Annotated in this window: 41 protein-coding genes and 2 tRNA genes (1 of these 43 running past the window's edge); 27 read left to right on the top strand and 16 right to left on the bottom strand. The window is 61.9% G+C overall.

The window, feature by feature from the left end; all coding sequences use genetic code 11:
* The 15 genes from PUQ42_RS01985 to PUQ42_RS01915 all read left to right on the top strand — a co-directional run.
* A protein-coding gene (locus PUQ42_RS01985; RefSeq protein ID WP_273370483.1) for a glycosyltransferase family 8 protein crosses the window boundary here: on the top strand, nucleotides 1-713 show its 3' portion. 265 nt of this gene lie to the left of the window's left edge; only the last 713 of its 978 coding nucleotides appear in the window; the start codon falls outside the window, past its left edge; its stop codon occupies nucleotides 711-713.
* On the top strand, nucleotides 710-1,189 hold the full coding sequence (locus PUQ42_RS01980; RefSeq protein WP_273370480.1) for a dihydrofolate reductase: 480 nt from the start codon (nucleotides 710-712) through the stop codon (nucleotides 1,187-1,189). The genes PUQ42_RS01985 and PUQ42_RS01980 overlap by 4 nt, the downstream gene beginning before the upstream one ends.
* Nucleotides 1,190-1,474: 285 nt before the next feature.
* Nucleotides 1,475-2,173: a 4Fe-4S dicluster domain-containing protein gene (locus tag PUQ42_RS01975; RefSeq protein ID WP_087310016.1), complete on the top strand. Its 699-nt coding sequence runs from the start codon at nucleotides 1,475-1,477 to the stop codon at nucleotides 2,171-2,173.
* Between the two features lie 4 nt (nucleotides 2,174-2,177).
* The gene (locus PUQ42_RS01970; RefSeq protein WP_273370477.1) at nucleotides 2,178-3,266 is read left to right on the top strand and encodes a CoB--CoM heterodisulfide reductase iron-sulfur subunit B family protein; all 1,089 of its coding nucleotides are present in this window, start codon (nucleotides 2,178-2,180) and stop codon (nucleotides 3,264-3,266) included.
* Complete coding sequence (locus PUQ42_RS01965) at nucleotides 3,266-4,273, top strand: FAD-dependent oxidoreductase (RefSeq protein WP_273370474.1); 1,008 nt, start codon at nucleotides 3,266-3,268, stop codon at nucleotides 4,271-4,273. The genes PUQ42_RS01970 and PUQ42_RS01965 overlap by 1 nt, the downstream gene beginning before the upstream one ends.
* A gap of 4 nt (nucleotides 4,274-4,277) precedes the next feature.
* Nucleotides 4,278-4,613 (top strand): 4Fe-4S dicluster domain-containing protein, encoded by a 336-nt coding sequence (locus PUQ42_RS01960; protein WP_087310022.1) that lies wholly within the window; start codon nucleotides 4,278-4,280, stop codon nucleotides 4,611-4,613.
* A 2-nt stretch (nucleotides 4,614-4,615) separates the two neighbouring features.
* Nucleotides 4,616-6,397 (top strand): (Fe-S)-binding protein, encoded by a 1,782-nt coding sequence (locus tag PUQ42_RS01955; RefSeq protein WP_273370473.1) that lies wholly within the window; start codon nucleotides 4,616-4,618, stop codon nucleotides 6,395-6,397.
* A gap of 169 nt (nucleotides 6,398-6,566) precedes the next feature.
* Nucleotides 6,567-6,642: transfer RNA gene (locus PUQ42_RS01950), tRNA-Met, on the top strand.
* 724 nt (nucleotides 6,643-7,366) lie between these two features.
* The gene (locus tag PUQ42_RS01945) at nucleotides 7,367-9,640 is read left to right on the top strand and encodes a hypothetical protein (RefSeq protein ID WP_273370471.1); all 2,274 of its coding nucleotides are present in this window, start codon (nucleotides 7,367-7,369) and stop codon (nucleotides 9,638-9,640) included.
* A 412-nt stretch (nucleotides 9,641-10,052) separates the two neighbouring features.
* Nucleotides 10,053-11,750, top strand: a complete 1,698-nt coding sequence (locus PUQ42_RS01940) for a hypothetical protein (RefSeq protein WP_273370469.1) — start codon at nucleotides 10,053-10,055, stop codon at nucleotides 11,748-11,750.
* Nucleotides 11,751-11,931: 181 nt separating this feature from the next.
* Nucleotides 11,932-15,132 carry a SusC/RagA family TonB-linked outer membrane protein gene (locus PUQ42_RS01935; protein ID WP_273370467.1) on the top strand — a complete coding sequence of 1,067 codons (3,201 nt, stop codon included), beginning with the start codon at nucleotides 11,932-11,934 and terminating at the stop codon, nucleotides 15,130-15,132.
* A gap of 25 nt (nucleotides 15,133-15,157) precedes the next feature.
* Complete coding sequence (locus PUQ42_RS01930; protein ID WP_273370465.1) at nucleotides 15,158-16,792, top strand: RagB/SusD family nutrient uptake outer membrane protein; 1,635 nt, start codon at nucleotides 15,158-15,160, stop codon at nucleotides 16,790-16,792.
* Nucleotides 16,793-16,845: 53 nt separating this feature from the next.
* Entirely contained in the window at nucleotides 16,846-19,326 is a 2,481-nt protein-coding gene (locus PUQ42_RS01925; RefSeq protein WP_273370464.1) for a hypothetical protein, read from the top strand.
* Between the two features lie 81 nt (nucleotides 19,327-19,407).
* Complete coding sequence (locus tag PUQ42_RS01920) at nucleotides 19,408-21,420, top strand: S8 family peptidase (RefSeq protein ID WP_273370462.1); 2,013 nt, start codon at nucleotides 19,408-19,410, stop codon at nucleotides 21,418-21,420.
* Nucleotides 21,421-21,431: 11 nt separating this feature from the next.
* Nucleotides 21,432-21,875, top strand: coding sequence for a hypothetical protein (locus PUQ42_RS01915; protein WP_273370460.1), 444 nt, complete (start codon nucleotides 21,432-21,434; stop codon nucleotides 21,873-21,875).
* Between the two features lie 550 nt (nucleotides 21,876-22,425).
* Here the strand turns inward: PUQ42_RS01915 and PUQ42_RS01910 are convergent.
* The 10 genes from PUQ42_RS01910 to murB form a co-directional block, all read right to left on the bottom strand.
* Nucleotides 22,426-22,499: transfer RNA gene (locus tag PUQ42_RS01910), tRNA-Arg, on the bottom strand.
* Nucleotides 22,500-22,824: 325 nt separating this feature from the next.
* Nucleotides 22,825-23,442 (bottom strand): crossover junction endodeoxyribonuclease RuvC, encoded by a 618-nt coding sequence (gene ruvC, locus PUQ42_RS01905; RefSeq protein ID WP_241147615.1) that lies wholly within the window; start codon nucleotides 23,440-23,442, stop codon nucleotides 22,825-22,827.
* A gap of 140 nt (nucleotides 23,443-23,582) precedes the next feature.
* Nucleotides 23,583-24,638: a TlpA disulfide reductase family protein gene (locus PUQ42_RS01900; protein ID WP_273370455.1), complete on the bottom strand. Its 1,056-nt coding sequence runs from the start codon at nucleotides 24,636-24,638 to the stop codon at nucleotides 23,583-23,585.
* Between the two features lie 6 nt (nucleotides 24,639-24,644).
* Nucleotides 24,645-25,679 carry a UDP-3-O-(3-hydroxymyristoyl)glucosamine N-acyltransferase gene (gene lpxD, locus PUQ42_RS01895; RefSeq protein WP_087404858.1) on the bottom strand — a complete coding sequence of 345 codons (1,035 nt, stop codon included), beginning with the start codon at nucleotides 25,677-25,679 and terminating at the stop codon, nucleotides 24,645-24,647.
* 13 nt (nucleotides 25,680-25,692) lie between these two features.
* Nucleotides 25,693-26,163, bottom strand: coding sequence for a pantetheine-phosphate adenylyltransferase (gene coaD / locus PUQ42_RS01890; protein ID WP_087312242.1), 471 nt, complete (start codon nucleotides 26,161-26,163; stop codon nucleotides 25,693-25,695).
* Nucleotides 26,164-26,322: 159 nt separating this feature from the next.
* On the bottom strand, nucleotides 26,323-26,937 hold the full coding sequence (locus PUQ42_RS01885) for a DUF6549 family protein (protein ID WP_087404857.1): 615 nt from the start codon (nucleotides 26,935-26,937) through the stop codon (nucleotides 26,323-26,325).
* Between the two features lie 160 nt (nucleotides 26,938-27,097).
* Entirely contained in the window at nucleotides 27,098-27,799 is a 702-nt protein-coding gene (locus PUQ42_RS01880) for an aminotransferase class IV (protein WP_273370444.1), read from the bottom strand.
* Nucleotides 27,796-28,866, bottom strand: a complete 1,071-nt coding sequence (gene holA / locus PUQ42_RS01875; protein WP_273370441.1) for a DNA polymerase III subunit delta — start codon at nucleotides 28,864-28,866, stop codon at nucleotides 27,796-27,798. The genes PUQ42_RS01880 and holA overlap by 4 nt, the downstream gene beginning before the upstream one ends.
* Nucleotide 28,867: 1 nt before the next feature.
* On the bottom strand, nucleotides 28,868-30,211 hold the full coding sequence (gene tilS / locus PUQ42_RS01870; RefSeq protein WP_273370438.1) for a tRNA lysidine(34) synthetase TilS: 1,344 nt from the start codon (nucleotides 30,209-30,211) through the stop codon (nucleotides 28,868-28,870).
* 6 nt (nucleotides 30,212-30,217) lie between these two features.
* Entirely contained in the window at nucleotides 30,218-31,225 is a 1,008-nt protein-coding gene (gene murB, locus PUQ42_RS01865) for a UDP-N-acetylmuramate dehydrogenase (RefSeq protein WP_273370436.1), read from the bottom strand.
* A 57-nt stretch (nucleotides 31,226-31,282) separates the two neighbouring features.
* Between murB and PUQ42_RS01860 the strand changes: the two genes are divergently transcribed.
* The gene (locus tag PUQ42_RS01860) at nucleotides 31,283-32,716 is read left to right on the top strand and encodes a DUF4301 family protein (RefSeq protein ID WP_273370433.1); all 1,434 of its coding nucleotides are present in this window, start codon (nucleotides 31,283-31,285) and stop codon (nucleotides 32,714-32,716) included.
* A gap of 142 nt (nucleotides 32,717-32,858) precedes the next feature.
* Here PUQ42_RS01860 and PUQ42_RS01855 read toward each other — a convergent pair whose 3' ends face one another.
* Nucleotides 32,859-33,470 (bottom strand): Crp/Fnr family transcriptional regulator, encoded by a 612-nt coding sequence (locus PUQ42_RS01855; protein WP_162611608.1) that lies wholly within the window; start codon nucleotides 33,468-33,470, stop codon nucleotides 32,859-32,861.
* A gap of 174 nt (nucleotides 33,471-33,644) precedes the next feature.
* Between PUQ42_RS01855 and PUQ42_RS01850 the strand changes: the two genes are divergently transcribed.
* From PUQ42_RS01850 to PUQ42_RS01800, 11 genes are all read left to right on the top strand, one after another.
* Complete coding sequence (locus tag PUQ42_RS01850) at nucleotides 33,645-35,501, top strand: hypothetical protein (RefSeq protein ID WP_273370429.1); 1,857 nt, start codon at nucleotides 33,645-33,647, stop codon at nucleotides 35,499-35,501.
* 13 nt (nucleotides 35,502-35,514) lie between these two features.
* Nucleotides 35,515-37,764 (top strand): hypothetical protein, encoded by a 2,250-nt coding sequence (locus PUQ42_RS01845; RefSeq protein ID WP_273370427.1) that lies wholly within the window; start codon nucleotides 35,515-35,517, stop codon nucleotides 37,762-37,764.
* Between the two features lie 58 nt (nucleotides 37,765-37,822).
* On the top strand, nucleotides 37,823-38,728 hold the full coding sequence (locus PUQ42_RS01840) for a hypothetical protein (protein WP_273370426.1): 906 nt from the start codon (nucleotides 37,823-37,825) through the stop codon (nucleotides 38,726-38,728).
* Between the two features lie 60 nt (nucleotides 38,729-38,788).
* Nucleotides 38,789-41,113, top strand: a complete 2,325-nt coding sequence (locus tag PUQ42_RS01835; protein ID WP_273370424.1) for a hypothetical protein — start codon at nucleotides 38,789-38,791, stop codon at nucleotides 41,111-41,113.
* Between the two features lie 258 nt (nucleotides 41,114-41,371).
* Nucleotides 41,372-41,989, top strand: a complete 618-nt coding sequence (locus PUQ42_RS01830) for a hypothetical protein (RefSeq protein ID WP_232009165.1) — start codon at nucleotides 41,372-41,374, stop codon at nucleotides 41,987-41,989.
* 3 nt (nucleotides 41,990-41,992) lie between these two features.
* The gene (locus tag PUQ42_RS01825) at nucleotides 41,993-42,829 is read left to right on the top strand and encodes a DUF2764 family protein (RefSeq protein ID WP_087310917.1); all 837 of its coding nucleotides are present in this window, start codon (nucleotides 41,993-41,995) and stop codon (nucleotides 42,827-42,829) included.
* 9 nt (nucleotides 42,830-42,838) lie between these two features.
* Nucleotides 42,839-44,593, top strand: coding sequence for a V-type ATP synthase subunit A (locus PUQ42_RS01820; RefSeq protein ID WP_273370421.1), 1,755 nt, complete (start codon nucleotides 42,839-42,841; stop codon nucleotides 44,591-44,593).
* Between the two features lie 3 nt (nucleotides 44,594-44,596).
* Entirely contained in the window at nucleotides 44,597-45,919 is a 1,323-nt protein-coding gene (locus PUQ42_RS01815; protein ID WP_087310919.1) for a V-type ATP synthase subunit B, read from the top strand.
* A gap of 6 nt (nucleotides 45,920-45,925) precedes the next feature.
* A complete protein-coding gene (locus PUQ42_RS01810) occupies nucleotides 45,926-46,534 on the top strand; it encodes a V-type ATP synthase subunit D (protein ID WP_087310920.1) in 609 nt (202 codons plus the stop codon).
* A complete protein-coding gene (locus tag PUQ42_RS01805; RefSeq protein WP_273370415.1) occupies nucleotides 46,531-48,369 on the top strand; it encodes a V-type ATP synthase subunit I in 1,839 nt (612 codons plus the stop codon). Before PUQ42_RS01810 ends, PUQ42_RS01805 begins: the two co-directional genes overlap by 4 nt.
* A 57-nt stretch (nucleotides 48,370-48,426) precedes the next feature.
* Nucleotides 48,427-48,870 carry an ATPase gene (locus PUQ42_RS01800; RefSeq protein WP_087310922.1) on the top strand — a complete coding sequence of 148 codons (444 nt, stop codon included), beginning with the start codon at nucleotides 48,427-48,429 and terminating at the stop codon, nucleotides 48,868-48,870.
* 359 nt (nucleotides 48,871-49,229) lie between these two features.
* Here PUQ42_RS01800 and rnr read toward each other — a convergent pair whose 3' ends face one another.
* From rnr to PUQ42_RS01775, 5 genes are all read right to left on the bottom strand, one after another.
* Entirely contained in the window at nucleotides 49,230-51,512 is a 2,283-nt protein-coding gene (gene rnr, locus PUQ42_RS01795) for a ribonuclease R (protein WP_273370411.1), read from the bottom strand.
* A gap of 11 nt (nucleotides 51,513-51,523) precedes the next feature.
* Complete coding sequence (locus tag PUQ42_RS01790; RefSeq protein ID WP_122121622.1) at nucleotides 51,524-52,636, bottom strand: M20 family metallopeptidase; 1,113 nt, start codon at nucleotides 52,634-52,636, stop codon at nucleotides 51,524-51,526.
* A 163-nt stretch (nucleotides 52,637-52,799) separates the two neighbouring features.
* Nucleotides 52,800-53,756, bottom strand: a complete 957-nt coding sequence (locus PUQ42_RS01785) for a methylenetetrahydrofolate reductase (RefSeq protein WP_273370408.1) — start codon at nucleotides 53,754-53,756, stop codon at nucleotides 52,800-52,802.
* 7 nt (nucleotides 53,757-53,763) lie between these two features.
* Nucleotides 53,764-57,396: a methionine synthase gene (gene metH / locus PUQ42_RS01780; RefSeq protein ID WP_273370405.1), complete on the bottom strand. Its 3,633-nt coding sequence runs from the start codon at nucleotides 57,394-57,396 to the stop codon at nucleotides 53,764-53,766.
* A partial coding sequence (locus PUQ42_RS01775; RefSeq protein WP_273370403.1) for a glutaminyl-peptide cyclotransferase occupies nucleotides 57,393-57,671 on the bottom strand: 279 nt, incomplete at its 5' end. The genes metH and PUQ42_RS01775, both read right to left, overlap by 4 nt.

The following is a 57,671-nucleotide window of genomic DNA, read 5'->3' as shown; positions in this document are numbered from 1 at the left end:
ATTACCGGTTGTTGATGCCCGACCTCTTCCCGGCCTATGAGCGGATGATCTATGCCGATGTGGACATGATCTTCCGTTCGGATCTGGCCGACCTCTACGAGCAGGCGTGTGCCGGCGGTGAACTGGTGGCCGGAGTCCGGGAGGTGAATGATTTCCTCCGGGACGAGGGCTCCGAACGTACGAAGAGCTACCTGCGTTCGATCGGTTGCGATATCACGACCTATGTCAACGGCGGATTCCTGGTGATGAATCTCGAAGCGATGCGCCGCGAGGGAATCGTGGATCGTTTTCTGGAGCATGCCGGCCGGCAGTATCTCTATCAGGACCAGGATATCATCAATGTGGTCTGTCGGGGGCGGATCGAGCTGCTGCCCATGCGCTGGAACTACACCTATACCCTTTACCGGTGGGCCCATACGGGTCCGGCCGCCTACATCAAGGCTTGCAGCCGCGAGATCGACGAGGCCGAATGGCGGGGGACCGTCCATTATACGGGGCCCAAGCCCTGGAAGGAGTTTTGTCCGCGTTATGACTGCTGGTGGGCCTGCTACCGACACTCGGCGGCATTCGATGCGGAGTTCTGCTTCCGGGCGCAGGAGACGGTCTGCCGGACGCAGGACGAGGCCCGCAAAGTCCCCCGACCCTCGAAATGGAAGCGCCTGCGACGTCGGGTCTGCCGGGCCTTCGGATATAAAAAAAGTTACTGGGAATGATCAGCATCATTGCGGCCGTAGCGCAGAATGGCGTCATCGGCGACCGGAATGCCCTGTTGTGGCACATCTCCGAGGATATGAAACACTTCAAGACGCTGACGACGGGGCATCCCGTCGTGATGGGGCGCAAGACCTGGGAGTCGCTGGGCCGGCCGCTGCCCAACCGCACCAACGTCGTCATCACGCGTCAGGCAATCGAAATCCCGGGTTGTCGGGTGGTCCATTCGCTCGAAGAGGCGATGGCGTTGTTCGCCGCCGACGAGGAGATCTTCATCATCGGCGGGGCGCAGATCTATGCCGAGGCGCTGCCCCGGGCCGGACGTTTCTACCTGACGCGGGTCTTTCACGACTATGAGGGCGATACGTGTTTTCCGGCGTGGGACGAAGCGGAATGGCGTCTGACCTCCTCCGAATCCTTCCCTCACGGCAAGAATTATCCCTGGCCCTTTGCCTTCGAAAGCTGGGAGCGCCGTTGAAGCGGGCGCCCTGCCGGGACCGTGGTCTGTTTCGCTGAGGCCCGCGCCACACCCGTCCCGCCACACCCGTCCCGCCACATCCGGTCCCGCCGCTTGCCGTCTCGCCGTGGCCGGGTGCCTCGTTCCTCCCCGTCCCGGATTGCCTCCGCCGCACCCCCCCCCTCCACGTTGCATCCCGAAGTCATCACAAAGCGACCCCAAGCGGAAAATTACGCATTTATACCACCGCGCAACCGATGCGGAATCCCTACCTTTGCACTGCAAAGGTTTTTTTGTATAAAAGGTATGGGAAAATATTTCGACATGCTGATGGAGGACGTGCGCATGCGCGAGGGGTTGAACGCCTGCATGAACTGCGGCGTCTGCACGGGAGTCTGCCCGGCGGCCGAGTTCTACAACTACGACCCGCGGCAGATCGTCTCGATCGTCCAGTCGCGTGACGATGACGCCATCGAGGCCCTGCTGAAGAGCGACACGATCTGGTATTGCGGCGAGTGCATGTCGTGCCGTCCGCGCTGTCCGCGGGGCAATACGCCGGGTTACGTCATTCAGGCGCTGCGTACGCTGTCGCAGAAACTGGGCTTCTTCGTCGAGAGTGAGAAGGGCCGCCAGCAGCTGGCCCTGAAGCGCATCATCGGCGAGAATATCCTCCGCACGGGCTACTGCATCGTGCCGCGGCTGGTCAAACCCGAACTCCACCCCGAACAGGGAACCGTCTGGCAGTGGATCTACGACCACGACAAGGAGGTCTACGGGCAGTTCTCACCCGCCTACATGCGTCACGGCGCCGGAGCCCTGCGCCGCATCGACGAGGAGTCCCTCGATGAGATCCGCCGCATTTTCGATGTCAGCGGCGGCAGCGAGATGTTCGATACGATCGAGAAACACTCCGACCGCAAGGCCCGCGAAATGGGCTACGAAGAGGGCGCCGACCAGCAGTACATGATGGACGTCTTCACCACCAACAGCAACGAGCACTACTAGAAAGATGATGAAACGCAGAAGTTGGCAGGAGTATCAGAAGGAGATTGCCGACGACCACTACTACTATGCCCGCAGCTGCATCCGGCAGAACTTCTTCCCGGGCAGCGAGAAGGCCTTTATCGATATCTTGACGAACGATCTGGGCAAGGATCTGCTCGACGATCCGAAACACTCGTCGTGCACCGGCATCGGCTACCATTCGGACATCGTGCCCTTGGAGACGATCATGACGGTGGTGGCGCGGCAGTTCTCGCTGATGAACGAGGCGGGCTACGAGAATTTCGTCACTTCGTGCATCACCTCCTTCGGCATCTACACCGAGGTGCTGGCCACGTGGAAAGAGTTTCCCGAGACCGAGGAGAAGACGCGCGAGAACCTCTTCAAGGCCACGGGGCGCGAATTCCGCAAACCGGCCAATGTGGCCCATACGTCGGACGTGATGTTCCACTTCCGCGACGAGATCTCCCGCCGGGCCAAGCATCGGCTGGTCAACGCCGTTACGGGCGAACCGCTGCGCGTGGTCGAGCATATCGGCTGCCACTACGCCAAGATCTTCCCCAAATCGGGCATCGGCGGCTCGGAGTTCCCCTACGTGCTGGCCGGCATGATCGAGTCGTGGGGCGGCGAGGTGGTCGACTATCCCGAACGGCGCCACTGCTGCGGCTTCGGCTTCCGCAACTACCTCGTACAGGCCAACCGCGGCTACTCGATCGCCAATTCGCATAAGAAGCTCGAGAGCATGGCCCCCTACAAACCCGACTTCATCGTGGCCAACTGCCCGGGTTGCGCGATGTTCCTCGACAAGTGGCAGTACGCCATCGCCGAGATGGAGGGGACGACCTACGGCCAGAACGGCCACGGCATTCCGGTGCTCACCTACGAGGAGATGGCCGGGCTGGTGCTGGGCTACGACCCCTGGGCGCTGGGCATCCAGATGCACCAGGTCGACGTCGAGCCGCTGCTCGACAAGATGGGCATCGACTACGACCCGGCGGCCAAATACCTGGGCCGCAACGGCAAATACATCGGCAAACCCGCGTCGGCGGTGGTCAACTGCTGCCCGACGGATACGATATACGACATCAGAGAGTAATGAAGAAACGCATCATCGTCATAGGCGGCGGCGTAGCGGGCATGCAGACGGCCCTGCGCCTCGTGGAACAGGGCATGGAGCCCGTGATTGTCGAGAAGGAGCCCGAACTGGGCGGCAAATTGAGGGGCTGGCATGTGTTGTTTCCCTCGTTCACCCCGGCCGAGGAGGTGTTGACCGACCTCCGGCGGCGGGTCAACGAGCACGGCATCGAGGTGATGACCTCCACCGAAGTGAAGGACTTCACGCCGCAGAGCGTGACGCTCGCCGACGGCCGACGGCTGACGTGCGAGGCGGTGGTGCTGGCCTCGGGATCGACCTTGTTCGACGCCTCGATCAAGGAGGAGTACGGCTACGGCATCTACGACAACGTGCTGACGTCGGCCGATCTGGAGCGGATGTTCAACGAAGGCCGTGTGGCCCGGGCCGACGGTACGGCGCCGCGCCGCATCGCCTTCCTGCACTGCGTCGGCTCGCGCGACGAGAAGGTCTGCCAGCAACACTGCTCGAAGGTCTGCTGCGTGACGGGCGTCAAGCAGGCCATCGAGATGAAGCGCCTCTTCCCCGAGGCCGACGTCTTCAATTTCTACATGGATATCCGCATGTTCGGACCCGGTTACGAGGAGCTTTACCGCGAGGCGCAGCAGACCTATAACATCCACTTCGTGCGCGGGCGCATCTCGGAGGCGAGCCCCACGCTCGAGGGGCGCGTGCAGATCAAGGCCGAAGATACGCTCACGGGGCGTCCACTGCGCATGAGCGTCGACATGCTGGTGCTGCTCGTCGGCATGCGGGCCAACGACGACAACGCCGCACTGGCCGAAGGTGCCGGGCTGCAGCGTGCCGCGAGCGGTTTCATGAAACCCCGCGACCTCTTCCTGGGCAACGTCTCCAGCAACGTCGGGGGAATCTTCTACGCCGGGACCGTGACGGCGCCGAAGACCATCGGCGAATCGTTGAACGAAGCAACCGCTGCGGCCGATGCCGCGGCCCGATACGTGGAGGCATAGAGCGATGGCAGCAATCAATTTCGGATATACGATCTCCAAGCCGCGGGTGATCGACCTCGACCGCAACAACCTGCGCAAGAGCGACGAGATCCTGCGCGAGATGCCCGAACTGCAGACCTGCATCGGCTGCGGGGCCTGCACGGCGATCTGTACGGCGGGCAACCTCACGTCGTTCAACTTCCGGCGGGTGCATACGCTGGTCCGCCGCGGCGAGTACCAGGGGGCCTACGAGGAGATGAACAAGTGCATGCTGTGCGGCAAGTGCCGCCTGGTCTGCCCGCGGGGAATCAATACGCGCGGGGTGGTGATGCTGATCAAACGTAAACTGGGAGATTTCTGACGATGACATTCTACGCACCCTTCTGTCTGCCGTTCATTCTCGGCGCCGCGGTGATGTTCCTCACGCTGTTCTGCAAGTGGGGCCACTGGCTTTGGGAGCTTCCGCGCCGCGACAAGATGCGTCTGCTGCGGGGCCTTCCCACGCGGAAGACCCTCGGAGCCGTGGGCGAGGTGATCAGCGAATCGCTGCTCCACCGCCGCATCTTCCGCGTCAACCCGCTGCTGGGCTACATGCACATGTCGCTGGCCTTCGGGTGGTTCCTGCTCATCGCCGTGGGGTGGATTGAGACCGTAGCCTACCTCGGTCTGCGCTACGTGCCGCTGCAGGGCCACGTCTTCTTCAAATACTTCGCCACGGGGCTCGAACACAAGCCGGTCTTCGACTTCCTGATGGACCTGCTGCTGCTCTTCGTCCTCTCGGGCGTGGCGCTGGCCTGGGGCAAACGCTTCTATTCGCGGGCCATGGGGCTGAAACGCACGACGAAACACGTCCTGGGCGACCGCATAGCCCTCTCGGCGCTGTGGTTCATCTTCCCGGCGCGTCTGGTGGCCGAGAGCACTACGTGCGCCATCTACGGCGGCGGGGGATTCCTCACCGGCTCGATCGGCAGCTGGATGGCCGCCCACATCGGGACGATGCCGCTGCTGACGATGGAGTCCGTGGCGTGGTGGTTCTACTCCTCGTGCCTGGGACTCTTCTTCGTGGCGCTTCCCTTCTCGCGCTACATGCACATCTTCACGGAGATCCCGCTCATCTTCCTGCGCCGTTACGGCATCCGCTCCTCGGAGAAGGAGTCGTCGTACGACCACTTTCAGGTCGAGGCCTGCTCGCGCTGCGGCATCTGCATCGACCCCTGCCAGCTGCAGAGCGTGCTGGGGATCAACGACGTGCAGTCGGTCTACTTCCTGCGCGACCGCCGCTACAACCATCTGCGGCTGCAGGTGGCCGACAACTGCCTGATGTGCGGCCGCTGTGCCGAGCGGTGCCCGGTCGACATCGACCTCAACACGCTGCGTCTGAATTCGCGCGACAAGATGCACAACGTCCCCGACGAACGCCGTTACGACTACTTCAAGGGGCAGGATCGCTCGTCGGGCGAGGGCAAGGTGGGCTACTTTGCGGGGTGCATGACGCTGCTCACGCCGCGTACGCTGACGGCCATGTCGACGATCTTCGAGGCGGCGGGCGAGGAGGTCTGGTGGGCCGACCGTGAGGGAGGCGTCTGCTGCGGGCGCCCGCTGAAGCTGGCCGGCGAGACCGATTCGGCCCGCAAGATGATGAAATACAACGCCGATCTCTTCCGCAAACACGGCATTACGACGCTTGTCACGTCGTGCCCGATCTGCCTGAAGGTCTTCCGCGAGGATTACGACCTGCCGGGCATCGAGGTGCTCCACCACTCGGAGTACATCCTGCGGCTGATCCGTGCCGGGCGTCTGACCCTCGAACACGGTTCGACGCGCTTTACGTACCACGATCCCTGCGAATTGGGACGCGGCAGCGGCATCTACGACGAACCGCGCGCCGTGATCGAGGCGGTCGGGGAGTTGTTGGAACCCGCCTCGACGCGTGAGAATGCCCTATGCTGCGGTTCGTCGGTGGCCAATACGGCCATTTCGGACGGCCAGCAGGTGCAGATAGCCCGCTCGGTGGCGGCCGAACTTGAGGCGACGGGGGCCGAGGTGATCGTCACGGCCTGCCCGCTCTGCAAGAAGGCCATCGGACGCGGTACGCGGAGCCAGGTGCGTGATCTTTCGGAGATCGTGGCCGCCTCGCTAAAATAATTTTCGACGTCTAAATCGCTGATTGATGACCGGTTCAGCCCGTTTCGACGGACCGGACGGAAAAAATAATTTGCAGGAGACTTTTTTTTGACTTATCTTTGCACTCGCAAAGGCGATAGAAAGGGATCGGGCGAGGGCCGGTTGGTCGTCGCAGGATCAGAAGATATATCGCGGGATGGAGCAGTTGGCAGCTCGTCGGGCTCATAACCCGAAGGTCGGAGGTTCGAGTCCTTCTCCCGCTACCAAAGCGGACAATTCGAATGAGTTGTCCGCTTTTTTTGTTTTCACCGGATGGCTTGTCTGAAGAGCCACGGAGAATGCCGGAACGGGACGGTGGGGGTAATGACGGAAGGAAGGACGGCGAAGCCTTTTTTGATGGCTTGTCGTGTGGAACACGGTGCCGATTCGAAAGCATGGTGGGGTGGAATGCCCCTTGTTAACCCGAGAAAACGGTCAAAAAAATCATAAGTAAAAATCTTCGGATTCGGACAAATCAAAAGAAATCGCCGTGTTCGAATTTCATTTCATTAGAGAGGACTGCTTTTTCGGCTTTTTTTGTTATGTGGATCGGATTCCAGCCGTTGCAAAAAAAAGGTACTCGTTCTTGTTTTTTTTCTGCGAGATGCTTACCTTTGGACGCGATATCAGAGGCAAAAGTGATTGAGTGCACCCCTCGTGCGGCCCTTTGGTCGGAGGTTGCAGGGCTCTCTTTTCTGTTCGGTAAAAACGCGTGTGCGAATCATCGTGGCGAACCTTTGGAACGGATGCCGTTTCGTGGAGAGTGTGTTTTCCCCGATTGAGTGAGTGCTGGAATATATGGTGAAGTATCGAAAGACGTTAAAAATTCAAGAAAATCTCCGGACGGTCCGGAAAAATAAAAAAATATCTCCTATGAAGAAATTCTGCCCAATTACCCCCCCCCTTTCCCTTTGTTCTTGTGGGTTTAAGCAGTTGTTTATCAGTTGTTTGGTGTTTGTTTTAGGAGGATTTGCAACCTCCTGTACCTCGGATAAGTCGGAGGGCGCGGTCTCGCAGGCCGAGAATACCTTCTCTTATGCGGGTGCTCAGAGCAAAATCGAATCGGTCGTTTATACCTATGATGAGGAGGAGCGTGTCTATACGTTCTATTTCTCGCCGACCAAGGGTCTGATCAGTCTCGACGCCATGCTTCTGGCCGACGACTACATCAAGATCGAGACGAAAACTCCGGCCGGAGACGTGGAGCTCGGGACCGGAATGAACTCCTTGAAGTATAAGGATATTGATATTTCGGCAGCAACGGCCGATTTGGCTACGCGTTCGTCGTCGAGCCTCTATATTCTTCTGACCTCCACCACCACGTTGAAAATGTCGCTCAATGTGACTTCGGGCTCCGGAGTCACTCTTGTCGGAGACTACTACGGCCTGTGTGTGCGCCACACCGATAAGGACACCGTGGATCAGACGCCGACACTCGACACCCAGATCTTCGCCCGTTATCAGGGTTCGATCAAGGCGGCCGGCACCAACAACTACTATCTGGCCGTTACCAATACCAAATATTCGGGATCGGGCACGTCGTTTGACCTCACGGAAGAGGGTTACGCCCTGGTTCTCGATTTTTACGGCACTCCCGGCGATTCGTGGATGGATATGCCCGTCGGAGTCTTCTCGGAGAGTGCCGGCAACGAGGATCATACCTATTACAGCGATTACAGTTCGGTGATCTATGTCAACGCCCAGGGTGAAAAACGGACGATGCCGCTGGTCGGTGACGTGACGATCCTTCAGGACGAGGAGAGTGGCGAGGTGACCATCAATGCCACCTATCTCGATGCCGACTATCAGGAGCACGAGATCCTCTTCCAGGGTCAGCTGACCATTGCCAACGGTACCTTCAATGCCGCCCTGCCGCAGCTGGGCCGCGATCTGACGATCGAGGGCTTCGACTGCCAGGCCATCTATCTGGGCGACTACTTCTCGACGGGCAGCGGCATGATGCAGATCGTTATCCAGGACCGGAAGATCATGAACGGCGAGATCGGCGGAGCCGGTATCACGCTGGATATCTTCGGCCGCAAGTTCAACGATCCGAACGACATCTGCCTCGAACCGGATACCTATTCCGCCTCCCAGTCGCTCGAACAGCGCACCTGGCTGCCGGGAACCGAGCTGTCGGTGATGGGTATGGTCTTCCCGTTCGGTACCTATGCGCTCTACGACGACGGCTCACAGTCGGGTCTGTATACCTATCCTGCAACCGGAGATATCGTCATTGCCAATGCGGCCGACGGTGGTTACCGCATCACGTTCGACCTGATCACGGCCGACGGCTACAGCGTCAAGGGTTCGTATGAAGGCAAGATCTATATCGAGGACCAGTCGGACGACAATGAGGATGACGGTTCGTCGACCCTGGAGTCGGATCTCGAGCTGGATCTGGACTACCAGAAACGCGCCAACTGCTATCCCTCGGACGACCGGATCTATATCGGTGCGTGGGGCTTCGACAAGATCGACAAGATCTATACCCTCTATCCTTCGGCCCCGGCCCGCTGCAGCTACCAGTACATCGACATCGGTCTGGAGACTGGTACCTACGATAAGACCGATCCGGATTATCAGGGATGGATCGATGAGAGTGATCATTCCAAGGGCGTTGTGGGCAAGCTCGTTCCGGGCGATATCTTCCGCATCGACCTGCTTGTCGAAGAGGGCGACGGGGGCAAGATTACTCCGGGAACCTACACGGTTTCGGCCAATCGTTATCCGGCCTCGATGTATCCGGGAGTCTGCCTGCGTGGATACCAGTCGGGCGAGGGCCATATCGGAACGCGCTGGCTCTATCTGGATAGTGCTTGGGGCCAGGGAGTTCCGTATGGATACACCGGAGATCCGGAAAAGGTGAAGAACGATCAGGGTCAGTCTCCGACCAACCGGGCCTCGATGATGGGTTACGCCAGCCTCTACACCGGAACCGTGGTTGTGGAGAAGGCTGAAGGCGGAGACAACTGGTTCACCTTCAAGATCGACGGCGAGGATGTCCTTCACCACAAGATTACCGGAGAGTGGACGGGTCCGGTTTACCTTGGAAACTCCGATACGCCGGTCGTTTCGTCGGGCAAGGAGCTGGACGGTAATGACAAACCGGTCGTAACCAGTGCCGGCAAATTGTCGAAGGTGCCCTCGAAGAAGGATGCCCCGCAGGTTCTGTCGGCGGTTAAGGCCCGTTACAATACCAACGGCAAGCTCTTGTTCCGTTAGTACTCCCAAATTTTGGGTACTCCCAATTTTCAAGAATTCTCGATGAAGGCACGGGGAATCCCTCGTTCCCTGTGCCTTCATTATCTTAATCCTTAAAATCAACGCTATGAAAAAAATCTTCCCTTCAGGATTACGTATTCTGACGTGGGTGGCTCTGAGTGCTGCCTTAATCACGACATCCTGCAAAAAGGACGATGCCGATAACGGAGGAAATGGGGGAGAACCTACGCCTCCTCCCGTGTCGCTGACCGATCAGTTCGAATACGATGGTGGTGATCCGATTGATATCAAATCGGTCGTATACGAGATTGACGAGAACGATTCCGAGGTTTATAATTTTTATCTCTCTCCGAGCGAGGGTATCTCGACAGTCAAAGGGATGGAGAATGCTGATGACTATCTGAAAATCGTTGTGAAAAAGCCTCATGGAGAGGTTGATACCGCTTCGGAGAATTTCTCTGTCGCCTACAAGGATATTTCGGTGAACAAGTTGACGCTGGCCACAGACGTGGAGAAAATTCAGTTGTCGACGCGCCTGCTGGAGCTTAGCAACCAGTTTGTTCTTTACCTTGATGTGACGATGAAATCGGGCAAGACGCTGCTGGCCCGTTACAACAACGAGTGCGTGCAGTACAAACTGCCGGTTCTGAACAACCAGTATGCCCTCGATGATACGGTCACGAAGATCGGCAGCATCGTGGAGTGGGCCGATCTGACGGCCGGAACCACGACCTATTACCTCTACGAGGCAGAGGGTGTGACGTCGGCTCCGACGACGGAGTCTCCCGCGGGTGTAACCATCCAGATTCCGTCTGATATCGATGCCGAGAAGATTGTCAACGGACGGTTGACGGCCGGTTCGACGCTGGAGATCGATTTTTCGACGGCCGATCTGTCGAAGGTCTCGATTCAGTGCGGTGAGTTTAAGACTGCCGAGGCCGAGGGGACGACAGGCAAGCTCACGCTGAAGAAGGACCGTGGAGACGATGCGAAACTCACCGTGTCGCTCGACATTGAGAATGCCGATTCGCGTCTGCGCGCCGACTATGACAACAATACGATCGGTGTAGGCTATGCCAGCACGAATCACATGACGGTGACGGTCAACGAAGAAGCAGTCGTGGATGCCGATCTGGCTACGATCTATCGCTTTGACAACCAGTATGCAGCCAGCTATCAGTTTGCACTGGGCGTGCCCGATCCGGATGCCGAGGAGCCGGAGGGTCTTGCCGGCCTGACTACGGGCGGCTATGCCGTACAGTTGAACATTGCCAGAAGCGATATGGGCAAGACGTTCGATCTGGCAACCGATACCGAAAAGATCGGTCTCTTTGTATACGATTACGATACCTATACGACCTACGATCCGAGGATGGCTTCGGGCAAGGGTGCCACGGGTACGGTCCGCGCGATTGCCGTCGGAACGGCTACCTACTATGTGAGTGTCGACGTGCAGTTCCCGACCGGTCCGTCGGTGAAGGCCGAGTGGTACGGCTCCTTTACGCGCCACGATAACGACATGACCGGAGTGCTGACGCCGGTTATGCCCTACAAGCCGCAGTTTGTTGCCTATGCCGAGGATGGCTCCGTGGTTAACGACTGGGAGATTCTCGAGGTTCAGGTGCGTCACGATGCCAAGAACTCGTTCCAGGGAAATTCCTTCCCGGCCTATTTCTTCTACTTCGTAACGCCCCAGACCGCCGGCCAGGTCGGAGGAGTTGATTCGCCCAATGGTACTCCGGTGCTGTGTGTGCAGGGAGAGTATTCGGAGGGAGAATCTCTGAATGTCAGTGTGGACAAACTGCTGGGCTCCGATTTCAAATGGAAGTTTGAGATGAACAACAGCGACTACCTTGGATATTCCCAGTATTATTTCGATCAGAGTTGGAGTGCGGGTACTTCCGGTAGTTTCTGCCCGGATGTGGCCAGCGTCTCGATTTCGAAGGATGGCAGCGGCTGGAACATCGAGTTCTCGATGAAAGACTATATCTCGGCAAAAGGACCCTATAGCTACTGCAAGAAAAATACGATTTACATCCAGTACAAGGGCAAAGTGAAGAAATATACGGGCGAGAAGAGCAACGATCTTCCGGATTCCTTCTACGAGTGATGTGTGTGTGAGTGATTTGTGAGAGAGACCTTATACAATGACTGACAGATAACTACCGCTCACCTTTCCGGGCCCGGCCGCATTCGGGGCCGTGTCCGGGAGGGTGAGTATTCTTGTGACCGAACCCCAGCGGGCGTTCGCCGTCCATATCCTGTGTTGAGCCAATTTTCTATTCTTTTTTATGCTGAAAAAACTACTTTTTACGCTATCGGTGACCCTGAGTCTCTGTTTGGCCTCCTTTGCCCAACAGGTCCAGGTAACCGGAACCGTCAAGGACAATGCCGGTAATCCGGTCGCCGGAGCCACCATCCTTGTCGAAGGGACCACGAACGGTACCACCTCCAATGTCGACGGTTCCTATTCCATCTCGGCCGCCTCGGATGCGACGCTGCTTGTCTCGTTCATCGGCTACCAGTCGCAGAAACTCGCCATCGCCGGGAAAACCCGTATCGACATCGTCCTCAAGGAGGATTCGCAGGCCATTGACGATGTGATCGTCGTCGCCTTCGGTACGGCCAAGAAGGAGGCCTTCACCGGTTCGGCTGCCGTGATCAAGTCCGATGACATTGCCAAATCGCAGCAGTCGAACGTCGCTCAGGCCCTGGCCGGCAAGGTGGCCGGTGTGCAGCTGACGAACACCTCCGGACAGCCCGGTACGAGCCCCGAAATCCGCGTCCGCGGTTTCAGTTCGCTCAACGCCGGAAACGGCCCGCTGTGGATCGTCGACGGCATGCCCTATTCGGGAGACCTGAACAATCTGAACCCGAACGATATCGAGTCGATGACCGTGCTCAAGGATGCCGCGTCGAATGCCCTGTACGGAGCCCGCGGTGCCAACGGCGTGGTGATGATCACCACCAAGAAGGCCAAATCGAAGGAGGCCGTCATCTCGTTCGATGCCAAGTGGGGTGTCAACTCGCGTGCCGTCAAGGACTACGAGTACATCACCGATCCGGCTCAGTTCTACGAGGTGCACTACGACGCCCTGAAGCGTTACTACCTTGATTCGGGTTACAGCGAAATTCAGGCTCACTCGCTGGCCAATCAGAACCTGACCGCTTCGGCCAATGACGGCGGTCTGGGCTACATGGTCTACACGCTCCCCGAGGGGCAGGAGTTCATCGGCATCAACGGCAAGGTCAATCCGCAGGCCACGCTCGGCCGCCGCGTCGTCTACGAGGGGGAGGAGTACTACATCCAGCCCGACAACTGGACCGATGCCGCCTTCCGTCACTCGCTGCGTCAGGAGTACAACATCAGTATTTCGGGGTCGGGCGAGAAGACCTCGGTCTATGCGTCGGCCGGCTACCTCGACAATCAGGGTATTGCCTACAACTCCGACATGCAGCGCTTCACGTCGCGTCTGAAGGTCGACTATCAGGCCAAGAAGTGGCTGAAGATGGGTGCCAACCTCAACTATTCGCGCTTCAACTACGACCAGATCGACGACGGAGGCGCCAGCAACAGTTCGGGCAACGTCTTCGCCTACACGACGACCGTCGGCCCGATCTACCCGCTCTACATCCGTGACGGCAACGGCAACATCCGCTACACGGAGGACGGGATCATGATGTACGACTACGGCCACAATGCCGGCATGGAGCGTTCGATCTTCACCGACAGCAACGCCCTCTCGGATTCGCGCCTCGACACCTCGAATGCCGAAGGAAACGCCTTCAACGGCACGACCTATTTCGACATCACCTTCCTGAAGGATTTCAAGTTCACGTTCAATGCGGGCGTCACGCTCGACGAGACGCGCTCGACGAGCATCATGAACCCCTATTTCGGACAGTACAAGGGCGAGAAGGGCCTCATCGGAAAGGGCCACTCGCGTCAGTTCGAATACAACACGCAGCAGATCCTGAACTATACCAAACAGTTCGGGGCCCACAACCTCAACGTCATGGTGGGTCACGAATACTACAATGCCCGTAGCTACAGCCTCTCGGCCAGCAAGAGCCACATGCTCACGCAGGAGAACGACGAGCTTTCGGGTGCGGTCATCGACAAGCAGAGCGCCGGATCGTCGCGCAGCGAGTACAACAACGAAGGTTACTTCGCCCGCGTGATGTACGACTACTCGAGCAAGTACTTCTTCTCGGCCTCGTTCCGCCGCGACGCCTCGTCGCGCTTCCACCCCGATCACCGCTGGGGTAACTTCTGGTCGCTGGGCGGTGCGTGGATCCTCTCGCGCGAGGATTTCATGGCCGGGACCCAGGAGTGGCTGGACAACCTCAAGGTGAAGGCCTCGATCGGTTCGCAGGGTAACGACAACATCGGCAACTTCCAGTATACGAACACCTACACGATCGAGAATGCCAACGGCGAAGTCTCGACGGTCTTCAACTCGAAGGGTTCGGAGAACATCACCTGGGAGACCAACTCGAACTTCAATGCCGGTGTCGAGTTCAGCTTCCTGCGCGGAATGGTGACCGGCGGCGTGGAGTACTTCCTGCGCAAGACCACCGACATGCTGCTGTCGTTCCCCGTACCGCCTTCGCAGGGCTACTCGTCCTACTACGCCAACGTCGGCGACATGCGCAACAGCGGTATCGAAATCGAACTCAACTACACGCCCATCCGCACCGACAAGATCGTCTGGGACATCAACCTCAACATGACCCACCTGCGCAACAAGATCACGATGCTGCCGCAGGAGCGCCGCAACAAGGTGGTCGAGGGCTACGGCGGTTACGTGAGCGGCACGACCTTCTTCGGCGAGGGGCTTCCGATGTACACCTTCTACATGAAGAAGTACGCCGGCGTATCGAGCGAGGGTGAGTCGATGTGGTACATGGACGAGACGGATACCGACGGCAACGTCATCGGGCGTACGACCACGACCGAATATGCCAAGGCTTCGGATTACCTCTGCGGCGACCCGATTCCCGACCTCTACGGCGGTTTCGGCACGAGCCTGAGCTGCTACGGTTTCGATCTGAGCGTGGCCTTCACCTATCAGATCGGCGGTCTGGCCTATGACTCGGGATATGCCGCCGCGATGTACTCGCCGGCCAACAAGTCGACGGGTATGAACTGGCACAAGGATATCCTCAACGCCTGGACGCCGGAGAACTCTTCGTCGAACATCCCGCGTCTGCAGTACGAGGATCAGAACCAGAACGGTCAGTCGGACCGCTTCCTGATGAATGCCAGCTACCTGAACCTGCAGAACATCAACCTCGGATATACGCTGCCGGCGAAACTCTCGCAGAAACTCGGCATCGACCGGATCCGCATCTATCTGGCCTGCGAAAACGTTTATTACTGGTCCAAACGGCAGGGTTTCGATCCCCGTTACTCCTACTCGGGATCCACTTCCCAGGCAACCTACTCGCCCGTGCGCACGATCTCGGGCGGTATCAATCTCCAGTTCTAAACGCCCAAAGATACATATACAGACTATGAAAAACAACTTGAAAATATCGCTTGCAACGCTTGCCGCAGCCGTTCTGGCCACGGGCTGCATCAAGGAAGCGACCCCGACGGATATCGCCATCGAACGTCAGGTAACGCTCGAAACGACGATCCGCGGTATTCCGGCCGCCCTGGTCAAGGCCGGATCGACGGGCTATGCCCAGCAGGGTGCCGCGTGGGACTTCTCGCTGCCGGCCATCCACCTGGCCATGGAGTCGATGACGGGCGACCTGGTGGTGACGGGCAACATCGGCTACGACTGGTTCGCCCAGTGGGGTACGAACGACGCCCTGGGAGCCGACTACGCCGTCGGAGCCCTGACGTGGGACAACTACTATACGTGGATCATGATGGCCAACAGCGTCATCAGCCTCATCGACACGGATGACTACATGTCGCTCGATGCCACGCAGCGCTCCTATCTGGGCTTTGCCTACGCCTATCGCGCCATGTTCTACTTCGACCTGGTGCGGCTGTACGAGTTCAAGGAGAATACGGTCACCTCGGCCCCGGAGCTGCTGGGTCTGGGCGTGCCCATCGTGCTGCCCGAGACCACCGAGGCGCAGGCCAAGAACAATCCGCGTGCGAAGGTCGACGACATCTACGACCAGATCATCTTCCCCGACCTGGACAAGGCCGAGACGCTGCTGGAGAGCTATGCGGCTCCGGACAAGTATACGATCAGTCTGGCGCTGGTCTACGGTCTGAAGGCGCGGGCCTACCTGGAGCGCGGCACGGCCAAGAACGACGTTGCGGCCTATCGGTCGGCGGCCGAGTACGCCCGCAAGGCGATCACGGCCAGCGGCTGCACGCCGCTGACGCAGGAGCAGTGGGAGGATCCGACCAACGGCTTCAACAGCGCCACCTCGAACGACGCCTGGATCTGGGGTCTGGCTCTTCCGAACGAGAGTGTATCGCCGCTCTTCTGCTTCACGGCGCACATGAGCTGCGAGAACGACTGGTCGGACTACCACGCCGGCCGCGGTATCAACAAGAACCTCTACAACAGCATCAGCATCCGGGATTTCCGCCGCCACTCGTGGCTCGACCCCGACCGCAACAGCTATGCCTACAAGAGCTGCCGCAGCGACAGCAAGGATTACTTCGCCAACAGCCTGAAGGATTATGCCAACATCAAGTTCCGTCCGGCCCAGGGGGCCTATCAGGACTACAACGTCGGCGGTGCGGCGGATCACTGCTGCATGCGTGTCGAGGAGATGTACTTCATCGAGGCCGAGGCTACGGCCCAGGCCGGCAACCTGCCGGAGGGTGTTCGTCTGCTCAACTCGTTCATGACCAGTTACCGCATGATGGACGGTGCGACGTACGACTGCTCGGTCAAGGTGGGCTCGTCGCTCGAAAACTTCGTCAACGAGCTCATGTTGCAGAAGCGTATCGAGTTCTGGGGCGAGGGCATCGTGATGTTCGACATGAAGCGTCTGAACATGTCGAGCAAGCGCGGCTATGTGGGTACGAACGCGCCGTCGTCGTACCGGCTCAACGTCGATGGCCGGGCTCCCTACTGGAACCTCGTCATCACGCGCGGTGAGACGCAGAACAATCCCGTCATCGCCAAGCAGAACAACCCCGATCCGTCGGGTAGGATCGAACCGTGGAAATAATCCGTACGGACGAGCGAATCGCTATCAAATTCAAACCATAAATTCAGCGAACCGTGAAGAATTTCAAATATCTTTTGTGGACATTCCTGGCAACGGCACTGGTGGCCGGTTGTACGGACGATCCAACCTATACGCGCGGAGCCGAAGAGGACCCGAATACGTATGGGGTCTACTTCCCCACGCAGAGCTCGCCGACCGAGGTGGAGGTCTCTTCGGCCGACCCGCTGGAGGTGACCTACAAGGTCTGCCGCACGCGGTACATTGATGCCATTACGGTGCCCGTCGAGGTGACGACCAGCGATGAGGGCATCTTCGACATCGAGCCGCTGTTCTTCGGCCCCGGCGAGAAGGAGACCGAATTCAAGGTCTCGTTCCCCAACGCCCAGAAGGGCAAGGAGTATACGTGCGATATCCGCATCGTGGACCCGCACTACATCTCCATCTACGGACCCAATGCCACGTCGCTCTCCTTCTCGGTGATCCGTGCCGACTGGGTGCCCCTGACCAGCGGGGACGGGTCGACGAACAAGGGCAAATGGCGTGACGACCTGATCAGCAACCTCTATTCGACGAACAGTTCGGGCTTCAACCCCAATCCCGAAATCGAGGTCGAGATGTACGAGCGTGACGACAAGCCGGGTCTCTACCGGATGAAGATCTACAATGCCGCCTTCATGGAGGCCATGACCGGAAAACCGAACTTCTCCTATCAGAGCCGCGATGTCTATACGATCATTGATGCCAGCGACCCCGACAAGGTCTATATTCCCTATCAGAACACCGGATTGTCGCTGCTGACCACCGACGGTGAGATCCGCATCGCCTCGAACGTTTCGGAGAACTTCTCGATGGACGAGTCCGGCAACCAGTACGGAACGCTGAAGGACGGCGTGATCACCTTCCCGACGCAGAGCATCATGCTCGAGCTGGAGAAGCACTCCGGCGTGTTCTACTATGGGAACATGTCGGGCCTGCTGCGGATTCAGCTTCCGGGAGTCCAGGCCCCCGACTATACGGTCAAACTGACCAAGCACGAACCGGAGGATGGCGTCGTGAATATCGATGCCGCATTTTCCGACGATGCCAAGCTGATGAAATATGCGCTCTACGACGGAGTGGTCGACGATGGACAGGCCAGCCTCTATGCCCAGGATCTGGATGCCGCCAAGGCGGATCCCGACACCTTCGACGGCTCGATCTCGGAGTCGGGCACCATCAAGATCGAAGACCTCAAGACGGGCAAGTATACCCTTGTCGGCTGCATCTACGGCGAGGAAGGCGGCGACCTGAAGGGGTATGCCTATGTGTCGTTCGGCTATGTGGCCGCCGGCGAGGAGAAGGAGATCGACCTGACCTACGGTCTGGAGACCTCGAACGAGTTTGCCGGACAGGGCATCTCGTCGGACAATGCCGTGAAGTTCTATGCCTATGGTTCGGAGATCGAATCGCTGACCTACGGACTCTTCCGTACGAGCAGCATCTCGGGTCAGTCGCTCGATGACCTGCTCGACAAGCAGGGTACGGAGCTCTCCGACGAGGAGCTCGAGAATCTCAACGACGGTCACTTCAGCACGATGCTCACCGGTCTGAACGGAGACAGCGAGTATACCTTTGCACTGCGTGTCAACAATGGCTATTTCACGCGGACGAAGTCGCAGACGCACAAGACGACGGGAACCTTCAACCCGGGTCTGGAGTACTACAGCTACAGCGACTACCTGGCCAATGGCAGCCAGCCCTCGCTGAAGAAACTGACCGGCACGACGTGGAACTACTACGCCATCAATCTGATGGACGACGAACCGGAACCGGTTCGTCGGCGGATAGGCGAGGTGACGATGTACGAGGATCCCGAACTGAGCACCAGTTCGCAGCCGGTGGTCCGTATCAAGGGCCTTTCGGGCATCGACTTCACCTCGGGAGGCGAGGCGCTGGGCTACTACATCCCCAATACCTCGATGTTCTCGGGTTACACCGGAGCACTGGGCCTCTATGCCGACGGCGAACAGACGACGGGTATATATCTGGGACAGAAGACCTATCTGGGCTTCATGCCCTCGGACGGCAATGGCATCTACTTCTCGTTCGGCATGTTCCTGGGTGCCGTGGCTGACGGATATCTTTATGTCGTGACATCGCCTGCGGCCGTTGAACAGGGGCTGATGTTCTCGTATCTTTTCACGGGGTCGGTTTATGACCTGTTCAGTCTGACGATGGAGATGATGCTCGTCGATCCGGAGAAGGATATGGGCGGCATTCCCGCTGCGGTCGAGAAGAACATCGCCCTGATGCGGGAGAAGATCCGCAACGGATTCCGTCCGCGGAACTTCGTCGAACTGCCCGAGTTTGGCGGTGGGCAGCCCGATATGCCCGCTTTCGGCGGTCGTGAGGCGATCAACGTGGGGGTAAACCGGATTCCGGCCTCGATGCCGACGCTCAAGCGGGCCGAGGCGAAGTTCTCGGTGACGTCGGCACGGACGGCTGATGCCGGAACGGAGATGACCTTCAAACGAATCGGAAAGAAAGTAGAATAACAGCGTAAGCCCCGGGACGGGTCCGGACTCCGTGTGAATCCGGCCCGTCGCGAGCGGCGTAATTCAATACGATACACAGATATGCAGAACAGAAAGAAAGTATTGATTCTGGCATCGCTTCTTTTTGCGGCGTGCGGCTCGGATCCCATCCAGGATGCGGCTACCTCGGTTACGGACCCGCAAGAGCCGGCGGCAGCCAAGATCTGCAACTCCTCCACATCGGCCGTCAAGGGAACGATCATCGCCAAGTTCAATGAAGAGGCGATCCCCGTTCTGGAAGAGGCGGCGGCCCGTCAGGCGGCTACCCGTTCGCAGGTGACGCGTTCGGGCATCCAGCAAGTCGACGAGATTTTCGAAGAGTTGCATGTAAGTTCGTTCAAGCGCGTGTTCCCCTATGCCGGCGATCGCGAGGCGCAGACGCGTGCCGCCGGATTGCACCGCTGGTATGTGCTCACCTTCGACGAGGATCAGGATCTCGACGCGGCGGCCGAGCGTCTGGCTTCGGTTGCCGAGGTTTCGAAGGTGCAGTTCAGTGTCGAGCTCCGCAAGGCGTACGACGGCAAGGCCTATCCCTTCACGGGCGGAGCCCACGGAGAGACTCGTGCGCTGGTAACGTCGGATTTCAACGATCCGAACCTCTTCTGGCAGTGGCACTATATCAACAATGCCGATGCCGCCATTTCCACGGCGGCCCGCGTGGGTGCCGATGTCAATGCCGCTCCGGCCTGGAAACTCACGGGCGGCAATTCGCAGGTGATCGTGGCCATCGTCGACGAGGGCATCAAGTATACGCACCCGGATCTGGCGGCCAACATGTGGACCAATCCGAAACCCTCGCCGGAGTACAACAACGAGGATATCCACGGCTACAACTTCGTGGACGACGGCCCCATCACGTGGGACAAGCGCGAGACCTCGATCTCGGGCGAGGAGTTGGGTGACTCGGGCCACGGAACGCACGTGGCCGGCACCGTCGCTGCGGTGAACAACAACGGTATCGGTGTTGCCGGTGTTGCCGGCGGCACGGGCAACAACGACGGCGTGCGGCTGATGTCGTGCCAGATCTTCTCGGGCAGCAAGGGCGGCACCGACCTGATTGCCAGCCAGGCCATCAAGTATGCCGCCGATCACGGAGCTTCGATTCTGCAGTGCTCCTACGGTTACAGCGGCAACGATATCTCGTCGGACCGTATGTATGAGGAGCGTTCGCCGCTGGAGCACGAAGCCCTGCTCTATTTCATGAATCAGAAAAACTGCCCGGCACTGGACGGAGGACTGGTCTTCTATGCGGCCGGCAACGACGGCCTTCCGGTCTCGCAGTATCCGGGCGCCTACCGCGATTTCATCTCGGTGACCTCGATTGCTCCCGATTACCTGCCGGCCTACTACACGTGCTACGGTCCGGGTTGCAATGTGGCGGCACCGGGCGGTGAGACCACGGGCCAGAGCGGCGGAGAGAAGGCCGGTGTGTTGTCGACGCTCTGCTCGGAGATCTCCGGAGCGGACTACGGCTACATGCAGGGTACCTCGATGGCGTGTCCCCACGCTTCGGGCGTAGCCGCACTGGGCCTCTCGTATGCGCTGGCCAATGGCAAGCACTATACGCGTGAAGAGTTTGTGTCGATGTATCTCACGTCGGTCAGCGACCTGGAGTGCTATCTGGAGGGAACGAAGGAGACCGGCGCCGTTCTCAATCTGGAGGATTACCGCGGCAAGATGGGTACGGGTCTGATCGACGCCTATCAGCTGCTGATGCAGATCGAGGGTACGCCCTGCCTGAAGGTTCCGACCGGATCGCTGCAGTTGATCACCCTGTCGCAGTATTTCGGCGGATCGGCGAACAATCTGACCTATACGGGCATCGAGATGTCGAAGGAGGATCAGGAGAAACTCGGCTTGCCGTCCGAACCGGAGATGTACAACGGACAACTGATGATCAAGTGCATGAAGCCCGGTGTGGCCCACATCACGGTGAAGGCCGTTGCGGGCGGCAACCGTCCGGGCTCGGCCACGATCATCGGCGGTATCGAGGTGACGAAGGAGTTTGCGATCATCGCCCGTGATTCGGGTTCGAAGAACGGCGGTTGGCTTTAACCTGAAATTGCATGAAACACATGAAAAAATACATCTATATTCTCTTTGCAGCATTGCTGTTTGTCGGATGTTCGGACGAAGAGTCCGTAACGGTCGATTCGGAGGTTGTCGGCGAATGGCAATTGATTCAGTGGAACGGCGACATGGCGGATGACTTTGTCGTCTATCTGGAGTTTTGTTCCGACGGCACGTTCAATCTGTACCAGCGGGTCGAGTATTCGTATTTCGAGCGTTATGCTGGGCGTTATACGGCCGACAAGGGGCTTCTCGAGGGCCGCTATGACGACGGAACCTCCTGGTCGTACGGATTTGCGGTGAGTGACGGCGGATATACGTTGACGTTGACCGATCAGAAGAGCCAGGAAGTGAATGTCTATACGCGGACGACGGTTCCTGCGGATGTACGCAATGTGGCGGTGACTCGTTCGGAGACGGGCGGCAAACGGTTCCTGTAGTCGTCTCCTTCTCTGCCAGGAAATGAAAAGAGGAGTGGTTCCTTGTGGGGCTGCTCCTCTTTTTTTTGTGGATTATCCGTGTGGTGTGTGCCGGGAGTCTTGACTATTTGTCTGAGACCTTGTTTTTCAGGGGCAGGATGTCGGTTTCACCGGCGGGTGCAGCCTGAAGACGATCGCTTCGATCGCCCATCCGGGCTCTTTGCCCCTTTGCGCCTTTGCCTCTTAGACGCAGGGGACAGTCAGTGTTGTATGGATCGGCGGGGTATTTTCGTCAACCTTTCGTCTGTGCGCGGGAAAGGGGACTGACTTGTAGATTCGGTTTTGGAAGGAGGCGGGGCAGTGTTACCGAGTTTCCGGGCATAAAGGACCATAACGTACTCACCTTGCTGCGAGGGTTGATTCCGTCTGGCGATTGTCCGTTTTCCGCGTGGCGGCAGTTTCGATCGGTTTAAACATTGGTTTAAACAAGCTCCCGAATTCACGGTAAAAACCGTTCGAAACAGCACACAAAAAAACCACTCACATTGCTGTAAGTGGTTGATTTTGAGAGTGACGCCGACAGGACTCAAACCTGTAACCTTCTGATCCGTAGTCAGATGCTCTATTCAATTAAGCTACGGCGCCTTTCCTTGATTGCGAGTGCAAATGTAGGGCAAATTTCCGAACTGTGCAAATATTTCGTTGAAAAAATTTTATAAATTCTCCCTTGTTTTCTGCCTCTATCTTGCTCCTTCCAGATTGTCAGCCGATTACATTTTGACTCCGGTCTGCCCTCCGAATCGCCTTCGGGAATCTCCCGGAGCTCTTTCCCGTTTCAGCCGGAGTGTTGAAACCGTCGGCCTCCGTATGTTCCGCCTCCGTATGTTCCGCCTCCGTATGTTCCACCTCCGTGTGTACAGTCTCCCGCTTTCAGCTTCCCGTCTTCCGCCTACTGCCTTCCGCTCCTCCGCTATTTGATCTCCCGGTCGGGGTGTTTCTTCAGAAACTGCTCCCAACTCTGCGTTCCGCCCTTCGAGGCCGCCTTTTTACCGCCTCCGAGTCCCTTGACCCGTTCGTCGCCCAGGACGGCATTCAGCGGGCTGGAGGTGGCGTAATAGTGGCACAGTGCCACGGCCATGCCGTCCGTGGCATCGAGTCGTCGCGGTGGCTCGTCGATGGTCAGCAGCCGGCAGACGATCGAGGCCACCTGCTCCTTGGTGGCTGAACCGCGCCCCGTGATGGCCTGTTTGATCCGCATCGGAGCGTATTCGAAGACCTGCAGGTCACGGCTCAGCGCTGCGGCCATGGCCACCCCCTGGGCACGTCCCAGCTTGAGCATCGACTGTACGTTCTCACCGAAGAACGGCGATTCGAGGGCCACCTCGCGCGGGCCGTATTCGTCCACGAGTTTGCCGACCCGGTCGAAGATATAACGCAGCTTGGCATAGGGGTCTGTGAGGCGGTGCAGGTCGATGGCTCCCAGTACGACCGAGCGGATCGTACGTCCCTTGACCTCCAGCACGCCGTAACCCATGTAGTTCGTGCCGGGGTCAATGCCCATGATGCGGTATTTTTCCTGCGGTTTCATGTCTTTATGGAGCATTTCGGTGTTTTCGGTGTTTTTCAGTCACTCCGGGGCGGGACCGATGGGCTGCCGTCGGGGCTGGAACGAAGACGCCCCTGCAGCCGGCCAACCGGATCCGCAGGGGCGCTGTCGTGACGGACTGCTTATTTGAGCAGTTCGGCGATCTTGTTGTAGAGCTCCTCGCCGCGCAGATTCTTGGCGACGATCTTGCCCTCATGGTCGATCAGGAAGTTTGTCGGAATCCCCTGGATGGCGTAATCCTTGGCCGACTGGTTCTCGAATCCATCCAGCGAGCTGACATGAATCCAGTTCATCTGGTTCTCCTTGACGGCGTTGAGCCAGCTGTCGCGGTTGTTGTCGTAGGAGTATCCGAAGATCTCGAAACCCTTCTTGTGGAATTCGTCATAGGTCTGCTTCAGATAGGGGACCTCGCCCATGCAGGGACCGCACCACGAAGCCCAGAAGTCGAGCAGGATGTACTTGTTTGCGGGGTTCTCGACCACCGATTTGAGCGACAGCTCCTTGCCGTCGGCATCCTGAGCCGTTACGTCGATGAAGGGCTGACCCACGTCGGTTTTTTGTTTGGCTTGGGCGTGCGCCTTCAGATTGACGAGGACTTTGGTCTGCTGCATCTCGGGGGAGAAGAGGGCGATTTCGTCGAGCAGCTCCTTGCCCGAGAGTTCGTAGCTCATCTGATCGGCCAGCAGCAGGGCGCCGAAGAGGTTGTTGCGGTTCTGCTCGACGGCCAGGTGGGCCAGCTCCTCATACTCCTTTTCGATGGCGGCGCGGCGCTCTTCGGTGGTCGAGCTGTCGCGGTACTCCATGATCAGGCGGTAGCCGGCATCGGCATATTCCGTGCTGGCATCATTGGCCGGGGTTCCGGTGACGCGTTTGCGCATCGGGCTGTCGGGGTCGTCGCTGATCTGGATTGTTCCGGGTTCGAGCAGCAGCATGGCGGTAAACGTGGCGTTTTCATCGCGGGCATCGCGCAGAATGGCGATCTGAGGCTCCTGAGCCTCGCCCTTGAGGCGGAAGGCGCCCTCCTTGACGGTTGCCGAGTCGAGCAGGTTCTCCTCCTGGTCGAAGAGATAGACCACGGGATTTGCTCCGTCGACCTTACCCTCGATGACATATTGGTTCTTGCTGCCGCAGCTGGCCAGCAGGGTGGCGCAGGCTGCGAAAATGAGGATTTTTTTCATGGTTTCCTATTTTTGGAGTTCTTTGAGTTGTTTTTCGAGTTCGTTGACGCGCCGGGCGAGTTCCGGCAGGTCCTTGAAAACGGCCGACGAGCGATGATATTGCATGCCGGGCAGGGCAGGATATCCCAGGCGGATCTCGCCGTCGGGGACATTCTTGTCGATACCGCTCTTCGAGCCGACCTTCACCCGGTTTCCGATCGTCACGTGGTCGGCGATGCCGACCTGTCCGGCCAGGAAGCAGTTGTGACCGACCTTCGAGGTGCCGGCGATGCCGGTCTGGGCCGACGAGACGGTATTCTCGCCGATCTCGACGTTGTGGCCGATCTGGATCAGGTTGTCGAGTTTCACGCCGCGGCGGATGATCGTCGAGTCGGTCTTTGCGCGGTCGATGCAGGTGTTGGCTCCGATCTCGACGTGGTCCTCGATGACGACGTTGCCCAGCTGGGGGATCTTGTCGAAGCCGCCCTCGGCATTGGGCATGAATCCGAAGCCGTCGGCACCGATGACGGCCCCGGCATGGAGGATGCAGTCGGCGCCCACCGAGCAGCCTTCGTAGATCTTCACGCCGGGATAGAGCGTCGTGCCCTCGCCGACGGTGACGCCGGCACCGACGTAGACCTGGGGATAAATCTGACACCCCTTGCCGATCCGGGCGCCCTCTTCGATGACCGCGAAGTCACCGACGTAGCACTCTTCGCCGACCGTGGCCTTTTCGGAGATCGAGGCGCGGGGGCTGATCCCCTTACGGCGGGGTTTTGCGGCGTTGTACATTTCGAGCAGTTTCACGACGCAGGCGGCGGCGTTGTCGACCTTGACCAGGGTGGTGGCCACGGGCTGCGAGGGTTCGAACGAGCGGTCGACCAGCACGATCGAGGCCTGTGTGGTGTAGAGCCAGGGTTCGTATTTGGGATTGGTCAGATAGGTCAGCGATCCGGCTTTACCAGCCTCGATCGAGGAGACGGTGTGCACCGCGGCGTTTTTGTCGCCCACGACATCGCCGCCCAGAAAGCCGGCGATCATTTCGGCCGTAAATTCCATCATAATCGGGATATTGTTAGAGGTATTGGTTGATATCGATTCCCTGAGGGAGGAACTCCTCGACGGTACGTCCGAAGGAGAGGACCTCGCGGACGGTCGACGAGGAGATGTCGGCCACGGGGGCCGGCGTGAAGAGCATGACGGTGGTCAGAGCCGGGTAGATGCGGTGGTTGGTGGCCTCCATCGTGCGTTCGTACTCGAAGTCGGTGGTGTTCCTTACGCCGCGGATGATGGCGCAGGCGCCGACCTCTTCGGCGAACTGACCGGTCAGTCCGGTGTAGATCCGGGCCTCGACGCGAGGTTCGTGACGGTAGACGTCGTCGATCAGGCGTTTGCGGTTCTCGACGGTCAGCAGGCCGCATTTGGCGGTGTTGTTGCCGATGCCGATCACCACGCGGTCGAAGAGATTCAGCGCCTCGTCGACCAGCGCGGCGTGACCGCGGGTGAAGGGGTCGAACGACCCCGGGAATATTGCAGTGCGCTCCATATTCGGCAAAGGTAGAAAAAAAACGCAAACCGCGTACGTTTTCGGTGTTTTATTCGCGGTTTCGGATCCGGACGGCGTGCCGGCGTACATCGCGGGGAGGGTTTCAGGACGGGCGGTGCGGCCGGCCGGGCCGGTGGGTCCGGTGACCGGTTGCGGCGGTCAGCGTTCGATCCGGATGTATTCCGTGTAGACGATTCGCGTATGGGGGTTCTGCGAGACGATCTCCTGCCGCAGGGCCTTGGTGCCCCAGCGGATGAAGAGGAAACGGTGGGGGATGCGGTGGACGATCTGCCGCAGGGTGTCGACGCTGTGGATGCGGCAGTGGACCGAATCGCGACGGATGATCCCCTCGATGCGGACCCAGGGGTCGCTCCAGCGGAAGGAGTGCAGCGTGTCGAGCCGCGTCCCGAAGCTTCGGGAGAGGATCTCGGAGGTGTCGCGCCGCACGATGAGCGAGTCCCGCAGCGGGGTGCGGATTTCGAGCGTCGACGCAGTGGCGGTCCGGGCCGAGGCTTCGAGCCGACGGAGGCGGATGCCCAGCCGTCGGATCTCTTCGGCATCTTCGGCCCGCAGCCGTTCGAATTCGGCGCAGCGCAGCCGGAGCACCTGTGCCGAGGCGGCCTCTTCGCCGGCCTGCGTGCGGTAGAGGGCGATTTCGGAGGCCAGCGCCTCCTGATTCCGGGCCAGACGTTGATTCTCGCCGTGGTAATGGCGCCATACGACCATCAACGCAGCCGTGACCGCCACGGCATAGAGCATGAGGTATTTTTTCATGGATTGACGGGTTTGGTTCAACGCGCAAGATAGGTCGTCGGCCAGCGTTTCGGTTTCCAGATTTTTTGGAAACGGCCCTCCCCGGGGCGGGATTGTGCCCCTGCCGGCGTGCCGGGTTCCGATTCCCTCTCCGCTGCCCCCTCCTCTGCTGGCCCCTCCGCTATTCCAGCGCCGCGGCGATTCGTTCGGCCAGAAAGGTCATCAGCGGCACTCCGTTGCAGCGCGAGAGGGAGGTGATGCCGCGATGGTCCGTAAATAAGAGTTCCTCGATGCGGGACAGATCCCCGAGCCCGAACTCCTCCTTGCGCAGCTCCATCCCGGCCCGGCGGACGGCCTCCCGGGTGATTGAGCGCTCGACACTCTCCGGTCCCGGCGCTTCGAGTACCGTGCGACCTGCGATGGCGAAGAGCGGGGCCCCCTCGGCCTCACGGAAGTGCCCCTCGGCATCGCAGCGGATGGCTGCCTCCGCCCCCTGGCGTTCGGCCGCCCGGCGGGCCAGCAGCGTGGCCGCCTCATGGACCGAGGTGGGGGCCTCGGTCAGCGGCAGGTCGTAACGCAGCGCGACGGCTGCGGGTTGCACGCTGCGGTAGCCGTAGCCGTCGTAGTAGGAGATGCCGGCCGGCAGCAGCCGCTCCGAACCGTCGGCCAGCAGCTCGAGGCGGATAAATCCCGAGACCTCGGTCGGGTAGTGCTCCTCCCGGGCGCGGCGTTCGATCCGCCGTTGAAGCGCCTCGGCGGCGGAGGGGTACGGACGCCCGAACCATTCGCGCGAAAGGGCATCGAGCGTCGCCGCATGTTCGGCGACGTGGCGGGCCCGGCCGCGGGCCAGGTGAATGGTCTGATAGAGATAGAGGTCGGTCACTGGAGGAAGATTTTCAGCAGCAGTTCGCGCAGCAGCTCGCCGTCCGACGCACCGCCCGATCCGAGTCCCTTGCTTTTGGCGTCGTATTCGCGCAGCAGCCCCAGAATCTGGAAGACCTTGCGATTGTCCCACCGGGAGGCGTTCTGCTTGATTTCGCCCAGAATGAAGGTGTTGCTCTTGCGCAGGATGCGCATCAGCTCCTGATCCGAGGGAAAGGGCTTGTTGCGGTGGCGCGTAAGCCAGCGCAGGTAGTTCACCACGAAGAGGTCGCGGAACTGGTTGAAGAGAGCCATGACGGTCAGCAGCAACGGATTCTCCTTCGGGTTGCGGGCGAAGTGGTCGGCGATCATCAGGGCGCGGTTCATGTCGCGCGTAACGACGGCCTTGCACAACTCGAAGTTGTTGAAATCCTTCGAGATGCCGATATTGGCCTCGATGTCGCGGTCCGTGATGCGCTTCGTTCCTTCGGGGAGCGAGACGGTGAGTTTCTGCAGTTCGTTGGCGATCTTCGAGATGTCGGTTCCGAGGTGGTCGGTGAGCATCGAGAGGGCCTTCGGGTCGATCTCCAGGCCGCGGCGTCGGATGAACTGCTGGAGCCACGAGGCGATCTCGTAGTCGCGCGGGCGGACCGATTCGAGCACCACGCCGTTGGCGGCACACCCCTTGTAGAAGGCCGATCGCTTGTCGACGCTCTTCTCCTTGTGGCAGATGACGAGGATGGTCGTGGGCGAGGGTTTCTGGGTGTAGAGCGAGAGTCGGTCGATTCCCTTGAGCTGCTGGGCCTCCTTGACGATGACCACCTCGTACTGCCCCATCATCGGCATCTGTCGGCAGAGGTTGACGATCTGCCCGGTGTCCGAATCGCGGCCGTAGACGGTGATCTGGTTGAAGGCGCGGGCGGCCTCGTCGAGGATCGACGCGGCCAGCCGGTCGGCGATCCGGTCGATGAAGTAGCTCTCCTCGCCCATGAGCAGATAGATGCCCGCAAAGCGTCGGGCGGCGATATCGCCCATGATCCGCTCGAAGTCGGCCACGGAGTCCTTGAATTTCAGCGTCGTTTTGGCCATTTCAGACGATCTCTTTGGTGATTCGCAACACGTTTTCGGTGGTGGAGGTCAGCCGGTAGCGGTCGTCGATGCGCCGGCCGACGAGCCAGACGATGTCGTCGCCCGAGAGCAGGACGAACTGCCGCTGCTTTTCGGGCAGCGAGACCTTGGCATCGATCAGGAAGTCGCTGACCTTCTTGCGGCCGCTCATGCCGAAGGGGATGAACCAGTCGCCCTCCTTCCAGCGGCGCAGCGTGAGGGGGAATTGCAGGCGGTCGGCGTCGAGCTGGGCGATCTGCTCGGGGATGCCGAAGTTCTTGATCGTGTCGATGTCGCAGTATTCGAAGTAGAGGACGGCATTTCCGCAGTAGCTTCGCTGCGTGCCCTTCGGGACGCTCACCAGACAGGGATCTTCCGGGGCGATCGGCGAGACGAGGATGCGTCCGCGGTCGATCGTGGCCACATGGTCGCGGGCGTAGAAGCGGCGGCCGGTTGCGCCCTGCTCGAGGGCGTGGTACAGCGAGTCGATGACGTCGCCCTTGAATCCGTAGGCCGAGTTGAGCAGTTCGTAGATGACGAATTCGTGCGGGAAGGCGGGGTCGATGCGGTCGAGATGGATCGTGTCGATGCCCGCGTCGGAGGTGACGGCCAGGGCGCGGATGCGTTCGATGCCGTGGTTGATGAAGAGCTGGGCGTCGGTCAGACGGGCCAGGTTGCGGCACATCAGACTCGTGAACTTGGGGTTGATCTCGCGGATGCGGGGGATCAGCCCGAGGCGGATCTTGTTGCGCAGGTACTTGGTCGAGCGGTTCGACGAATCCTCGCGGTAGGGAATGTGGTTGGCGGCGGCATACTCGAGGATCTCGCGTCGCGAGGCGAAGAGCAGCGGGCGGATGACCTTTCCGACCTGTGTCGAGATGCCGGTCAAGCCGCGCAGGCCGGTACCGCGCAGCAGGTTGATGAAGAAGGTCTCGATCGAGTCGTCGGCATGGTGGGCGATGGCCACGACCGTATAGCCCTTCTGTCGGCTCAGTTCGTCGAACCAGGCGTAGCGGAGCCGCCGGGCGGCCATCTCCATCGACTCGCCGGTGCGCTCCATCTCGGCGGCGGTTTCGAATCGCCGGTTGTAGCACGGAACGCCGTATTTGGCGGCCTCCTTCTGGACGAGCACCTCGTCCTCGTCGCTTTCGGCGCCGCGCAGCTGGAAGTTGCAGTGGGCGACCCCGACCGTGTACCCGCAGCGGACGAAGAGCGAGAGCATGACCATCGAGTCGACGCCGCCCGAGACGGTCAGCAGGATGCGGTCGTCGTGCGTGGCGAGGTTGTTCTCGTCGATGTAGTGTTGAAAAGCTTCAATCAGTGCCATGACTCCTTATAATAGATTGACCTCGGTGTCGATCCGGATACCGAACTTGTCGCAGACGGTCTGCTGGACCTTTCGGGCGAAGGCGATCACCTCGCTGCCCGTGGCTCCGCCGTAGTTGACCAGCACCAGGGCCTGGCGTTCGTGGACGCCGACCGCCCCTTCGCGGTGACCCTTCAGCCCGGCGCGGTCGATGAGCCAGCCGGCGGCCAGCTTCACGCGCCCTTCGGGGGCGGGGTAGTGGGGCATGTCGGGATACTGTTTGAGGAGCTTCCCGGCCACCGAAGCCTCGACGACGGGGTTCTTGAAGAAGCTCCCGGCGTTGCCCAGTACGGCCGGATCGGGGAGTTTCGCGCGGCGGATGGCGCAGATCGCCTCGCGGATGTTGCGGAGCGAGGCTCCGCCGCGGGCTTCGACCTCGCGTTCGACGTCGCCGTAGGCCAGCCGGGGGCGGGGCGTGCGGGAGAGTTCGAGTTCGATGGCGGTGATGATGACCCGTCCGCGGAGCGTATGCTTGAAGACGCTTTCGCGGTATCCGAAGGCGCAGTGTGCGGCGTCAAGGGTGAGCATCGAGCCGTTTTCGACGCAGAACATCTCGACGCGGCGGATCGTATCGGCGGCCTCGGCCCCGTAGGCGCCGATGTTCTGCACGGGGGCGGCACCGGCCCGGCCGGGGATGAGCGAGAGGTTCTCGAGGCCCCAGAGTCCGCGTTCGACGGCCCATTCGACCAGATCATCCCACTCGACGCCGGCCTCGGCGCGCACCCGCACCGTATCGCCCTGCTCGGAGAGGAGCGAGATCTGCCGGGCGACGGGCGTCACGAGCAGCCCGTCGTAATCCTGCGTGAAGAGGATGTTGTTGCCGCCCGAGAGGACCATCCAGCGAGGGGGCACTCCGTGGGCGAACAACGCGCGCAGATCGTCCGGGTTTTCGAACTCGACGAGGCGCGCCGCCTGCTGATCGACGCCGAAGCTGTTTCGATCGCGCAGGCTGATGTGGTGAAATTCTCGGATCATGATGTGCAAAGTTACGAATAATTTGCGTAACTTTATTGCATGAAACCCCTAACCGATATGTTTACCGAACAGGATTTACAGCAAATTGCCGACCACGGGCTGACCCCGGCCCGGGTCGAAGCGCAGTTGGAGAATTTTCGCCGCGGTTTTCCGTGGCTGAACGTGGTGCGGGCCGCCTCGCCGGGCGACGGCATCGTGATGCTTGACGCGGCAGCGGCCGACGCCGCGGCGGCACGCTACGAGAAGGCCGCCGCAGGGCTCGATATCGTGAAGTTCGTTCCGGCGTCGGGAGCCGCCACGCGCATGTTCAAGGAGCTCTTCGCCTTCGTGAACGAGGGCAAGCGGGGTCCGGGCATCGACACGCTGCTCGAGAACATCGAACGCTTTGCCTTCTGGCCCGAACTGAAGGCGGTGCTTCCGGCCGGGGCCGACGACCGGGCGACGGTCAACGCCATCGTCAACGACGGCCTGGGCTACGGCCACAAACCCAAAGGGCTGGTGACCTTCCATGCCTACCCCGAGGGGGCTCGCAAGGCCGTTGAGGAGCACCTGGTCGAGGGGGCTGCCTACGCCTCGTCGAACGGCGTGGCGCGCATCCACTTCACCGTCTCGCCCGAACACATGGAGGGCTTCAAGGAGTTGTTGGCCCGGAAGGTGCCCCTCTATGAAAAACGCTTCGGGATCCGCTACGACATCTCGTTCTCGGTGCAGAAGCCCTCGACGGACACCATCGCCGTGAACCCCGACAACACCCCCTTCCGGCAGGAGGACGGGCGGCTGCTGTTCCGTCCGGCGGGCCACGGGGCGCTGATCGAGAACCTGAACGAGATCGACGCCGACGTGATCTTCATCAAGAACATCGACAACGTGACGACCGATGCGCGGCGCGGCGATACGATCCGCTTCAAGAAGGTGCTGGCCGGCGTGCTGCTCGACCTGCAGGAGCGGGCCTTCGAGTACCTGCGGGCGCTGGATGTCGACGGCTGCGAACTGGCCCCGATTGCGGAGTTCATCGAGCGGCGGCTGTGCGTGAAGCTGCCCGCGGACTACAACACGGCGCTGCTGCGTGCGGTGCTGGACCGTCCGATCCGTGTCTGCGGCATGGTCCGCAACGAGGGCGAGCCGGGCGGCGGACCCTTCTGGGTGGGGAATCCCGACGGCACGGAGTCGCTGCAGATTGCCGAGTCGAGCCAGATCGGTCCCGACGACCAGCCGCTGATGAAGTCGGCCACGCACTTCAATCCGGTGGATCTGGTCTGCGGCGTGAAGACCTCCAAGGGGGGCAAGTTCGACCTGCGGCAGTACACCGACCCCTCGACGGGCTTCATCTCGTCGAAGTCGAGCGGCGGTCGCGAACTGCGGGCCCAGGAGCTGCCCGGGCTGTGGAACGGTGCCATGGCGCGCTGGAACACGGTCTTCGTGGATGTTCCGATCACGACCTTCTCGCCCGTAAAGGTGGTGCAGGACCTGCTGCGTCCCCAGCACCAGTAGCGGTACGCTTTGAGTCCATGAAAAATCCCCGATCCATCTGTGGATCGGGGATTTTTTTGCGTCAATTTGCGTTGGATGCCCCTCTGCTGAGGCAGACCTCCTGTTGCGTTTCTTTGCAGAGTTTGTCGGGGGCTCGTTTCTCCTATTTCAAGGTATAGCCGTCCGGGGTTTTGCAGACGGTTCCCTGCTCGACCATCTGGCCGATCATGCGCGAAAGCGACGGACGCGCCACGCCGAGGATGAAGGCGACCTCCTGCAGGTTGCGGATCGAGTGGTTGTCCTTCAGATAGCTCACCACGCGCGAGGCGAGGCTCTGCAGGGCGAATTCGTTGATGCGCCGGCTGAGGAAGAGGCTGTGGTCGGAGATGATCGTCAGGAAGTTGCGCAGTACGGTGCGGTCCTGTTCGAGGATCTCGCGCAGGCTTTCGCGGGAGAGGACCCAGAGGCGGCAGTCGGCCTGGGCGATGATCGATACGGGATAGCGGTTTTCGGTTCCGAAGACGAATGCCGAGGCGAGCGTATCGGGGGCCGAGAGGGTGTCGAGGGTCAGTTCGCGCCCTTCGGCGCTGGTCATCTGCGCGTAGACGCTCCCCTCGCACAGCAGGAACAACGTTCGGCAGACATCGTCCTGCAGGGCGATGAAATCCCCCTTTCGGTAGGAGGCGTATCGGCCCGGGGAGCGTTGCAGAACCGCCTCCAGAACCATCCGGTCGCCCCCGCGGAAGAGGGGCATGTCGTAAATTTCACACTCCATCGAGGGTCGAATTTTGCAGTTGTGGATCCGGCGTAACATGGGTTACGCAAAACGTCGTTCGGGGGTTCTACTTTTGCACCCGGTTCGAAGGGGCGTTCTCCTCGGGACAGGATCCGACGGTGCTGCCCTTCGCCAACACGAACGAACGTACAAAGATAACAATAAAAAGGCCAAATGAGCAGATTTTTGACTGTTGTTTTATGGAGCAGCCTCTTGCTGACGGGGTGCCGGCAGGACGACTGGAGTCCGTCGGTACCGGCTGCGGCGGGCGATGCGGCGGTGTTCCGTCTCCGCGGCGGGGCCTACGACGGAGCGGCGACCCGCATGGAGGATCTCCGTACGGATTACGACCGCGTGGAGTTCCGCGTGGTTGACGCCGCTTCGGGGGATGTGATCGGCGATCTGAGGGGGCTCTACCACCCCGACGGTTCCGAACTGCGGATCGAGGGGCTTCGCGAGGGCGACTACCGGCTGCTGGTGCTGGGCATCCGCGGCGACTGGTCGCGTGACGGCGTGGAGGTGCACCCGATCTCGCACATCGACGAGGAGTGGGTGAGCTTTCCGGCCGATCTGGGCGAGCCGCTTGCGGCCGAATACTTCTATTCGCAGAGCCCCTTCACGGTGCGGACCGACATTTCGTCCGAGGGTATCGTCACCTCGCAGGTGACGGGCACGGAGACCCTCCAGCAGCGGATCATCGGACGTGCCGACTTCACCTTCGCCTACGAGAATCCCTATATCCGCACGGCGCTCGTGTCGTCGCGTGCGACGCTCGGCGGGGCCCGCTTCCATACGGGAATGACCGGTGCCGGGGAGTTCACCGGCGAGAGCGACGAACTCTCGCTGGAGACGGATCTCGAGGAGGTCTCCACCTATTGTTTCCTGCCTCTGGTCGGGGGAACGTCGCTGCGGGGCGAGATCGAACTGGTGACGCGCACCTACCGCGGAGGCGAAGTGCGCCGCACGTTTGCCTACGAGCTCGCCGATCTGGAGCCCAACCGCATCGAACGGATCCATACGCCGGTGGTCCATCCGGACAATACGTCGGGTACGATGTTCATCACGCCGCAGGCTTACGCCGAGGGCTCGCATGGACAGATTCTGCAGGACGGCGAGCCGAAGACGGTCTACACCGATCCCGCGCAGCGGCGTTTCAATACGGCGGCGCCGCTTCAGCTCTCGGTGACCGACGCCGGCGAGCTCCATGCGCGGTTCTACTCGCCGCGCCCCCTTTCGGGGGTGCTGGTCCGGGCGCGGATTCCGCGTGTCGACAGCGAGTATCTGGATCTGGCCTGGTTCGACAGCATACCGCCCTTTGCCGACTTCTGCGAGCGGCTGCCGCAGCTCGAACGTCCGACGCAGTGTCTGTCGGAGTCGGGCCGCTGGGTCGACCTTCCGCAGCTGACGGCGGCCGATTTCGAAGGGGTTGAGTTCGCCGTCGAGTGCGAGGACCCCTACTGGAAGAAACTGCGGCAGATCATCCACGGCTGGACCATTGCCTTCAGCCTTTTCAACGGTGATCCCGACCGTCCGGACGGCGGTCCCTCGGGCAACTGGATGGGTATCCGGCCCGTGCATTGCCGCGAGGCGGTGGCCTTCTTCCTGAACTTCACCTACATGATCGACATGCCCGAACACGAGGTGATCCTGCGCGAGAATCAGGACCGTCTCTACGGCAACGGCGGTGTCAACGACAAGGTGACCCCCGAGCGGGTGTTGAGCCAGATGCGCCAGAGCCGCAGCCTGAATGTCGGGCTGGTCTATCCGGGCAACGGCATCGTGGGTCTGGGCGGCGGTTCGTCGTACGGCGCCTACCAGCAGGCGTGGCTCCAGCACTACTTCAACACCTATTCGTGCGAGATCATGTTCCACGAGCTGGGACACGTCATGGGCTACAACCACAGCAGTTCGTTCACCTACGGACCCTGGGCGCAGGAGCTGATGAACCATTTCTACGTCAACCACCTCGATCAGATGCCGATCGACTCGCCCTCCTATCTGAACAGCAGCCAGAATCCGACTTTATATTGAACCGATGATGAAGATGCGACATACGATACGCCTGGCAGCCGCGCTGTTGCTGCCGCTGTTTGCCTCGACGGGCTGTTCGCGCGACGAGGTGCTCCCGATGTCCGCTCCCGCGGCGTCGACGCTGGCCCTGCGGCTGTCGGCCGCAAGCCCCGACGGCGGGCTTGCGGAGGCTTCCGATGCCGAGTCGGTGATCCATGCCGTGACGGCCTGCCGCTTCGAGGCGGGACGGCTGCAGGAGGTGATTCCGGGGGTTGCCGCCGCCGGCGAGGGACTCTACACCTTTTCGATGGCCACGCCGCGCGGCGAACTCCGCCTGGTGGCCAACGGCGCCGGCGTTGAGGCGCTCGGGAGCCTGCTCCCCGGCGTTACGACTCTTGCCGATTTCGAACGGCTCGAAGCCTCGCTCGGGGAGATGACCCGCGAGGGGCTGGCGATGACCGGCCAAATGACGCTCGACGCGGCGGAAGGGGCGGCCGGGGAGCGTGCCGTGACGCTGCGCCGCAGCGTGGCACGCATCGACCTGAGGTCGCGCGAGGCCGGGGTCGAGGTTCACTCGGTCGTCATCCGCCGGGTGGCAGACCGCGGATACCTCTGGGAGCCGTCGGCCCCGGCCACGCCCTCCTCGGCCGCCTGCGACGAGTTCCGTCGCGACTACGGCGACCGACCGCTGACGGAGGCGGGTGAGACGCTGCTCTACCTTTGCGAGCAGACGAACGACGCCATGGAGATCGAGGTGACGGCCCGTTTCGGCGGTGGCTGGCACCGCCTGCGGAGTACGCTCCCGGCCGCAATTCGTCGCAATACGGTCTATACGCTCGAGGTGCGCGGTCACGGTGCCGCGGCCGGCATCGAGGTGATCTCCGGCAGCTGGGAGACAGGTCCGGGCGTGGAGTCGACGCCTGTTGCCGAGGGGTTGATCGACGTCGCGTTGTCGGAACTTCCCGATGACGTACGGGTCAATGCCGCGTGCGACACGCTCTATATTCCCCATACGCCCAGCCGGCTGCGCGTCGTGCTGCGCGGCGGGGCGGGCTCCGAGGTGACGGTCGACGGCGCGGTGCGCGGAGTCGAGGTCACGCCGCAGCGTCTGACCCGCGGACTGGAGCAGGTGGCGGCCGTGGAGGTGAGCAGCCCGTTGCGGGTTCCGGGCACGAAGACCGGTTACGTCGGTCTGACGCTCTGGCGCGACGGGGTCACCTCGGGACGCGTCGTGCTCTGCTTTGCGGCCCACCCCGTGCGGGTCGAGGGTGAGTTGTCGTTCGACGATGCCGGACTCTGCGACTTCGGCCGCTACATCGAGGGCGAACTGGCCCGTATCACGCTCCCCGAGGGGATGCAGTTGCGGCTGGAGTTTGCCGACGGCGAGTCGAGGTGGATGGATCTGGCCGGAACGGAGGAGGGTGCGTGGCGCCTGCTCGGCGGCTGGAAGCCCAACGACCCGACGGCCGACGGCCGCGAACAGGAGGGACAGCTGGTCATCACCGATGCGGCGGGCGGTCACGCGGAACGCTACACCGTGCGGCGCCGCAACTGGGGTCTTCCGGTGGTGAAGATCGGCGGCGAGTGGTGGTGCAAGTACAACCTGCGGGGCAATGCGAAACGTTTCGAGGATCAGGTCCCGATTGCGGGCGATCCTGCGGCGGACGGTGCGCTGGCCGACCATCTGATCGCCTGCGACGGTGAGGAGCTGCTCACGCTGCTGGGCGACCAGTACCAGGCGTGCAGCCCCGAGGGGCTTCCGCTGCGCCACAACGGCACGGCCTTTTACCACGAGGGAATGGTCTCCACGACGCAGAACTACGGAACGCTCGATCCGGCGGAGATGGCCCCCTACGGCTACCGGATCCCCGATTACGACGACTATGCCTTCTTTACGCGCAACGAGAACTACAACATCGGCGGAGTGGGCGAGCGCACGTATACGAATGCCGCCGGCGAGTCGATCACGGTGCGCATCCAGGAGCGCAAGGCCGAATTCCTGGGCCACGCCTACGGGACGATTGCCGTCTACGAATTCCGCTCGGGCGATGCCGTGTGGGTGCTGGCCGGGCTAGGCCACCAGTGGAACACCACGGCGGGCAGCATCTCGCCGATGATGCTGCTGCTGGCCACCTGGGGCAATGCCTCGAAGACGTGGGTCATGGAGGGTTACGCCGCGGCCGACCGCCCGGGACAGAACTGGATCAAGTTCATGGCCCAGAATACGACCAAGACGCGTCTGGTGCGCTGCGTGAAGACGCCCGTCGAATACATCTACGACTGATCATCGAACAAGCAACCACATAACCTTAAGTAAACAAAACGTTAAACAAGACAAGACCATGAAAACGAACAAGATGACGACTGTGAAGACGATTGCTTTTGCCGCCGCCATGGCCCTGGGCCTGAGCTCCTGCTCCGAGCGGATGGAGACTCCGGCAACGCCGGGTGCACCGGCGCTGTTGCCGGTGGTGAGGGCGCAGCTGGCCGCCTTCGAGGGCGGAGGCCAGGCGCTCGAGGGTGAGAATACGCTGACCGACCTGCGCGCCTGCCTCTTCGTGGATGGCACGCTGGCGAAGGTCTACACGCTGCCCGTGACGCCCGATGCCGGCCGCGGCGTGCAACTGGAACGCCACGCCGGAACGCTCTACGTGGTGGCCAACACCGAGGTGCTGCTGGATCTCGATGCCCTGCAGCAGGGCAGCCTGAGCGAGAGCGACTGGAAGAAGATGGCCGTAACGACCGCCGGCAAGGCTCCGGCGAACTTCTTCTCGGGCAGCATCTTGCTCGACGGGCTGGAGAACACGCAGACGGAACTTCCGGTGACGCTCCGGCGCGGTGTGGCTCGTTTCGACCTGCAGATCCGCACGGCCGGCAAGGCTTCGGTAAGCAGCATCACGCTGAAGAATGCCGCGCAGTCGGCCTACCTCTTCCCGGTCGAGGGTGATCTTTCGCCCGAAGCCGTGTCGCGCCAGGATGTCGCCGCAACGATCTCGGAGCCGCTGACGCAGGATACCCCCGCCGTGCTCTACGCCTACGAGCAGGAGAACGACAACCTCACGGTGGAGATCGTGGCCGAGATCGACGGTCAGGTGAAGACCCTCACCAAACAGCTCGGCATGGCCCTCGAGCGCAACAAGATCTACACGCTCACGGTGCGCAAGGATGTCATCGACGTGAGCCTCGATCTCTCGTTCGACGAGTGGGAGCCGGGCGGTGACACCGAGCTCATGCCGGCACGCCGATAACCCGTCCGTCCGGACGACCGTACGTTTCACCCGTTCAACCTCGAAAAAAGCTGCAAATTCATGAAAAGACGAAATGATCTGTTGATGCGGACCCTGGGGCCGATGGCCCTGTGCGCAAGCCTTCTGGCGTGTGCGGAGTCTCCCGAGACGATTCCGGGGGATGCCGGCTCGGGCGGGGTGGTCCGGATTTCGGCCATGTCGTTCGCCCCGGGCGGCGACGCCCCGGCGGTGGCGGGCGAGGCGGCGGTCGGAAGGGTCGACGCCTACCTCTTCGAGGCGGGGCGTCTGACGCGGATCTTTAGTGAGCTCCCGCTCGTGGGATCGGGCTGCAGCCTGCAGCTCGAAAGCCTCTCGGGGCGGCTCTACGTGGTGGCCGACTGCCGCCCGGAGCTTCTCGACGCGGCGCCGGAAGAGGGTCTCTCCGAGCAGGAGTGGCTCGCCGCGACGATCGGCGGTGACTCCCTGGCGGCCGAGCGCTTCTCGACCGCACGGCTCGATCTCTCGGAGGTGACGCCCGGCACGGCCTCCGTACCGCTGGCGCTGACCCACGGTACGGCCCGCGTCGACCTGCGGCTACGGGTGGCCGGGGAGGCCGAAGTCCGTTCGATCACCTTCGCCGATGCCGCCTGTGCGGGTCCTCTCTGGAGCCGTGACGGGGCCGCCGTGAAGACCGGCACCGCCCTGCGCGATCTGGAGATCCGGCCGGAGACTCCCCTTGCGGAGGATACCCCCGCGGTGGCCTACCTCTACGAACAGGACAACGCCTCGCTGCGCGTGCGCCTGGAGGCGGAGATCGACGGCAAGCCCTCCTCGCTGGAGGGGGCGCTGCCGCGGCCGCTGCTCCGCAACCGCATCTATACGGTGACCGTGCGCAAGGATGCGACCGATACGGATGCCCGGCTGACGGTCGAGGCGTGGGGCGACGGCGGCGAGACGCCGCTCGATCCCGATCTCGACACTCCGCTGACGGTCGACACGGAGCGTTCGGAACTCCCCGACGGGGTGCGGGTCGAGGATGGAGGGTCGACCCTTGTGCTGCCCTACACCGAGACCGAGGTGATGCTGGCCGTGGCGTGCGACAGCCAGCTGGAGGTGATCCCGATGCCGGATTTCCCGCTGGTGGTCGAGGAGGTATCGACGAGTGCTACGCCCGAGGATATCAACCTCTTCCGGATCCGCAAGGGGCTCTTCGCCCCGAACCGCGAGGCGGCCGAGGTGCCGCTGCGCTTCCGCCGCAAGGGGCTCGAACAGTTCTACCCCGAGGAGCGGATCCTGCTGGTGCTGGAGGCCAACCCTTCGCGTACGCAGGGGGCGCTGGAGTTCGACAATGCCGAACACACGGTCGATTTCGAACGCTATATTGACAACGAGTTGGGTCGCTTCGTGCTGGCTCAGGGCAAACGCCTCGAGGTGGAGTTCGATCCGGGGGAGGATCCGTGGATCCGCCTCTCGGAAGCCGACGGCGACGCCCGGACGGTGCGTGTGGTGGCCGGCTGGCGCCCGAACGACCCGACGGCCGACGGACGCCGTCAGGCGGCCCGCCTGGTGGTGAGCAACCTTGAGGACGGTTCGCAGCGCGAGGTCTACACCGTCGTGCGCCGCAACTGGGGACTCCCGGTGACGTGGTTCCACGGCGTGTGGTGGTGCAAGTACAACGCCCGGGGCCGTTCGCGCCACTTCGAGGATCAGATCCTCTCGTCGGCCGACCCGGCCGTCGAGGCCGGCAAGAGCCTCTACGAATACCTGGGCTCCTGCTCGCCCGAGGAGTACTTCGACCTCTGGGGCTGGGGCTATCAGGGCGACAGCGGCCAGGGGCTGAAGGTCGTCGAGCAGGACGGCAAGGCCGTGCTCGAGGGTTTCTCGACCGACGTGACCGTACATATCAACAAACTGCCGGCCGACGCCCTCTCGCCCGACGGCTACGAGCTTCCCTCGATGGAGGAGTTCAACCGCGTCTTTGACGCCACGGACTACATCTGGATGATGTGGAGCGGTTCGCATACGCTCCGCACCCCCTGGGAGGGCCATTCGGCCATCAAGCGCACGCAGCAGCGGCGCAGCGACGTCACGGTCGGCTCGCTGACGCTCAACGAACTGATCAGCGTGCGGATGTGGAGCCCCGACTTCCCCGATGACGAGGGGATCACCTGGTACGGCGCTGCCGCACAGTGGAATGCCGACGGCATCCGCCACTCGAACCACTACAACAACATCCTCTTCGGCGTCCATTCGCCTGAAGGCTCGGGTTGGTACATCATCGGCGGCATGACCAACCTCTACATGACCAGGAACGGCGCCGGTCCGAAGGATACGCGCACGCTGCGCTTCAAGAAGTCGGCCGTGGAGTATGTCTACGGCCCCGACGCCGACCGCCCGATGCGATGAGTCCTCCGCCGCCCGATGGCTGTGAAGGATCCTCCGCCACCCGACGGACACGACCGCCGCTTTGCCGGCCGGACGTCCCGATTCCGAATCACCCCTGCTCCTTTCGGGACAGGGGTGATTCGCTTTCCCGGACGCGATGATCGTTTTTCACCCGAAATTCGTCATTTGCGGATAAATTGTCGCCGGCAAATGCGGTTTATTCGTAATCTTTTATATATTTGTAGGCGCATTTGAAAAACAAAATCAAAACACGATAACATGATGGAAAACAAACTGCAGGAGTTGACCCGCAAACTCTACGACGAAGGGTTGGAGAAAGGTCGTGCCGATGCCGACCGGCTGATCGCCGATGCCAAGGCCCAGGCGCAGAAGATCCTCGCGGAGGCCGAGACCCGCGCCGCCGGGATCGTCCGCGCTGCCGAGTCCCGCGCCGAGGATGTGGAGAAGAACACCATGACCGAGATCGCTCTGGCCGGACGGCAGGCCGTCTCGAAGATCAAGTCCGAGATCGCCACGATGATCGTCACCAAGGCTACGGCCGAAGGGGTCAAGTCCGCGGCGCTCGATCCGAAGTTCCTCGAGGAGATGCTCATCGCCGTGGCCCGCAACTGGAACGGTGCCGAGGCGGGCAAGGTGACGCTCGAAGCCCTGCTCCCGGAGGATGCCCGTCAGACACTCGACGCCGCCTTTGCCAAGAGCGCCCGTGCGCTGCTCGATGCCGGCATCGAGGTGGGGTGGTCCCGCGAGGTGAAGACCGGATTCAAGATCGGCGCCAAGGAGGGCGGTTACTACATCTCCTTCACGGATGCCGATCTGGAGGCCCTGCTGGGCGAATACCTCCGCGACAAGGTCTATCAACTCCTCTTCAAGGCTTAGGGCATGTTCGCAACCCAATACTATACGCTGGTTGCCTCGCTGAGAGAGTACGCGCTCGATGCCGATACGAAGGGTTTCGATGCCCGCGAGATCATCGACTCGATTCTCGAAGGGGTCTCGGCCGCCGATGCCCGCCGCGTGCGGCTTCTGTACGGCTACTACGACTGCGAGAATCTGGCGGCCCTGCGCAGCGGCCGGACGGCCTTCAATGAGCTGGGCAACCTCTCGCGCGAGGAGCTCGAGGAGGAGCTCCGCTCGCCGCAGCGTCTCCCCGAGGCGCTGGCCCGCGTGGTGAGGGCCTACGCCGATCCCGAAGGGGAGGAGGCCGAGTCGGTCGATACGGCGCAACGCTTCGAGAAGGAGCTCTTCGAGGCCTATTACGCGGCCTGCGAGGGGTCGCGCAGCCGTTTCCTGCGCGCATGGTCGGCCTTCGACCGCACGCTGCGCAACGTCACGGCCGCCGTGGCGGCACGTACGGCCGGCCGCAGCATCGACGAGGCGGTGGTCGGCCAGGGCGATGTGGCCGATCAGCTGCGGCGCAGTTCGGCGGCCGACTTCGGCCTGCGCGGCGAACTGCCCTGGATCGACGCCGTGATCGCCGCCCTGAACGACGAGGCCAACCTCGTCGAGAAGGAGCGTAAACTCGATCTGATCCGCTGGTCGGAGGCCGCGGAACTGGCTACGTTCGACTACTTCGACATCGACGCCATCCTCTCCTATCTGGTCCGCGTGAATATCGTGGCGCGCTGGACGCGGCTCGATGCCCGACGCGGCCGCGAGATGTTCACCCGCCTGATGGCCTCGCTCGACGGCCGGCAGCTCATTGAAAATAAACAATAAAACGATACCATGAAAACTACGGGACGTGTAAACGGTATCATCTCCAACATCGTGATCGTCAAGGCCGACGGACCTGTGGGCCAGAACGAGATCTGCCACGTATGGGCGGGAGATACGAAAATGATGGCCGAGGTCATCAAGGTCATGGGCGATTCGGCCTATGTGCAGGTTTTTGACAGCACGCGCGGCTTGAAGATCGGCGACCGGGTCGAGTTCGAGGGACACATGCTCGAAGTGACGCTGGCGCCGGGACTGCTGTCGCGCAACTACGACGGTTTGCAGAACGACCTCGAAAAGATGGAGGGTCTGTTCATTGCGCGCGGTTCGATCACCGACCCGGTGGATTTCGACGCCGAGTGGGAGTTCACGCCGCTGGCCCAGGCGGGCGACAAGGTTTCGGCCGCGTCGTGGCTGGGCGAGGTCAAGGAGCAGTGGGTCATGCACAAGATCATGGTTCCGTTCGCGATGACGGAGAGCTATACGGTCAAGAGCGTGGCGAAGGCCGGAAAATACAAGGTCACGGACACGATCGCCGTGGTGACCGACGCCGAGGGCGCGGAGCACGCGATCACGATGGTGCAGAAGTGGCCCGTCAAGCAGGCCGTGCGCTGCTATACGGAGAAGCCGCGTCCGTCGCGCGTGATGGAGACGGGCGTGCGTGCGATCGACACCTTCAACCCGATGGCCGAAGGCGGTACGGGCTTCATCCCGGGGCCGTTCGGCGCCGGCAAGACGGTGTTGCAGCACGCGATTTCGAAGCAGGCCGATGCCGACGTGATCATCATGGTGGCGTGCGGCGAGCGCGCCAACGAGGTGGTGGAGATCTTCAAGGAGTTCCCCGAACTGGTCGACCCGCGCACGGGTCACAAGCTCATGGAGCGCACGATCATCATCTGCAACACGTCGAACATGCCGGTTGCGGCTCGTGAGGCTTCGGTCTACACGGGCATGACGATCGGCGAGTACTACCGTTCGATGGGTCTGAAAGTGCTGGTCATGGCCGACTCGACGTCGCGTTGGGCGCAGGCGCTGCGCGAGATGTCGAACCGTCTGGAAGAGCTTCCGGGACAGGACGCCTTCCCGATGGACCTTTCGGCGATCATCTCGAACTTCTATTCGCGGGCCGGTCTGGTGAAGCTCTCGAACGGCCGGACGGGTTCGGTGACGTTCCTCGGCACGGTGTCGCCGGCGGGCGGTAACCTGAAAGAGCCGGTCACGGAGTCGACGAAGAAGGCTGCGCGCTGCTTCTACGCCCTGTCGCAGGGCCGCGCCGACTCGAAGCGCTACCCGGCCATCGACCCGCTGGACTCCTACTCGAAGTACCTCGAATACCCCGAGATCCGCGAATACCTCGACGAACACATCGAGAAGGACTGGGTGGACCTCGTGTATGCGGGCAAGACGATCGTGCAGCGGGGCAAGGAGGCCAACGACCAGATCAACATCCTGGGTGACGACGGCGTGCCGGTGGAGTACCACGAGCGGTTCTGGAAGTCGGAGCTGATCGACTTCGTGATCCTGCAACAGGATGCCTTCGACGACATCGACGCCAACTGCCCGATCGAGCGTCAGAAGATGATGTACGAGATGGTGCTGGGGATCTGCCGCAAGACCTTCTCGTTTGCGGATTTCGAGGAGTGCTCGCAGTTCTTCAAGGGGTTGATCAACCTCTTCCGCCAGATGAACTACTCGGAGTGGAAGTCGGAGAAGTTCGAGAACTACAAACGACAGATCGAAGAGTATGTGAGTGAAAAAAACAACTAAGCCATGACAACACGCGCATTTCAGAAGATATATACCCGCATTGACAACATCACCAAGGCCACGGTGACGCTCCGGGCCCAGGGGGTCGGCAACGACGAACTGGCCACCGTGGGCGGCAAACTGGCCCAGGTGGTGAAGATTATGGGCGAGAACGTGACGCTTCAGGTTTTCGCCGGCACCGAGGGCCTCGCGACCGATTCGGAGGTCATCTTCCACGGCGAACCGCCGAAGTTGCGAGTTTCGGACGCCCTGGCCGGGCGCTTCTTCAACGCCTACGGCGAACCGCTCGAGGGCGGTGAGATCGTCGAGGGCGAGGCCCGCGAGATCGGCGGCCCGACGGTCAACCCCTTCAAGCGTATCCAGCCCTCGGAGCTCATCGCAACGGGTATCGCCGGCATCGACCTCAACAACACGATCGTCACGGGCCAGAAGATCCCCTTCTTCGCCGACCCGGACCAGCCCTACAACGCCGTGATGGCCAACGTGGCCCTGCGTGCCAAGGCCGACAAGATCATCCTGGGCGGCATGGGTCTGACGAACGACGACTTCCTCTACTTCAAGTCAGTCTTCGAGAATGCCGGTGCGCTGGACCGCATCGTCTCGTTCGTCAACACGACGGAGAATCCGCCGGTCGAGCGTCTGCTTGTCCCGGACATGGCGCTGACGGCGGCCGAATACTTCGCCGTCGACAAGGGCGAGAAGGTGCTGGTGCTGTTGACGGACATGACGCTCTACGCCGATGCCCTGGCCATCGTCTCGAACCGTATGGACCAGATCCCCTCGAAGGACTCGATGCCCGGATCGCTCTATTCGGATCTGGCGAAGATCTACGAGAAGGCCGTGCAGCTGCCCAACGGCGGTTCGATCACCATCATCGCCGTGACGACCCTTTCGGGCGGCGACATCACGCACGCTGTGCCCGACAACACGGGTTACATTACGGAGGGTCAGTTGTTCCTGCGCAACGATTCGGATACGGGCAAGGTGATCGTCGACCCGTTCCGTTCGCTGTCGCGTCTGAAGCAGTTGGTCATCGGCAAGAAGACGCGTGAGGACCATCCGCAGGTGATGAACGCCTGCGTGCGTCTGTATGCCGACGCAGCCAACGCCAAGACGAAGCTCGAAAACGGTTTCGACCTGTCGGACTACGACGAACGGGCCCTGAAATTCGCCCGCGACTACTCGGAAAAACTGCTGGCGATCGACGTCAACATCGGCATCACGGAGATGCTCGACACGGCGTGGAGCCTCTTTGCGAAGTACTTCTCGAAGGAGGAGGTCGCCATCAAGGAGGAACTCATCAGGAAATACTGGAAGGAGGCGTAAAAGAAGATGGCCATCAAGTTCCAATACAACAAGACCTCGCTGGGCGAACTCGGTAAGCAGCTGAAAATGCGGCAGAAGGCCCTTCCGACGATCAAGAGCAAGGAGTCGGCGCTGCGTTCCGAGGTGAAGAAGGCGAAGGACTCCGCAGGCGACTACCGTCGGCAGCTCGAAGCCCTGAAGGCCGAGTACGACTACATGGTGTCGTTGTGGGGAGAGTTTGACAGTGACCTGCTCCGCATTGCGGATGTGGATCTGGCCGAGCGCAAGATCGCCGGTGTCCGCATCCCCGAGCTGGAGGGGGTCCGCTTCGAGGAGAAGGCCTACGACCTCTTCTCCTCGCCGGCGTGGTTTGCCGACGGGGTGGGGATCCTCAAGCGGCTGGCACGCCTGGGCCTCGAATACGAGGTCTATGTGCGGCGCATGGAGCTGCTGGATTTCGCCCGCCGCAAGACCACGCAGAAGGTGAATCTCTACGAAAAGGTGCAGATCCCGGGCTATGAGGATGCCATCCGCAAGATCAAGCGCTTCATGGAGGACGAGGAGAACCTTTCGAAATCGGCCCAGAAGATCGTCAAAAACAAACAACAGGCTGCCGGGGAGGGCGCTCTGCTATGATAGCCAGAATGTCGAAATACGACTTTGTGCTCTATGCGGCACAGAGCGGGGATTTCATCGCCCGGCTGCGTGAGCTCGGGCTGGTGGACATCACCACCACGGGGTGGGAACCCTCGGAGGAGGACCGGCAGCTGCTGCTCGACATCGAGGGTTGCACGAAGGCCGCGGAGTTCCTCAAGGCGTTCCGCGCCGACAGAAGCCACGATGCCCTGCGCGGCGAACCCTTTGCCTCGGGGCGCGAGGCCTACGAACACTATGCCGCGGCGCAGCGCGAAGCAACCGCCATCCGCACGGAGATCGCACGGCTGGAGAAGGCGGCCGACGAGTTGCGTCCGTGGGGCGCGTTCGATGCGGAGCGCACGGCGCAGCTGGCGGCCGACGGCGTTGTGCTGCGTTATTTCTCGGTGCAGCGCAGTACGTTCGACAAGATGAAGGAGGAGTGGGCGGACAGCTATACGCTCTCGGAGATCTCGCGCACGGATGCTGCGGTATGGTTCGTCGTGGTGACGGCTCCGGGTGAGGAGGTGGCCATCGACGCCCAGGAGATGAAGACCCCTCAGATGGATATCCGCGAGGCGGAGCGCCGTCTGGCGGCCGAGCGGGAGCGTCTGTCGGCGCTCGACGCGGAATTTGCCCGCGTGGCGGCCTCCGAAGAGCTGCTGGCACAGTATGCCGCCGAACTCAGGGAGCGGCTGCAGGGCGTGCGCGTCGAGGCGACGGCCCGGCACGAAGCCGACGGCTCGCTGGTGATCATGGAGGGGTGGGCCGAGACCGAAACCTCGGCGAAGGTCGACGCGCTGCTCGAGGCGTACCCCAATGTCGTCTGGCTCAAGAGCGATCCGACGCCCGAGGACGATACGCCCGTCAAGCTGAAGAACAACCGCTTTGCGCGGATCTTCGAGATGATCGGCGACCTCTACGCCCGGCCGAAGTACGGCACGCTGGATCTGACGCCCTTCTTCGCGCCGTTCTACATGCTCTTCTTCGGCATCTGTCTGAACGATGCCGGATACGGTCTGGTATTGCTGGCCGCGGGACTCTTCATGCTGCACAAGTTCCGCGAGCCGGGCATGATGCGCCGCGCCGCGTGGTTCGCCACGCTGTGCGCCCTGACGACGGTCGTCTTCGGCGCCATCTGCGGCTCGTTCTTCGGTCTGAGCCTCAACGAGTACTTCCCCTCGATCCCGTTCTTCGACTTCCAGGGCAAGTTCTTCATCATCTCGCTGGTGATCGGTCTGGTGCAGATCCTTTTCGGCATGGCGCTCAACATCTGGACGACGACGCGCTGCTTCGGCATCACGCACGCCTTCGGGCAGTTGGGATGGTTCATCATCCTCGTCTCGTGCTCGCTGGCCGTGGCGCTGCCCATGGCCGGGATCACGATTCCGGGCTTCACGTCCGGGTCGGTGGCCTTCTACGTGGCGCTGGGAATCGGCGGTGTGCTGCTGCTGGTGCTCAACAACCCGCGGCGCAATCCGCTCGTTAACGTCGGAGCCGGACTGTGGGATCTCTACAACAACATCACCGGCCTGCTGAGCGACGTGCTGTCGTACATCCGTCTGTTCGCCATCGGACTGTCGGGCGGTGTGCTGGCACTGGTCTTCAATACGCTGGCCGAGGGCTTCGTCCCCGAGGGCGCCAACATCGTGGTGCGGCTGCTGGTGATGATTCCGATCCTGCTGATCGGCCACGGCATCAACCTCTTCATGTCGACCATCTCGTCATTCGTTCACCCGATGCGACTCACCTTCGTGGAGTTCTTCAAGAACGCCGGCTTCGAGATGGCCTCGCGGTCGTTCGACCCCATCCGCAAAATGGACAAGACAAACGAATAAACAAAACAATAATCAAAAACTTTTCAAAACACTATGGAAACAACAACAGCATTGGTAATGGCTTACGTCGGCGTAGCGTTGATGGTGGGCCTGGCGGGCATCGCATCCTCCATCGGAACGGCCATCGCAGGCATGGCTTCGGTCGGTGCCATGAAGAAGAACGGCGACGCCTTCGGTAGCTACATGATCCTCTCGGCGCTCCCCGGTTCGCAGGGCCTCTACGGCTTCGTCTGCTTCTTCCTCGTGCAGGGCGGACTGACCAACCCGACGATGACGCAGGGCGCAGCCATTCTGGGTGCCGGTATTCTGGTCGGTATCGTCAATCTGGCTTCGTCGATCTATCAGGCGAAGATCTGCGCCAACGGTATCGCCGCCATCGGAAACGGTCACGACGTGATGGGTAAGACGCTGATTCTGGCCGCCTTCCCGGAGCTGTACGCCATTCTGTCGGTTGCCGCCACCTTCCTGATCGCCACGCTCGACGGCGTGAATCTCTTCTAAGGAGGCGCATTCCCGCGATGCAAAAAAGCCTCGTCCATTTCGGACGGGGCTTTTTACGTGTTGGGGGGGCAGAATCGGCACGCCGGGGCAGAACCCGCGGACAGAGGCGGAATCGGCGGGCGGGAGGGAGCATCGGCGGGCAGAGGCGGAATCGGCGGGCGGGGGGGGGAGCATCGGCGGGCCGGCTGGGCGGTGAGGTGCGGGCATCCCAATTGTGGCAATGCGGATGACACTCTCATACGAGCCCCATGCGCGACACCCTCGTACGTGTGCCCATGTGCGACTCTCTCATACGGGCGTCCTTTACGACTCCCCACATACGTGCGTCCGCGCACGATACCAGCCCCCCCCCTCCGGAATTACCGGCCGCGGCGGCGCGAGGAGTGGCTCACCTTCGGCCCTGAACCTTTGTCAGAGGCCTTGCCTTTGCCCTTGCCGCGGCTGCGGTCGTCGGACGATCCGGAGCGGCGGTTCGGCAGTCCGGGCAGCAGCAGCTCGAAGTCGAGCTGGCGCTTCTGCAGGTCGGCCCGCTTGACGCGGATCCGCACGGGGCTGCCCAGCGTCAGCTTGATGCCGGTCGAGCGCCCGATCACCTCGTACTGCTGTTCGTCGAAGAGGAAGAAGTCGCCCGGAATATCGCGCAGGGAGGACATGCCCTCGATGTGGGTCTCGTCCAGTTCGACGTAGATGCCCCATTCGGTGAGTCCCGAGACGTGGCCGTCGAACTCCTCGCCGATGTGCTCCTTCATGAACTCGACCATCTTGTACTTGATCGAGGCGCGTTCGGCCTCGGCGGCGATCACCTCGCGCTCCGATGCCCGCACGCAGAGCTCCTCGACGGGATCCTTCGGTACCGACTTGCCGCCCTCGAGGTAGCGGGCCAGCAGCCGGTGGACCATCATGTCGGGATAGCGGCGGATCGGTGAGGTGAAGTGCGTGTAGTAGGGGAAGGCCAGACCGTAGTGGCCGATGTTGTCGGTCGAGTAGTAGGCCTTGGCCATCGAGCGCACGGCCATCGTCGTGACGGCGTTCTCCTCGGTTGAACCCTTGACCTGCTTGAGAAGTTTGTTCATCTCCCGGGCCACGGCGCGTCCCTTCGAGGCCTTGAAGATGTGGCCGAAGCGGAGGATGAACTGCCGGAAGCGGTCGAGCTTCTCCTCGCTGGGCGAGTCGTGGACGCGGAAGACCATCGTGCGGGGCACGGCGCGCCCCTTGTCGTTGCGGCGATGGGCGCAGAATTCGGCCACGCGCCGGTTGGCCAGCAGCATGAACTCCTCGATCATCTGGTTCGACTCCTTCTGCTCCTTGAAATAGACGCCCAGCGGCTTGCCGCTCTCGTCGAGCTTGAACTTCACCTCCTCGCGTTCGAAGGCGATGGCGCCGTTCTTGAAACGCTGGGCCCGCATGGCCTGGGCCAGGCGGTTGAGCGTGAGGATCTCCTCGGCGTAGTCGCCCCGGCCGGTCTCGATCACCTCCTGCGCCTCGGCGTAGGTGAAGCGGCGGTCGGAGTGGATCACCGTGCGGCCGAACCACTCGTCGAGGATCTCCAGGTTCTCGTTCATCGTGAAGACGGCCGAGAAGCAGAGGCTCGTCTCGTTGGGCCGCAGCGAGCAGAGCTCGTTCGAGAGGCGCTCGGGGAGCATCGGAACGGTGCGGTCGACCAGATAGACCGACGTGCCGCGTTCGACGGCCTCGTCGTCGAGCACCGAGTGGGGCTTGACGTAGTGGGTGACGTCGGCGATGTGGACGCCGATCTCCCAGACGCCGTCGCGCACCTTGCGGACCGAGAGGGCGTCGTCGAAGTCCTTGGCGTCGGCCGGGTCGACCGTGAAGGTCACCACCTGGCGGAAGTCGCGCCGGCTGGCGATCTCACGGGCCGTGATGCTGCCGTCGATGGCCTTGGCCGCCTCCTCGATTTCGGGTTCGAAGCGGTAGGGGAGCTCGTATTCGGCCAGGATGGCGTGCATCTCCGTATCGTTGTTGCCGGCGATGCCCAGCCGCTCGACCAGTTCGCCCACGGGGCTCTTGCTGCCGGGCTGCCAGTCGACAATGCGCACGACGACCTTCTCGCCGTCGCGCACGTCGGGATAGGCGCGTTTCGAGAGGTAGATGTCCATCGGCATGCGGCGCGAGTCGGCCCTGACGAAGATCTGGTGGGCGCCAACCTCGGCCACGCCGACGTAGGGCTTGTGACACCGTTCGAGGATGCGCGTCACCTCGCCCTCGAACTTGCCGTTGCGGCCGCGGTGGATGACGGCCACCTCGACGCGGTCACCGTCCAGCGCATTGGCCGTGTTGCGCGGGTTGACGAAGATATCCTCCTCCTGCCCCTCGACCTCGACGTAGACGGCTCCCGACTGCGTCATGCTGGCCACACCCTCGTAGAGCGGGCGGTGCTGTTGCGAGAGGCGGTACTTTTCGCGCGAGCACTCCTCGACGATCCCCTCGTCGAACAGCCGGCTGAGGATCTCGAACGTCTCGCGGCGCCCCTCCTTCGAGGCTCCGCCCGAGACCGATGCCAGGTATTTGAGCGTGAACTGCGTGTTGGGAAAATCGCGGAACATGTGAAGAATGATCTCTTCACGGGCCGATCGCTTGTTTTTGGCCCTCTCTTTCGGGGTCCGTTGTTGTCTCTTGTTCATATCGTGTGTCTTTATTTTTCGAGAATCCGCAGGGCCAGTTCGTGCATGAAGGCGATGCCCGGTTCGATAGCCCCCTCGTCGGGAAGGAACGTCGCCGTGTGGGAGCGTCCGGCCGCGGCGCCGACCCCGAGGCGGTAGAAGAGCGATGGATACTCCCGGCAGTAGAAGCCGAAATCCTCGGCCGTGGTCCGCAGCGGAAGCATCTCGATGTGGCACCCTTCGTGGCGGGCGATGGCCACGGCCAGTTTGACGAGGATCTCGTCGTTGACCACGCACGGGTAGCCGTGGCTGATGTCCACGCGGGTCTTCACGCCGCGGCGCGCATCGATCTCGGCGGCGATGTTGGCGATGCGCTGGTGGAGGATCTTGCGCTGGCGTTCGTCGAACGTGCGCAGCGTCCCCTCCATGTAGACCTCGTCGGGGACGATGTTCGTGGCGCCGAGGGCCTCGACGCGGCCGATCGACAGCACGCACTCCTCGCCGTTGAGGGCTACCAGCCGCGTGAGCAGTTCGGCTCCGGCGGCCACGGGGTCCTTCAGCAGCTGGCGCATGGCGCCGTGGCCGCCCGTTCCGTGGATCCGCAGCCGCAGTTCGTCGCTCGAGGCCATGTACTTTCCGGCTCGAAATCCGAAGCTGCCGACCTCGAGCTGCGCATCGACGTGTTCGCCCACCACGGCGCGGATGTCATACCCCTCGAAGGGCTTTTCGGCCAGCACGAGCGATGCGCCGCCCGGGTTGCACTCCTCGCCGGGCTGGAAGAGCCCGAAGAGCGTACCGCGGAAGTCGGGCCGGGCGGCCATGCGCTGCAGCACGCCGTAGAGGACGGCGGCATGCATGTCGTGGCCGCAGGCATGCATCACGCCGCGACGCTGCGAATGCCACGTACAGTCGTTCTGTTCGTCGATCGGCAGGGCGTCGATGTCGGCCCGCAGCACGACGGCGCGGCGGTCGTCGGCCACACTTTTCGATCCGCGGATCGAAGCCAGGACGCCGGTCCCGGCCACGCGTCGATGAGCGATCCCCAGCGCATCGAGCCGCTCTTCGATATAACGGGCCGTCTCCTGCTCCTGGAACGAGAGTTCGGGATGGGCGTGCAGATGGCGTCGGAATTCGACGGGGGTTATCTCCTTGTTACTTTCCATATAACCTTTGAAAGAAAATAGCTTGTCGGAGGCCGCTCCCCGGACGAATCGTCCGCCCGGTGCGTGACTCCGCGTTGTTCTCCTTTCGGGGCGGGAGGGCGGTCAGGTCTGTTTCCCGGCCCGGACGCACCCCCCCCCTCTTTGATCAGAAGAGCGCCGAAACGATCTTCTGAATGTTTGTTGTGCGGCTCATTGTATAATAGTGCAGCACCGGGACGCCGGCGGCCATCAGTTCGCGGCTCTGGGCGATGGCCCATTCGGTGCCGATCTCGCGGGCGTTTTCGGGGTGGGCCTTCACCTCGCGGGCCAGCTCCTCGGGGATCGAGACGTGGAACGTCTCGGGCAGCACCTCCAGATGGCGGGGCGTCGACAGCGGTTTCAATCCGGGGATGATCGGTACGGTGATCCCCGCCTCGCGGCAGCGGCGCACGAAGTCGAAGTACTTGCGGTTGTCGAAAAAGAGCTGCGTGATGACATACTCGGCGCCGGCGTCGATCTTGGCCTTCAGGTGGGCGATGTCCGAGGTGATGTCGCGCGCCTCGAAGTGGACCTCGGGGTAGCCGGCCACGCCGATCGAGAATTTCGAGTGGTGGCACTCCTCGACCTCGCCGTCGATGAAGCGGCCGTGGTTCATGTCGTCGATCTGCCGCACCAGGTCGATGGCATGGGCATGGCCCTGCGGATGGGGCATGAAGCGGCGTTCGTTCTGCGACTTGTCGCCGCGCAGCGCCAGCACGTTGTGCAGTCCGAGGAAGTCCATGTCGATGAGCGTGTCCTCGATGTCGTATTTCGACAGCCCGCCGCAGATCAGGTGCGGAACCACCTCCACGCCGTAGCGCTGCTGGATGGCCGCCGAGATGCCGACCGTGCCGGGGCGCCGCCGCACGACGTGCCACTCGATGCTGCCGTCCTCGCGTACGGTCTCCTTGATAGCCTCGCGGTGGAACGTGATGTTGATGTAGGCCGGGCGGTAGGGCATCAGCGGCTCGATGGCGGCGAAGATCTTCTGGCTGCCGTCGCCCTTGAGCGGCGGCAGGAGTTCGAAGGCGAAGCGCGTGCGCTTCGTGGCGATGGCTTCGCGGATGATATCGACTACGTTCATGGCTGTGTCAGAGATTGTTGGGAATGAGTTTCTTGATCTGCTCGACCTCCATGCCGCGGCGGCGCGCATAGTCGAGCAGCTGCTTGGTGTCGATCGTCCCGACGGAGAAGTCCCCGCCGTCAGCGAACATCAGTCCGCAGATCGCCTCACCCGGATTGATCATCCAGTTCTCCGTCAGGCGCATGCCGGTCGTCGTTTCGACGGCCAGCAGGTCGAAGACCTCGCGCTTGAGCGAGTGGTCGGGCGCCGAGGGGTAGCCGAAGGCCACGCGGCAGCCGCGGTAGTGGCCGCGGATGATCTGCTGCGGGTCGATGCCGCCCTCGGTCTCGTAGCCCCACATCTGGCGCCGTACGAAGGTGTGCACCGCCTCGCCGAAGGCCTCGGTCAGCCGGTCGGCCAGCAGCTTCGACAGGATGGCCGAGTAGTCGTCGGCCTCCTTGCGGAAGCGCTCCTCGAGCTCCTTGAGTCCGATGCCGGCCGTCAGCGCAAAGCAGCCGATCCAGTCGTTCTGCGGGGCGATCCGGTCGGCCAGCGACTGGTTCTCCTCGCCGCGCGTCTGGTTGCGCAGCATCGAGAGCCGTTTTTCACGCCCCTTGGTGTCCGTGATGAGGATGTCGTCGCGCTCCGAGCGGGCCGGGAAGATCCCCACAACCCCCTGCAGCGTCAGCAGATGCTCCTCGCGGATCCGCTTCAGCAGCGCCTGGGCATCGTCGAAGAGCTTGCGAGCCTCGGGACCCTTCTCGGGGTGGTCGAGGATCTCCGGATAGCGACCCTTGAGCCCCCAGGCCGGGAAGAAGAAGTTCCAGTCGATGAAGGGCTCGGCATCCGAGATGTCGAAGTCGGGGAAGACCAGACGCCCCGTGTGGAGCGGCTTGACGGGTTCGTGAGGCGGCAGCCCGCGGCGCGCCTTGTGCACCTCGACGATCGGAATCAGATCGCGCTGGCGGAGTTTGCGGGCATACTCCTCGCGCAGCGCGGCCTGCTGCTGCTTCACCTCTTCGACATAGGCCTCGGAACGGTTGCCCAGCAGCCGGGCCAGGATCTGCGTGTTCTGGCTGGCGTTGGCCGAGTGGATGACCGCCCCCGAGTAGACCGGGGCGATCTTCACGGCCGTATGGAGATCCGACGTCGTGGCGCCGCCGATGATTACCGGAATGCGCAATCCGCGCCGTTCGAGCTCCTCGCAGATGTGGGCCATCTCGTCGAGCGACGGGGTGATCAGTCCGCTCAGCCCGATGACCTGCGCCCCCCACGCCACCGCCTCGTCGACGATGCGTTCGGCCTCGACCATGACGCCCAGATCGCGGATCTCGTAGCCGTTGCAGGCCATCACCACCGAGACGATGTTCTTGCCGATGTCGTGGACGTCGCCCTTCACCGTGGCCACCAGTACCTTGCCGGCCGAGTGGGTCGTGGTGGCGGCCCCCTGCTCGATGTAGGGGGTCAGCACCGCCACGGCGCGCTTCATCACGCGGGCCGTCTTCACGACCTGCGGCAGGAACATCTTCCCCGCACCGAAGAGTTCGCCGACCTGCTCCATGGCGGGCATCAGCAGCCGGTCGATCACCGCCATCGGGCTGTCCAGTTCGCGGTAGGCCTCCAGCGCATCCTCCTCGATGTGGTCGGCAACGCCCTTGAGCATGGCGTAGTCGATGCGTTCGCGGAGCGTGCCGCTGCGCCAGGCATCGGCCTGCTGCGGCTCCTGCTGCGCCGTCTGCTGCACCTGATGGGCATACTCCGTGAGGCGTTCCGAGGCATCGGGCCGGCGGCACAGCAGCACGTCCTCGACCCGTTCGAGCAGTTCGGGCTCGATCTGGCTGTAGACGCGCAGCATCTGCGGGTTGACGATCCCCATGTCCATTCCGGCGCGGATCGCATGGTAGAGGAAGGCCGAGTGCATCGCCTCGCGCACGGCGTTGTTGCCGCGGAAGGCGAACGAGAGGTTCGACACCCCGCCCGAGACCTTCGCCCAGGGCAGGTGCTCCTTGATCCAGCGTGTGGCGTCGATGAAGGCCTTGGCGTAGCCGTCGTGTTCGGGAATACCCGTCGCCACGGCCAGTATGTTGGGGTCGAAGATGATATCCTCGGCCGGGAATCCGTTGTCGGTCAGCAGGCGGTAGGCGCGCTGCGCCACCTCGATCTTGCGTTCGCAGGTGTCGGCCTGCCCGCGCTCGTCGAAGAGCATCACCACGGCGGCGGCTCCGTAGCGGTGGATTTCGGCCGCACGCCGCAGGAACTCCGCCTCGCCCTCCTTCAGCGAGATGGAGTTGACCACCGACTTGCCCTGCACGACCTCGAGGCCGGCGATGAGCACCTCCCACTTCGACGAGTCGATCATCACCGGCACGCGGGCGATTTCGGGCTCCGCGGCCATCAGGTTGAGGAACGTGCGCATGGCCTCCACGCCGTCGATCATGCCGTCGTCCATGCAGACGTCGACCACCTGCGCTCCGGCCTCGACCTGCGCCCGGGCCACCGAGAGGGCCTCTTCGTAGTTGCCCTCGCGGATGAGCCGCGCAAAGCGGGCCGAGCCGGCGACGTTCGTCCGCTCGCCGATGTTGATGAAGTTCGCCTCGGGGACCACCCGCAGCGGTTCGAGCCCGGCGAGCACCGTTTCGTGGCGCGTCTCGGGCAGCGGACGCGGGGTATATTGGTCGACGATTTTCGAGAGTTCGAAGATGTGGGCCGGAGTGGTTCCGCAGCAGCCGCCGACGATGTTGACCAGTCCGCGGCGCATGTACTCGCCCAGATCCTCGGCAAACATCGCCGGGGTCTCGTCGTAACCGCCCATGACGTTGGGCAGTCCGGCGTTCGGGTGAGCCGAGATGCGGGTCTGGGCCACCTTGGCCAACCGTTCGAGGTAGGGCATCAGCTGCCGGGCCCCGAAGCCGCAGTTCAGGCCGATCGACAGCAGCCGCGCGTGGGAGAGCGACGCGGCGAAGGCCTCGACGGTCTGTCCCGAGAGGGTGCGGCCGCTGGCATCGGAGAGCGTCCCGGAGACCATCACCGGGATCTGCCGCCCGAGTTCTTCACACAGGCGGTCGATGGCGTAGAGGGCCGCCTTGGCGTTGAGCGTGTCGAACACGGTCTCGACGAGCAGCACGTCGACTCCGCCCTCCACCAGTCCGCGGGCCTGGTCGGTGTAGGCGTCGACCAGCTGGCGGAAGGTCACCTCGCGGGCTGCGGGGTTGGCCACGTCGGCCGACATCGAGGCCGTGCGGTTCGTCGGGCCCATCGACCCGGCAACGAACCGCGGTTTCTGCGGGTTGCGCGCCGTGAAGGCGTCGGCCGCCGCGCGCGCCACCTCGGCGGCCGCGCGCGAGATCTCGCGGGCCAACCCCTCGAGCCGGTAGTCGGCCAGCGAGACGGCATTGGCGTTGAACGAATCGGTTTCGATGATGTCGGCGCCGGCCGCCAGGTATTTTTCGTGGATTTCGCGTACCACCTCCGGGCGGGTCAGCACCAGCAGGTCGTTGCAACCCTTGAGTTGCACCTCCCACGTGCGGAAGCGCTCGCCGCGGTAGGCCGCCTCGTCGAGTCCGTAACTCTGGACCATGGTGCCGAATCCGCCGTCGAGCAGCAGGATGCGGTGCTCGAGCAGCGCTTGCAGCGTCTTGTTTTTCGTTTCTGCGGGTATCATTGTTCGATGATCTCTATTTCGAAGAGTTTGCTCCAGTTCTTGCCCGTGACGAAGAGGCGTTTGGAGGCGGGGTCCCAGGCTATGCCGTTCAGCACGTCGGTCGAGGGGGTGCGCTCCCCGTCGGGCAGCAGCCCCGTGAGGTCGACCACCCCTTCGACGCGGCCCGTTGCCGGGTCGATGATGACGAGCTGGTCGGTCATGTAGACGTTGGCCCAGATGCGGCCGTCGATCCACTCCAGTTCGTTGAGGAAGGGGACCGGTTCGCCCTTCAGGGT

The sequence above is a fragment of the Alistipes megaguti genome (genome assembly GCF_944320325.1).
GTDB lineage: Bacteria > Bacteroidota > Bacteroidia > Bacteroidales > Rikenellaceae > Alistipes > Alistipes megaguti.
Note: the sequence above shows the minus strand (reverse complement) of the source record. Positions and strands in the feature narration are given on the sequence as shown.

Coding starts and splice junctions, on each gene's coding strand:
- PUQ42_RS01965 (WP_273370474.1), top strand. CDS start 3,266: ATGAAGAAACGCATCATCGTCATAGGCGGCGGCGTAGCGGGCATGCAG.
- PUQ42_RS01855 (WP_162611608.1), bottom strand. CDS start 33,470: ATGGAGTGTGAAATTTACGACATGCCCCTCTTCCGCGGGGGCGACCGG.
- PUQ42_RS01800 (WP_087310922.1), top strand. CDS start 48,427: ATGGCTTACGTCGGCGTAGCGTTGATGGTGGGCCTGGCGGGCATCGCA.
- PUQ42_RS01805 (WP_273370415.1), top strand. CDS start 46,531: ATGATAGCCAGAATGTCGAAATACGACTTTGTGCTCTATGCGGCACAG.
- PUQ42_RS01900 (WP_273370455.1), bottom strand. CDS start 24,638: ATGAAAAAAATCCTCATTTTCGCAGCCTGCGCCACCCTGCTGGCCAGC.
- PUQ42_RS01815 (WP_087310919.1), top strand. CDS start 44,597: ATGACAACACGCGCATTTCAGAAGATATATACCCGCATTGACAACATC.
- PUQ42_RS01915 (WP_273370460.1), top strand. CDS start 21,432: ATGAAACACATGAAAAAATACATCTATATTCTCTTTGCAGCATTGCTG.
- lpxD (WP_087404858.1), bottom strand. CDS start 25,679: ATGATGGAATTTACGGCCGAAATGATCGCCGGCTTTCTGGGCGGCGAT.
- PUQ42_RS01820 (WP_273370421.1), top strand. CDS start 42,839: ATGAAAACTACGGGACGTGTAAACGGTATCATCTCCAACATCGTGATC.
- PUQ42_RS01935 (WP_273370467.1), top strand. CDS start 11,932: ATGCTGAAAAAACTACTTTTTACGCTATCGGTGACCCTGAGTCTCTGT.
- PUQ42_RS01810 (WP_087310920.1), top strand. CDS start 45,926: ATGGCCATCAAGTTCCAATACAACAAGACCTCGCTGGGCGAACTCGGT.
- PUQ42_RS01830 (WP_232009165.1), top strand. CDS start 41,372: ATGATGGAAAACAAACTGCAGGAGTTGACCCGCAAACTCTACGACGAA.
- PUQ42_RS01825 (WP_087310917.1), top strand. CDS start 41,993: ATGTTCGCAACCCAATACTATACGCTGGTTGCCTCGCTGAGAGAGTAC.
- PUQ42_RS01845 (WP_273370427.1), top strand. CDS start 35,515: ATGCGACATACGATACGCCTGGCAGCCGCGCTGTTGCTGCCGCTGTTT.
- PUQ42_RS01975 (WP_087310016.1), top strand. CDS start 1,475: ATGGGAAAATATTTCGACATGCTGATGGAGGACGTGCGCATGCGCGAG.
- PUQ42_RS01930 (WP_273370465.1), top strand. CDS start 15,158: ATGAAAAACAACTTGAAAATATCGCTTGCAACGCTTGCCGCAGCCGTT.
- coaD (WP_087312242.1), bottom strand. CDS start 26,163: ATGGAGCGCACTGCAATATTCCCGGGGTCGTTCGACCCCTTCACCCGC.
- holA (WP_273370441.1), bottom strand. CDS start 28,866: ATGGCCAAAACGACGCTGAAATTCAAGGACTCCGTGGCCGACTTCGAG.
- PUQ42_RS01785 (WP_273370408.1), bottom strand. CDS start 53,756: ATGAACGTAGTCGATATCATCCGCGAAGCCATCGCCACGAAGCGCACG.
- PUQ42_RS01885 (WP_087404857.1), bottom strand. CDS start 26,937: ATGAAAAAATACCTCATGCTCTATGCCGTGGCGGTCACGGCTGCGTTG.
- PUQ42_RS01920 (WP_273370462.1), top strand. CDS start 19,408: ATGCAGAACAGAAAGAAAGTATTGATTCTGGCATCGCTTCTTTTTGCG.
- PUQ42_RS01840 (WP_273370426.1), top strand. CDS start 37,823: ATGAAAACGAACAAGATGACGACTGTGAAGACGATTGCTTTTGCCGCC.
- PUQ42_RS01955 (WP_273370473.1), top strand. CDS start 4,616: ATGACATTCTACGCACCCTTCTGTCTGCCGTTCATTCTCGGCGCCGCG.
- murB (WP_273370436.1), bottom strand. CDS start 31,225: ATGATCCGAGAATTTCACCACATCAGCCTGCGCGATCGAAACAGCTTC.
- tilS (WP_273370438.1), bottom strand. CDS start 30,211: ATGGCACTGATTGAAGCTTTTCAACACTACATCGACGAGAACAACCTC.
- rnr (WP_273370411.1), bottom strand. CDS start 51,512: ATGAACAAGAGACAACAACGGACCCCGAAAGAGAGGGCCAAAAACAAG.
- metH (WP_273370405.1), bottom strand. CDS start 57,396: ATGATACCCGCAGAAACGAAAAACAAGACGCTGCAAGCGCTGCTCGAG.
- PUQ42_RS01860 (WP_273370433.1), top strand. CDS start 31,283: ATGTTTACCGAACAGGATTTACAGCAAATTGCCGACCACGGGCTGACC.
- PUQ42_RS01835 (WP_273370424.1), top strand. CDS start 38,789: ATGAAAAGACGAAATGATCTGTTGATGCGGACCCTGGGGCCGATGGCC.
- PUQ42_RS01960 (WP_087310022.1), top strand. CDS start 4,278: ATGGCAGCAATCAATTTCGGATATACGATCTCCAAGCCGCGGGTGATC.
- PUQ42_RS01970 (WP_273370477.1), top strand. CDS start 2,178: ATGATGAAACGCAGAAGTTGGCAGGAGTATCAGAAGGAGATTGCCGAC.
- PUQ42_RS01850 (WP_273370429.1), top strand. CDS start 33,645: ATGAGCAGATTTTTGACTGTTGTTTTATGGAGCAGCCTCTTGCTGACG.
- PUQ42_RS01980 (WP_273370480.1), top strand. CDS start 710: ATGATCAGCATCATTGCGGCCGTAGCGCAGAATGGCGTCATCGGCGAC.
- ruvC (WP_241147615.1), bottom strand. CDS start 23,442: ATGAAACCGCAGGAAAAATACCGCATCATGGGCATTGACCCCGGCACG.